The organism is Staphylococcus marylandisciuri, from assembly GCF_025519785.1.
Taxonomy (GTDB): Bacteria; Bacillota; Bacilli; order Staphylococcales; family Staphylococcaceae; genus Staphylococcus; species Staphylococcus marylandisciuri.
Map to the genome: position 1 here is coordinate 1 of NZ_JAOPKZ010000005.1, position 57,671 is coordinate 57,671.

Consider the following 57,671-nt stretch of genomic DNA (forward strand, 5'->3'; position numbering starts at 1 on the left):
AAAAGATTTCGTGGTCCCGCCCCGGCAAGGATGACTAGAATTGAAAAAAGCTTAATACAAGCGCGTTTTCAAATCAGTCATCTACTGCCGAGATGTTGAAGGGAGCGGGACAGAAATCTAATTTGAACAAAAAAGATTTCGTGGTCCCGCCCCGGCAAGGATGACTAGAATTGAAAAAAGCTTAATACAAGCGCGTTTTCAAATCAGTCATCTACTGCCGAGATGTTGAAGGGAGCGGGACAGAAATCTAATTTGAATAAAAGGATTTCGTAGTCCCGCCCCGGCAAGGATGACTAGAATTGAAAGAAGCTTGATACAAGCGCGTTTTCAAATCAGTCATCTACTGCCAAGATGCTGAAAGAAGCTGAGACATTACATTATGTCCCAGCCTCTGAGAAGGGAAAGGTAGCCATGCAGAATCAGAGAAAATGGAGATTTATCTCATTCTCAGCGATTATAATAGTAGCTCTCGTTGTGGCTTTGTTGCTTAAAATCAATTTCGATCGTAACCATACTAAGGATCGACAAGAGGAAGTCCAAATTAATAATAAAAATGTAAATCTTTTTACTAATATAAATTATAGTAAGGCCTTTCCTAATAGTCGGTTAGATATCATTACGCCTAGTAATATGGAGCAAGATAATAAGCTACCCGTCATCTTCTGGACTCATGGAGGAGGTTACATAGCAGGAGATAAACAATATAAAAACCCTCTATTAGCTAAAATTGCAGAACAAGGATATATTGTCGTGAACATCAATTATGCGCTAGCTCCTAATAACAAATATCCAACTCAGTTAAAGCAAATAAATGATGCTGTGTCGTTTATTAAACAGAATAAGCACGATCTGCCTATAGATTTCGATCAAGTCGTCTTCGGAGGTGATTCGGCAGGTGCTCAAATGGCTAGTCAATATACTGCGATGCAAACCAATCAATCTCTACGTGAAGAAATGTACTTTGATAAGCAATTTAATGCAGATCAAATTAAAGCGGTCATACTCTATGGCGGTTTCTATAATATGAAGACGGTGCGGGCAACGGAATTTCCGAGAATCCAACTCTTTATGGAAAGTTATACTGGTGAGAAAGATTGGGAGAATCAATTTAAGAATATTACTCAAATGTCAACTATCAACCAAATTACTAAAGACTATCCTCCAACCTATTTATCAGTAGGAGATAGGGATCCTTTTGATAGCCAAAATCGAGCTTTTGCGAAGAAATTGAGAAGTAAAGGCATATCAACTGAAACCTTATTCTATAATGGTTCGCATAAGCTACATCATCAATACCAGTTCCACTTAAACCTTCCAGAATCAAAGACTAACATTAAGGATACACTGAAGTTTTTAAGTCGTAATACAAAATCTTCTGGAGTAGAAACTGAAATTAAACCTGAAGATGAGGGGCTATACGGGGTGGAGTTGAATCCTTATTAGTTGAAGAAAAGAAGTAATCTAGCTTAACTAAATATTGAATTTAGAAAGGGAGCGGGACAGAAATCTAATTTGAATAAAAAGATTTCGTAGTCCCGCTCCGGGAAAGATGACTAGAATTGAAAAAAGCTTGATACAAGCGTGTTTTCAAATCAGTTATCTACTGCCGAGATGTTGAAAGAGGGAGCGGGACAGAAATCTAATTTGAATAAAAAAGATTTCGTAGTCCCGCCCCGGCAAGGATGACTAGAATTGAAAAAAGCTTGATACAAGCGCATTTTCAAATCAGTCATCTACTGCCGAGATGCTGAAAGAGGCTGGGATTTATGTCCCAGCCTCTTTCTCTCTAGTCAAAGACCTTTATGTCCCAGCCTTTTAAATTTTATAATAATAATTTTGCCATTACGTACTTATTATAATACTTATAGTCAATGTATAATTTGTCACGCAGCTCACCTTCAATTTGATACCCAGCATTTTTAAATAAATTTACAGCGGTTGAATTTTCAGGAACGACTGAGACTTCAATTCTTCGGATGTTTCTGTTTAGACACCACGCTTCTACCGCATTAATTAGTGATTGCCCGAGACCTCTTTCCCTGGAATATTTAATCACGCCCATATTGAACTTCGCCTCGTGTTTAGCTCGTTCTAAATTCTCAGTTTCTACTATGGCATAACCTACAAGTTTGCCATCATTCTCAGCAACGAAGATATTATTGGTAGGGGAAGTAATCATACGCTCTAAATTTGAAATTATAGCTGATTGTGAAGGTGCATATTCTCCAGGATTGTAGACCATATATTTCGCATCATCATAGATTGAGCTCAGAAGGGATTGAAAAGCATCAACATCTTGTATACTGATCTCGCGTATTAAATGAGCCACTCATTCCACCTCATTTTTAGAATTATTTAATAATTATTATTATATAAAATAACACTAAAATCACTATATTACTATAATTAACTGTACTTTTAATCTAATTATTATTATTGAAATTGAATTTATCTTTTTTATTTCAATTTAAAATGACTTCTAAGATGGTGATAGGTGGTGAGTAACATTTTCAACTCTAACACTGAGTTAGCTTACTTTAATCATAGTTAAGTGAATAGAAATCCCTCTCTATATAGAAGTTAATGTGTGTCGAGATGCGGATTGTAGAGTACTGTGTGTATTAATCTTCCAAGTCAATTAGCTGCTGTGTATAAAAGGGGGAGCGGGACAGAAATCTAATTTGAATAAAAAGATTTCGTAGTCCGCCTCGGCAAGGATGACTAGAATTGAAAAAGCTTGATGCAAGCGCATTTTCAAATCAGTCATCTACTGCCAAGATGCTGAAAAAGGCTGAGACATTACATTATGTCCCAGCCTCTTTCTCTTTAGTCAAAGACCATTATGTCCCAGCTTTTCTTATATATATTTCAGTCTCCACTAAGTGTCACGAAGCAGTGTAAAATGAGTAAAACTTTAATATTAAGATTTTGTAAATATAATTGTGGAATTGTTAATTTTATGCTATTTTCAAGTAAGACAAATCATCATTTTTAACGGGTGATAAACAGTTTAAAAACTCACATAACTTTGAATACATAAAAAATAATTAGGTAATTGGATGAGTTCTCACCCTCGTTTTTCTTAGATATTTGTCCCCTTATTATGTTTATCAAGGAAAGGCATATAAGTACAGGTGATTACCACCTATCAAATGGAGGATTTTGAATGTTTAATAAGAAAAAAGATAAGTTTATGGTGCAGTTGGAGGAAATGGTTTTCAACTTAGATCGGGCAGCTGTTGAATTCGGCAAAATGGATTTCAACACGCACTTAGACTTAAAAGCGTATTCAGACAATATTAAAACTTATGAGTCTCACGGCGATGAATTGATGCACCAAGTCATATCAGATTTAAACCAAACGTTTATTACACCAATCGAGCGTGAGGATATCCTCTCTTTATGTAACGCGATTGATGACGTCTTAGATGGTATTGAGGAAACGGCAGCTATGTTTGAAATGTACTCAATTGAGTATACAGATGAATACATGGCTGAATTTGTTGAGAATATTCAAAAATCAATTGCTGAAATGAAATTAGCGGTAGGATTATTGGTGGACAAGAAATTAACACATATGCGAATTCACTCTATCAATATTAAAGAATTTGAAACAAATTGTGACGGCATATTACGTCAATCTATTAAACATATATTCAACAGTGAAACTGATCCAATTACTTTGATAAAAATAAAAGAAATATACGAGAGCATGGAAGAAATTGCTGATAAATGTCAAACAGTCGCAAATAACTTTGAAACAATTATTATGAAAAATAGCTAAGGGGTCCTCACGTTATGGATTATATTTTAATTGTCACGATAGCTATCGTTTTATTTTCACTTGTATTCGACTTTATCAACGGTTTCCATGATACAGCGAATGCAGTAGCTACAGCCGTTTCAACACGTGCTTTAACACCGCGTACAGCTATTCTACTCGCAGCGGTAATGAATTTCATAGGTGCCTTAACATTTACAGGCGTAGCGGGAACAATTACGAAAGACATCGTTGATCCTTTTAAACTGGAGAACGGTTTAATTGTTGTGCTATCAGCTATTCTTGCAGCAATCATATGGAACTTAGTTACATGGCTTTACGGCATTCCGAGTTCGTCGTCTCATGCTCTTATTGGAGCCATTGCAGGCGCAGCCATCGCTTCACAACGTTCATTTAACGTCTTACATTATCAAGGGTTTACCAAGATCATTATAGTGTTGCTTTTATCACCATTAATAGCATTTTGCGTTGGCTTTATAATCTATACAATTGTTAAGTTTGTCTTTAGAAACGCAAATCTAACAAAAACAAATCGTAACTTTAGATTCTTCCAAATCTTTACGGCTGCTCTCCAGTCGTTCTCTCATGGTACGAATGACGCTCAGAAATCAATGGGTATCATTACATTGGCACTGATCGTAGCGAACTTACAACACGGTCCTAGTGTGGAGCCACAACTGTGGGTTAAAATAGCTTGTGCCACTGCCATGGGGTTAGGTACTGCTGTCGGCGGTTGGAAGATTATTAAGACGGTTGGTGGAAATATAATGAAAATTCGCCCGGCAAATGGAGCAGCTGCTGATCTGTCTTCTGCATTGACGATCTTTGTAGCGTCTTCATTACATTTCCCCTTATCAACGACGCACGTTGTATCTTCTTCAATACTTGGTGTAGGGGCTTCTAACCGAATTAAAGGTGTTAAATGGACAACTGCCCAAAGAATGGTTGTAACATGGGTAATTACATTACCAATTTCAGCTATTCTGGCCGCAATAGTTTACTTTATTGTTAATTTTTTCTTTAAATTAGTATAAATTATACAGACACTACTTCGTCATTAACTGTATACGGAGTAGTGTTTTTATATAAGTAATAGAGAATGAACATTAGAAAAGAGATCCCGAGACAAAAACGTTTAGGATTTGAGCCGGGGGCCCCAACAAAGAGAAACTGGTAAACCAGTTTCAACAAGCACAGCGAGTTGGGGTGGGGCCCCAACACAGGGAAACTGGTGAGACAGTTTCGTCAAACACTGCAAGTTGGGGTGGGGCCCAACCAAGAGGGAGCGGAACAGAAATCGAATTTGAATAAAAAGATTTCGTAGTCCCGCCCCGGCAAGGATGACTAGAATTGAAAAAGCTTGATACAAGCGCATTTTCAAATCAGTCATCTACTGCCAAGATGCTGAAAAAGGCTGAGACATTACATTATGTCTCAGCCTTTTTTAGAGAGATGTGTTTCGTCATCTTTAAATAGTGACCAAAAAAGAGACCGTTTATCTAGGCAAGGAACTGACAGCACTTAACGAGTATGCTCTATATGTTACCGAGAACAATAGTCGCTCTTGTACCTAAGATAAACGTGTCTCTAATAGCAAAGTTTATGATATTAATGGATATAGTTGAAGTTTGAAACTTGAGATGCTGGAATAGTACGGTAGCCAACAGTGCCTGGTGGTGTATTATAATTCATTTCTGAAACAAGAATGCTACCGTCTGGATTGATTTGTTCTACATAAGCAACGTGACCTACTGGACCTTCAACTGTTTGAAGAATTGATCCGACACTTGGGGAGTTATCTACACGATAACCATCCGCTTGTGCGTTGCTTGCCCAATTCTCAGCATTATACCAATAAGTACTAATTGGTTTGCCAGTTTCTTTACGACGGTTAAATGCATGCCATGTACATTGACCCCAGTCGTATAAATTTTGATGGTTGAATGTAGGTGAATCGTTTTGATCAGCTACACCAGTAGTTCCACCTGAACCACCAGATTGTTGAGAAGCTGCACCATCGTTTGAATTACTAGGGATTTTTAACGTTTGGTTAGGTGTGATTAAATAACCATTTAAATTATTAGCTTTCATTAATTTGTCTACTGAAACGCCGTATTTGTTAGCAATAACATTTAAGGACTCACCTGCTTGGACAGTGTGAGTTGAAGCGTTTGAAGATGGAGAAGCACTGTTTGAGCTAGCACTTTCTCCTTGAGCTCCACTGCCACCACCAATTTTAATCACTTGGCCAGGGAAAACCATATTATTACTTAAATTATTGTTTTGTTTAAGTTCATCTGGTGTAGTGTTGTACTTATTAGCGATAGACCATAAAGACTCTCCTGATTTTACAGTATGTTGCGTAGAAGCTTGAGCATCGTGATGTGCTAATGCTGCAGCAGCTCCAGACGCAGCCGTAACTGCAAATGCTACCTTCTTCTTCAAAAGTACTCCTCCTTCGACTCTTTAACAAAGAATATTATCTAACTAATTTATAACCCATACTAACAAACTTAATCTAATTTGTGTATGTTGTTATAGAGATGTAATATTGTAAAAATTTAAATCTACTTTCATTAAGTTAAATGAACTCTATTTTCATGCGAGTTGAAAAGATAATCACTTATTTAAGATAAGTTGTTTATTAATGTGACTGTAATATTTAGTTTATATACTTTCTAAAAAGTGTAATAATTGAATATATTCGAAATGTTTCATAATAGGAAAATAAGTGAATCATATATGTAAGACAGTTACAAGGAGTGAAAAACGTGGCAGATACAGCACAACGCTCAATGCATAATCAACAGAAACATAACAAAGAAAGGTCACACGCGCAGTCTTATGGTAAAGTTTGGCTGTTCTTTGTCTACTATTGGATCATATTTGGAATAGGATGTTATCTCGGCCAATATTTACCAGATTCTTGGCGCCAACCCTTATCGTTTGCTTTACTTGCACTCGTGTTAATCACTTTATTTGTGAAACGTGCTCGTAAATATGGAATAGTTATCTCTCACATTTATACAATTGTATTAGGTTTGCTGTCTTATGCGACGTTTACTTACTATTTACAAAGCTTAGGTGCTGACGTATTCTATAAAAATGTCGCCTTAGCTATTGTCGCGTTTATCGTCTTTGGATTAATTGGTTTCTTCTTAATTCGTGATGCGTCCAGTATGGGGAAATATTTATTTGTTACGCTTATAGCTCTCATTATAGCAAGTTTAGTTGGTATCTTTATCCATAATCCGATTTTACACACAGCGATTATGGTGGTGGGATTATTATTATTTTTACTTTACACGATCTATGATTTTAATAGAATGAAACGTGGAGCGTATAATGCACGTGAATTAGGTTTTAACTTATTCTTAAACCTTATTCATATTATCAAATATGTTCTAAGAATAGCCGATCGTTTAAGAAAGTAATTATTTATATGTAGATAGTTAACGTAGCTTCAATGTTCATATATAAAAGTTAGGGCAACGTGAGCAGCTGTAATAAATTTGTTGTCCTGGCTTTTTAATGCAAAAAGGGAAATTTATAGTCGATAAATTGTGCAAAATTTTATATGAATTGTAACAATTAATTATATAATATATATAGTGTGTTCATAAATAAAGTAGGTTTCTAAAATATATAGAATAAAAAATTTATCGTCCCCCGTTAAGTTTGCTAAACGGTTTGTATATAATAAAACTTTAAAAGAGGTTCTACTATGGAAAGACAATGCTTACAATTCCTAACTGAAAACCAATATCCAATATCACGATGTATTGACGGCATACTTCTCTTCTTACCACTTGAAGGTAAACTCGATATCGATAGTATTTCTAAAGCTCGCGCAGTTTCTAATAATTTTATTCTAATCAATGATGTAGAAATGTATAAGATTAGAGAAAATGGCACTTCATTAATGGTATACATAGCGAGCGATTGGTTTGAAGAACTCGGTTTTAATTTCTTTGATTATAAATACAGTATCAATTTAATTCAATCGACGAACGATATTAAACGTGCCATGTTAAATCTGGCTGCAGGTTATTTAAATAATTCCTTAACTAACAGTCAGTTTGAAAAGTGGATGCAAGATATAACACTTATCATTGCTAAAGAAGCTAAAATATCAACCTCACTTGTATATCAACATTTGACTTATAGCGAGTACGGCAAGTTCGGAGAAATATTAGAATATATTTTTAAACATTTAAATAACAAATTGACATTAAGTGCGCTTTCGGAAAACCTCTATATTTCAAAATCAAATATTTCAGGTCAATTCTATAATAAGTTAGGGATAGGCGTTAAAACCTATGTTGACTCTATACGTATAGCTAATTCAATGCGCTATCTCATAGGTTGCAATAATACATTAGAAGAAATTTCTGAGCAAAGTGGGTTTAGTAACGGGGCAAGTTATAGCAAAAAGTTTAAGGCATATATGGGAATGTCACCGAATGACTATCGAAATCTAGATAAGCGTGACAAATATGGGCGTTTGAAGACAAAACACAATAAGGGATTTAACTATCATCATTTAAATGATCTTATCAAGGACAAACGTTTAGCATGTTATAAGACAAGTGATATAAAAATAGATAATGAGCCGCCTGAGACATATCGTCCTTGTTGTAATGTCATACAAATTCATAGCGTTGCAGAATTAAGAAAGCTATTTCTAGAAGATTTCACATTTTATAAAAAAGAAGCCATGGGACGGATAATATTTTATTGCTTAGTAGACTTTGATCTTTTAGTAAATAAATTTACTGAAGAAGAGAAGAGAACGGTAATATATAGTATACTCAAAAATCGATTAACTGTTGCTTTTAAGATTCACTCAAAAGAAGAACTAACTTTGCATATGGAGTATAAGTGGCCTTTAGTTAAAGAAGTGCTGGACAGTAACGAGCACATAGACAGAGCGACAGTCAAAGGCTTCACGTACATTTTTGATACTACCACGATGGATTTAAAATCGATCTATCGCAATATTATTTGGATTCAAAATTATAAATCTAATCTTGACTTCGGTATAGATGTCACATCTTTATTCAACCAACCTGAATTGTTTAAAATCTTGGAACCACAAATTAAACGAATAAATTTCAAATATTATTTTATTGATAATGCTTCTCTTGAACCACCTTATCTGATTCATGATTCCGAACAAATACTAACTAAACAGCTCATGAACTTTACTAAGTTGAAAGAGATTATGAACAGATTTGATATAGATGACCAATCATGTTATTTGCTCAACCTTGAAAATCGACTGTTATCTAATGATAAAGTAGCGGAGATAATGGATAGTCCGCCTATATTGATGGAAATGTTGAAAGAGACTTGGAACCATTTTGGTGGTATTGGTCTAGACCTTTTTCAACAAACTGAAGGAAATGAACATTTATATTTATACGATAAGAATGCGTTTCGATCTTCTTTAAATACGCTTCTGCAACGATTCTTAGAGCTGAAAGACATTAAGCTTAAAGATTACGGTTATTATTTGGTGGCGCATCAAAAAGATAAAATTACGATTTATATTTATGATTGGCGTGTTCTTGAAGGTGAGTCGATAGATAAAAGTGCTGAACCTGCCCGACTCACAATGGATACGCAAAATAACGTGATCAATGATAGTCACCTTATCTATAGTGAAAGTTTTGACGGCAATCAAGGCAATATTAATCATATCGTTCCCTCCTCATTACGAGATAAATACAAGTGGTCGAATCAACTTATTCGTAAGATTGAACAATTTAATCAACCTCAATTTGAAATCTTTGAACATAACTTTAGTGAATCGGCATTAGAATTTAAATTAAGCTATAATGGGGTCCGTATCATGCATATTTTCAACAAAGGCAATGTTGATAATTTTAATAATTAAGTGTTTATGATTAAAAGTGTATTACAACTTAATTCAATATTATTCGTAATTATGACAAAAGAATAGAAAAAAACGATAACGACAAACACCAGCGTTGTAAGAGAAAATGGTATATAGACTGCCTACTTATAACGGGAGGTGTACAACATGAATTCTGAGAAGAAGGCGAAATTGATTGATATTTATAAGAAGTACAAGGCGCTTTCAGACCACTTGAGTACTAATTATAAATTATCAATTAATGATCTAGCTATTCTTGCAGTTATTGAAGAAAACTGTAGTAAACAAAATATGTTGATGCAACCTTTTCTTAAAATAGCTACCAAGGAGCTAGAGTTAAGCCGTACTAAAGTGTTAGCCTCTATACGCAAATTAATAAATCAAGATCGAGTGAGTAAAGTACGCTCTGAAGACGATGAGCGTAAAGTCTATTTATTCATGAACGAAGATAATACTACAAGTTATCGTGATTTATTAGATGAGGTGGAGGCGTTTATCGATAAATAATCTTCTTGGGGAATGAATCTTTAATTTTTTATAACATTGGGAGCGGGACAGAAATCTAATTGGAATAAAAAGATTTCGTAGTCCCGCCCCGGCAAGGATGACTAGAATTGAAAAAAGCTTGATGCAAGCGCATTTTCAAATCAGTCATCTACTGCCAAGATGCTGAAAGAGGGAGCGGGACAGAAATCTAATTGGAATAAAAAGATTTCGTAGTCCCGCCCCGGCAAGGATGACTAGAATTGAAAGAAGCTTGATACAAGCGCATTTTCAAATCAGTCATCTACTGCCAAGATGCTGAAAGAGGCTGGGAATTATATCCCAGCCTCTTTCTCTCTAGTCAAAGACCTTCATGTCCCTGTCTCTTTCTCTCTAGTCAAAGACCTTCATGTCCCTGTCACTTTCTCTCTAGTCAAAGACCATTATATCCCAGTCTCAATTTTTTTAATTGAACTAGAATATTAATGAAAATTTTCTACTATTAAAACTAAAGAGAATTTATAGCTGAAAAATGCAGCTCTAGCTCGTGTTAACGTCTAGGTTATAGCTTTTATATAGTGTATAATATAGTATGTTGAAATAAGAGTGAAAGAAAGCGAGATGACATAAATGGGTCGTAAATGGAATAATATTAAAGAAAAAAAGGCTCAAAAAGATAAAAATACTAGCAGAATTTATGCTCGATTTGGAAAAGAGATATATGTGGCTGCGAAATCGGGGGAACCTGATCCAGAATCTAACCAAGCTTTAAGGCTTACATTAGAAAAAGCGAAAACATATTCTGTTCCTAGACATATTATTGACAAGGCGATTGAAAAAGCTAAAGGTGGCGGTGAAGAGAATTACGACCACCTGCGTTACGAAGGTTTCGGCCCGAGTGGTTCTATGATTATTGTTGATGCCTTAACTAACAACGTGAATCGCACAGCTTCAGATATACGTGCTGCTTTTGGTAAAAATGGTGGTAATATGGGAGTTTCTGGTTCGGTTGCGTATATGTTTGATCACACTGCTACATTTGCATTTGAAGGTAATGACCCAGATGAAGTACTTGAATCTCTCATGGAACAAGATGTCGATGTAAGAGATATTATAGACCAAAATGGTTTGATCGTCGTATACGCTGAACCTGATCAATTTGCTCAAGTTCAAAGCGCTTTAAAAACGTACGGTGTTACAGAATTTGAAGTAGCTGAATTTGAAATGTTACCACAGAATGAAGTGAGGTTGTCATCTGATGATCAAACTCAATTTGAAAAGTTAATTGACGCCATTGAAGAACTAGAAGATGTCCAGAATATCTTCCATAATGTAGAGCTAAATGAATAGTGAGAGAATAACAATTCTTGTAAGTGGGGGAGACGTAGAAATTTATTGATTGACTTTCCCACTTTGTTTTTAGCATGCAATGAGACCAAGTCACATTTAGCTAAAGGATATATCTTCTATCATTTGAGTTCAAAGGTTGATTAACGTCACTAGCGTGGTGGAACAGAACAGCAGAAAAAGCGGCATGAATTCTCTTGAAGTTAAACGCATTTTTCTACTCTTAATGAGAAGTGAGCCGGAACGCATTTGAATGATGTTATCTCATGCACTAAAGATTTCTTCCGCATTAGTGATAATGTACTTTAATCTATTCGTATTCAGTTCAATCATACCCTTCGTGGATGAAAGCTGACCTACTTTGCGCACGTATACACAATTGTTCTTCATTACTACACTGCTTCCCTTCTTTTTGACATTATCAGTCACATACCTACCTCCTAACGCTCCAGTTTAATAGTCAAAATCTTAGTACTGCTATTGAGTTAGCTATATTTGATAAATTAACGTTATGCTCTAATTGGTTAGAGATCATCGTCACTCCTGGTTAGCAGAGTGCGCTTTTCGTAATTAATCATCTTCTCAGCTAATCTGCTCGAATAAGTCCTTTATAAATCAGTCATGATTGTCCTCTTATATTAATTCTGAAAATATACTACTATCTTAGTCGTATAACAATTTAACAATCAATAAAGTTCTCTTAACCAAGAGGTCGGGGCAAAAGCGTTTAGGATTTGAGCGGGGCCCCAACAAAGAGAAACTGGTAAACCAGTTTCAACAAGCACTGCAAGTTGGGGTGGGGCCCCAACACAAAGAAACTGGTTCATCAGTTTCCACCAGCAATGCGAGTTGGGGTGGGCCCCAACAAAGAGAAACTGGTAAATCAGTTTCCTCAAGTACAGCGAGTTGGGGCGGGCCTATAAAAGCGAAGCCGAAGGCTGGGACATAAATCCCAGCCTCTTTAACATCTCGGCAGTAGATGGCTGATTTGAAAACGCGCTTGTATCAAGCTTTTTTCAATTCTAGTCATCCTTGCCGGGGCGGGACTACGAAATCTTTTTGTTCAAATTAGATTTCTGTCCCGCTCCCTCTTTCAGCATCTCGGCAGTAGATGGCTGATTTGAAAATGCGCTTGCATCAAGCTTTTTTCAATTCTAGTCATCCTTGCCGGGGCGGGACTACGAAATTATTTTATTCAAATTAGATTTCTGTCCCGCTCCCTTCAACATCTCGGCAGTAGATGACTGATTTGAAAACGCGCTTGTATCAAGCTTTTTTCAATTCTAGTCATCTTTGCCGGGGCGGGACTACGAAATCATTTTATTTAAATTAGATTTCTGTCCCGTTCCCGAGTCGTGAGTATTCTGCCAAAAATCCTAATTTTGGAACGCCGTTAATCGGTTGCATAGAGTATAGAAACTATATATCTTAATCGCAGAAAATTTTACTATCTGAATTAATTATCTTTGATATCTTACATAGGATGACAGAGGGGGTGTACTTCTATATAATGAGTTACAAGGAGTGATGGCAGTGAAAGTCAAATATATCGATAAACGTCACTGGCGTCGTATCATAGATAGAGAATATACTGAAATAAAGGTTAATAATAATAAATTCAAAGGTATCATTGGACTGGTTGAAATGCGTAAAGTCCGCGATCCTCTTGAGGTTTCTGTTGTTGATCAAAATATTATTGTGGCTGACGATGGCTATCAATGGTTACAAATTTTGCCGGAGAAGAAGCGTTACAGTATAACAGTAATGATGGATGAGAATTGCAATCCATTAGAGTATTATTTCGACATAAATGTTAAAAATATAACTCAACGGGGTCATGCACGGACGTTAGATTTATTTTTAGATGTTCTAGTCTTACCTGATGGACGATATGAATTAGTAGACGAAGATGATTTATTACGGGCATTAGAAAATCAAGAAATAAGTAATAAGCAATATCATGAAGCTTATGTGATTGCGCATCAATTAATGATTAAAATTAATGCAGATTTTCCAGCTATGCAAGATAAAATCATGTATTGTTTTCATAAGATTAAACGAAAATCAGAAGGGCGCCAACCAAAAAAGCGTAATAAGTTTAAACCTAAATTTACTGCGAAACAAGGGGCTTCAAACTCTAAACATCAGCAACGACATGATAAATCTCATTTTAAAAAAAGAAAAAAGAGAAATCATCAACCTAAGTCGAATCATGCGCAATCATCGAATAATAAAGTGAGTTCTCGAGGCAGTGGTAAACACCACAAAACCTTAAAAGATTACTCAAAATATATTAAGAAATAGCTCATTCTAATTATGAGTAAAAGGGCATTTATAGTAATTAATAGAGGTTAAAGACTTGTAAAAATAAATATCTAAAGAGATAAGTCAGAATATCTGAAAAGTTGTTATGGGGGGAAACTATGAAGATAGAAGATTATCGTTTACTGACTACGCTGAATGAAACCAAGACTTTGAGAAAAGCGGCGGAGATACTATATATATCACAGCCGGCAGTAACGCAACGCTTGAAAGCAATAGAAAGTGCATTTGGCGTAGATATCTTTATACGCACAAAAAAGCAATTAATTACTACTACTGAAGGGGCTATGATTATTGAGCATGCGAAAGATATGTTGAATAGAGAGAGGCTATTCCTAGATAAGATGCAAGCTCACATTGGAGAAGTGAACGGAACTATTTCCATTGGCTGTTCTTCATTGATTGGTCAAACGTTATTGCCTGAAATACTCAATCTGTATACGCGTCAATTTCCTAATGTAGAAATACAAGTGCAAGTCGGTTCAAGTGAACAGATTAAAGCAAATCAAAAAGACTATCACGTGATGATAGTTCGTGGTAATAAAATCATGAATCATAGTAACACACATCTTTATGATGATGAACATTACTTTATTTATCCTAAAGATCGAAAAGAAGATGTGAGTAACCTACCGTTTATTGAGTTTCAAGCAGATCCTATTTATATCAATCAAATTAAAGATTGGTACAGTCATCAATTAGGATTGGATTACCATGCGATGATCACGGTAGATCAAGTTGCGACTTGTAAAGAAATGTTACTCAATGGCGTAGGTGTAACGATCCTACCGAAGATTATGATGAAAGATCTCGATCAAGAACATTTTGCGACGCAACGTGTCCATGTAGGTCAAGATCCATTAATCCGTTCTACATATATGAGTTATGATGCCAGTATGGTTCAATTACCTCAAGTCGATTCATTTATTAATTTAGTCTTAGAATACGTAAAGAAAACATAAAGTATTCATAGTTCTTAATTAAGGAGATCTATATGTTTAAGGAATTACTACATATTAAAAACTATAAGTTGTTTGTAGTTAATATGATGTTGCTCGGGATTGGTATAGCAATTACCATCCCTTTTCTTGTATTATTCGCGACCGAAGAGCTAGGCATGACGCAGGCTGAATTCGGTTTGTTACTCGCGGTGGCTGCAATTAGTCAATTCGTAGTTAACGCGATTGTAGCACGCTTTTCAGACACTCATAACATCAATCGCAAAGTCATTATTATCACTGCTTTATTTATGGGCGCTCTGAGCTTTTCCCTATATTTTTATGTACACAATAAATGGATTTATTTTATCTGTTATGCGCTCTTTCAAGGTTTATTTGCGCCAGCTATGCCCCAAATGTACGCGTCAGCGCGTGAAGCTATCAATTTATCTACTTCCCGCGATCGTGCAAAATTCGCAAATGCTGTCTTGCGATCCATGTTCTCGTTTGGCTTTTTATTCGGCCCATTAATTGGTAACTTACTCCAAGCATTTAATGGATATGCTGGTTTATTTTCTGGGACGGTAGCAATCATACTTTTTACTCTGATATTACAAGTAGTTTGTTTTCGTGAGGTGAAAACTTCGAAGCAAATGACCATTGAAACGCAAGTAGAGGATAAAGCGCCAAATATGTTGAAGAATAAGACGTTACTTATTCCATTCACTGCTTTCATACTGCTTCACATAGGTCAGTGGATGTATACCTTAAATATGCCTTTATTTGTTACGCATTATTTACAGGATAGTAAGAGGTACGTTGGTGTATTAGCAAGCTTGTGTGCTGGTCTAGAAGTTCCTTTTATGATACTACTGGGTATACTATCTACTAAAATAGGTACACGAACTTTGCTCATGTTAGGTGGACTTAGCGGAAGTTTATTCTTTGTTAGCATTGGTGTATTTGAGCATGTCTATGCGATGATTGCAGGTCAACTCTTCTTAGCGTTCTTCCTAGCCATTCTGTTAGGACTAGGAATTACTTACTTCCAAGATGTCTTACCCGATTTTCCAGGCTATTCTTCAACTTTATTCGCCAATGCGATGGTTATTGGTCAGTTGTGTGGGAACTTATTAGGTGGTGCTATGGGAAATTGGGTTGGACAAGGCAATGTATTCTATATTTCTGCACTGTCATTATTTATAGGCGTGGTGTTAATCTTCTTTACTAAAGATCAGAAATTCACAAGTTAAGGAAAGGAGTTAATCAATTTATGACAGCACTACTGTGGATACTCATACTCGCTTCATTTCTAGTATCATTTATAGGTTTGATTAAACCTATTATTCCATCATTGCCATTCATGTGGTTAGGTTTCTTAATCTATCAATTTGGTTTCCAAAATGGACATTTATCATGGATTTTTTACTTAGCAATGATCGTGTTTACGATTTTTATGCTTGTAGCTGACTTTATTATGAATAAGTACTTTGTTAATAAATTCGGTGGGTCTAAAAAGAGTGAATGGGCAGCATTGCTAGGAGTTATCGTTGGTTGTTTCGTATTTCCTCCACTTGGAATCATAATCATACCTTTTGTAGCAGTGTTTGTCGTTGAAATGATTCAAGAACCTAACTTCTCTAATGCACTTAGTGCGAGCTTTGGATCGCTGATTGCTTTCCTAGCGAGTACTATTGCTCAAGCATTAATAATGATCATCATGGTCATTTGGTTCTTAGTTGATGCACTCATAATTTGATACCAGTTCGTTAATTTAGTTCCGTTCTGTTTATTATATGATACGAAAGATCCTTCATTTTGTAACATCATATGTTAATACGAAGTATTGAATAAGGAGAAGCACTCAGATGAAGTGAATTAAATCATCTGAGTGCTATTTATGTTCTCGCTTTTTATTTTGGAAGTAAAATTAAATTTAAATTTGAGTTAACAGGTTGAGTTAAACCACACATTTTTAGTATAATCGCTCTCGTGTAATTTTTACTTAAAAAGGGAGGGCAATAACATGAAGTATCCTGTAGCAATTTGGATGTTAGCCATCGGAGCTTTTGCCATAGGGATGACAGAATTTGTCATTATGGGATTATTATCTAATGTAGCTCGCGATTTTGGAGTAACTGTTAGTGATGCGGGGCAACTTATCACGGGTTATGCTCTCGGAGTGGCTATCGGCGGTCCTATTCTTGTAATGTTAACTATTAAATGGAACCGTAAGTATTTGCTACTCGCTTTAATGCTTATTTTTATCATAGGCAATGTAGCTGCGGCCTTTAGTCCAAACTATGGAGTTATGCTAGTTAGTAGAATTATCACTTCACTGGCACATGGATCTTTCTTTGGCATAGGTTCAATACTTGCAGCAAGCATGGTGAGACCCGAAAAGCGAGCAAGTGCGATGGCACTAATGTTTATGGGTTTGAGTTTAAGCAATATTCTCGGAGTACCGTTTGGCACGTTAATTGGTCAGAATCTAGGTTGGCAAATGACTTTTATTATAATCGCAATTATTGGTTTGATTGCCTTGATAGGAATTGTATTTTTCGTGCCAATGACACGTGAAGAAGTGAAGTCCTCCATGTTGAACGAGCTACGAATTCTGAAAGAAAAAGAATTATGGTTAACTTTAGGTATCACCTTATTTGGTTTCAGTGGTGTTTTCGCTTACTTTACCTATATTTCAACTATACTAATGAACATCTCTCATGTGCCGGAACACTTCATCTCGGCCATGTTAATTATTTTTGGTGTAGGTGTAACATTAGGTAATATCTATGGTGGCAAATTAGCCGATTGGAATCTCAACCGAGCACTTCAAATTATCTTCATCACTTTTATAGTATATTTTGTGCTGTTATATTTCATTCAAACGAATCCAATTGTAATGGTAGTAGGAATTTTTCTATTTGGCTTTATTGGCTTTAGTATGAGCCCTTCCTTGCAACTCAAGAGTACGCTTGTATCCCAAGATGCGCCAACATTAGCAAGCACATTAAATCAGTCAGCATTCAATTTAGGTAATGCGCTCGGTGCGTTCATTGGAGGAATAGTAGTGGAAAGCTTACCTTTACAATATTTAAGTTTAATAGCACCGATATTAACAGCTATCGGTTTAATCTTGTTATCCATTAATATAGCAATAAATAAGAAAGCATCCAGGGAAGCTTGAAATGCTTTCAGAAAGATAGCTAATGAAGCTCAAAAGAGGTTGAGACATAATGGTCTTTGATTAGAGAGAAAGAGGCTGGGACATAATGTAATGTCTCAGCCTCTTCAACATCTCGGCAGTAGATGACTGATTTGAAAACGCGCTTGTATCAAGCTTTTTTCAATTCTAGTCATCCTTGCCGGGGCGGGACTACGAAATCTTTTTATTCCAATTAGATTTCTGTCCCGCTCCCTTTATTTTTTTACTTAAAAGTCCTAACAAATATTTTATAGTGATGTGTTTGCGTCTCTATTTATAAAATGATGATCGATGTATAAAGATATAGGGACTAATGCAATCGAAATTAAGATGAAAGTCCAATTACCGACATAAATATAAGGACCAAACGCTAAAAATGATTGTGGGATAAAAATAACATAAAATAATGCGATGAGTAGCAGTAATATAATAAGATAAGCAAGCATCCATGCCAGGTGTGATTTTGAAAAACATTGCATTTGTATGGTCTTAAATAACATCCATATAAATAAAAAGACTATAATTATTCCGATGATGAGTGTAATCGGAAAAGTATAAAGATAAATACGTGTAGAGCGTATAAAAAATCCTATAAATCCTTTCAAGAAACAAAATAATCCTAATAATAGTAAGAAATGTTGTAAGATGTACTTACATATATTTACGAAAGTTTCATTGGGAAGTGCCTTAATTTCTTTTCGAGCATGAGCTTTTGGATCATGTTCAAAAAAATCCATCGCGTGAGTCCCTTTATCTTCTGCCGTCAACAATCTTTTGAGAATACGATTTAACATTTTTTCTGAATCATAAGAGTTTACACGTAATTCTGCACGGACGTATGCCATATAATTCTCAAATATTTCTCTATCTGTATTATTAAGTCGCAACGATTTCACATTATTTTCACGCATGAGTTGTTCTGTCGATTTCATTGCAATTTGCAGTCCTTTATTAAAATAGTTAGTATTATGACATATTATGACGAAAGATATTCAATAAATCAATTCTTAATTGAGGGAGCCAGATGAGACGTTTAGGTTTGAAAGATACTCGAATAATTAAAGAAGTGTCACAGTTAATTGAAAGAGAGTTAAGCTTACAATGTGAGCGGTATCACTACACGGAATTTACAATCGCGGCACGTGAAGAGAAAATTCGACGTTTCTTCACGTACTATCATGATCTCGTACTTGTAGAGGAGCGTGACGATGAACTGATCGGTGTGATTTGGGCCCACTTTGATAAAGGTAATAGAACTGTCAATATCGAATTTCTATGGGTAGCCCCCCTTCACCGTAAATGTGGGTATGGTGCAAGGTTGAAAAGAGAGGTGGAGAAGTGGGGAAAAGACCAGCAAGCTGTAGCGTTAACCTCAACAGTCAATGTACAGAACGATAGTATGCTAGCGCTCAATCGTAAATTAGGTTATGAAACTGAGCAGGTGATTATGCGTAAAAAATTATGAACTTCAGTGAAGAATTGAAATTTGCATGGTAAAATAAACGGTGAATGAAATAAAAGGAGTTATCATAATGAGAAAGTGGTTAACTTTAATACTTGCTGCTACATTGACATTAACAGCTTGCGGTAAAAGTAGTGAAAAAGCTTCACTTCAAAAAGATTCAGAGAAGCTTGAAAAAGAAAATAAATCATTAAAAGAAGAAAAGAAAAAGTTAAAAGAAGAAAATGACAAATTAAAAGATAAGGCACATGATTTGAAAGAAGACGTAGATGACTCAGCTACTACGAGATCAGACAATGACAGCGATAAAAAAGATGATCACGACAAAGATTAGCTGAAGACATGGTATTGTAACGTTGAGTTTATGTTGTACTAGACGTGATAGACAATTGCTCGTTTAAGTTTGAAATAGCGGTTAGAAGGGTATTACGATAGGTAATTGATTTGGAAGACGCAAATAGCATTCGTTTGAAGGAACGAGTATATCAAATGTGGGCGGGACTACGAAATCCTTTTTATTCAAATTAGATTTCTGTCCCGCTCCCGAATCGTGAGAGTTGCTGTCGACATTCCTACTTGTGGGACACCGTTCATCGGTTTTCAAGAGCACTGAATTGTTATGTCTCAACCCCAATCTTAAGAGATAAGAAGCGTAACAGTGATATGTTATTCTTCAGGGGTAACAATACAAGGTTAGGCAAGTTAAATGATAAGCGATATTGAGTAATAATTTTATCTCATCAAGAAATTGAAATTTAAAGGAGTGGACTTATTATGCATGAACAAGAATTTAGTTTATTAGAGGGACGTTCAATTACTTTACCTGAACTTGGAAGAGAGTTAGAAAATATAACTGGTAGAACGATCAAAGATTCAACTGGGGAAATTAAACGCGTGATTGCACATTTACCTAATTTTGAGTCCGATACGGATACATTTGTTGCAACATATCACTTAAATAATCAAAGTGACTTTATAGATGCTACATTTACTGCTCCGAAATCAGAGCGTGAGCGATTGAAGGAAATTCCTGTTCAAGTGGAGCTGATTAGTTACATCACTAAGGCTGAATAACGACTACTTGATAACTGGTGGAGCGTCAATTTATATGACATTGATTTTAACAGTATAGAGAAGAAAGCGATAAAGGTTCGATTGACCATGAAGTAGTGGTGTTTCGAAAGGAAAGTCAATGTTGATTAATGAGCTATGAAAGGGAGCTAACTTGTACTTTAAAGATGTAATATATAAAAATCTTTCCTGTTTCCTTTCTTATGCTTTCACATTTGGGTTGATATGATAAGAGGTGTCTAGATGACGGTATATATTGAAACTGATCGTTTAAATCTACGTGATTGGAAGGAAGAAGACTTACTTCCCTTTCAACAAATGAATGCAAATCCTCAAGTAAGACGCTATTTTCCCGATTTGTTAAGTTATCGAAAATCTGAAGTAGATATGAAAGTTATGGATGAAATCATCAGAGAGCATCAAATGGGGTTATTTGCTATTGAGTTAAAGGAAACTAAAGAGTGGCTAGGATTTATCGGTCTAAACTTTGTGCCTGCAGAAAGTAAATATCCATTTAAGGAACTGCCTTGTTATGAAATAGGTTGGCGTCTGATTCCAGAAGTTTGGGGCAATGGTTTAGCTACAGAAGGAGCCGAAGCGGTTCTTACATATGCTCAAGAAAAGGGCGTTCAAGAAGTCTATGCGTTTACAGCAGAGGAAAACTCCAGTTCACGTAAAGTGATGGAAAAAATAGGGATGAAGCATTATGATGACTTTGAATATCCCAATTTAAGCAAGTATCACCCGTTAAAACGTCATGTGAGATATTATAAAAATTTAGCTTTTTAATAAAATACATGTTGGCAAGTGAGTAAGATGAGAGGGGAGCGGGACAGAAATCTTTTTATTCAAATTAGATTTCTGTCCCGCTCCCTTACTTTTTTATAAATATCTTCAAATTTACTCCTTTATATAACAAATACATTACAAAAGTGTTAACTAAATGTTAAAATGATTTACGTGACATAAAACCTTATAAAATTAAAAAGTATTACAATTATATAAGCGTCGCTATAACATGAATATAAAGGGGTAAATTTATGTATTTTACTGATTTAACATCGAATGAATTCCAAAGCTTCGTAGATAATCATTTCTCTCATTACACGCAGAGCGCTGATCATTATCAATATCGTGCAGAACACTTCGATGATGCTTATCTCGTCGGGGTTAAAAATGACGCTCAAGAAATTGTAGCTGCTTGTTTATTAACGAAGGCACGTTCATTTAAATTCTTTAATTATTTCTATACTCATCGAGGTCCAGTGATGGACTATAATAATATAGAATTAGTAAATTTCTTCTTTAAAAATTTAACTCAATTTCTTAAAAAGTATAATTGTCTCTACGTATTAGTTGACCCATACATTCTAGAGAGTGTTCGAAATGCAGAAGGAGAAATTCTAGACAAATTTCATAATGACTTGATGATGAAAGAACTAGAGCAACTCGGTTATAAGCATCAAGGTTATACGACGGGTTATTCTGAAATGAGTCAGATTCGTTGGTTGTCTGTGTTAGATTTAAAAGGCAAAAATGGAAAAGAAGTACTCAATCAGATGGATTATCAAACACGACGAAATATTAAGAAAACGTATGAAATGGGCGTAGAAGTTAGAGACTTATCGATAGAAGAAACACCTAAGTTTTATAAACTATTTCACATGGCAGAAGAAAAACATGGTTTTAAATTTAGAGACGAAGCATACTTTAAATATATGCAACAGGTATATGGAGACCATGCTTCTTTAAAATTAGCATATGTCGATTTAAATAAGTATTTAAATACACTTAATGAGAAAAATGACGATTTAACATCTCAAATTTCGCAAGTGAAAGCAGCGTTAGAAGAAAGTCCAAATTCTAAAAAGCAAAAGAATAAGTACAATCAACTTTCTCAACAACTGGATGGAAATCAACGCAAGATAAACGAAACTAAAGAGATGATCGCTACCGATGGCAGTAAGCTTGATTTGGCTGCAGCACTTTATATTTATAATGAACATGAAGTTTATTATTTATCTAGCGGTTCAAACCCTAAATATAATCGCTATATGGGTGCATATCGACTACAGTGGGAAATGATCAAGTTTGCTTTAGAACATAATATAGATCGTTATAATTTTTACGGAGTTACTGGGGATTTCTCTGATCAAGCAGAAGATTATGGTGTGCAACAGTTCAAAAAAGGATTTGATGCTCATATAGAAGAATATATAGGAGATTTTATTAAGCCAATTAAACCTTTTTGGTACAATATTTCTAAACTATTTAGCCGATTTAAGAATTAAACAATTATAGTTAAAATGGGGAAGAGTACGAAATTTAATCACTTTCGTTACTTCATCCCCATTTACTTATGTTGTATTCTGTTACGATTGTGCCAGTGAGAGTTAGTTTGGACGTAGAAGTTTAGAAGTTAGTCACTTGTTATTTGAAGCGCGATGTAGCTCTAATACTTAACTTCTAATCATAACTACGTACTCCAAGAGGTTGATAATTTTCTAAACTATACAGGAGTTGTTCTTTAGTATCACAAAGTGGAGCTAAATTTTTATACTTTTCATTGATAAAGCCTTCCTCGATCATTGCATTGAGCATATGTTGTAGAGGTTCAAAAAATTTATTGATATTAAATATACCTATTGGCTTTTGATGGATACCAATTTGTGACCAACTATACATTTCAAAGAATTCTTCAAGTGAACCCGCTCCTCCAGGGGCCATGATAAACGCATCAGCTAATTCAGCCATTTTATGTTTACGTTCATGCATAGATTCTACTAATATAAGTTCACTTACCTTTTGGCTAGTGATTTCTTTTTCATCAAGCATTTTAGGCATCACACCTATAGTATAGCCTCCTGCATCAAGTACGCCATCTTGAATGGCTCCCATGATACCTACAGATCCTGCACCAAATACTAATTCATACCCTTGTTCCGCCATGTATTTGCCTAGATCATAAGCCTGCTTAACGTAAATGTCGTTCTTACCTTTACTAGCACCACAATAAACTGCAATTCTTTTCAATTCTTATTCCTCCAAATTTAGCATAGTGAGTAGTTTCTGAAAACGCTCTTCAAACTTCAGTATATCATTTTCAGTGATAGGAGGAGAGCCTTTCGTTCGTTTATTACTTTTACGCAGGTGCGCTGCATGATGTCTTTGCGCCAGTAAATGATCTATAGTTGTCGAAGAATAAAGCGTTCCGTTATGATGTATGACTGCTCGCGCCTTATTTAACGCTAAACTCGCAAGACCATAATCTTGTGTAATAACGATATCGTCGGGTTGACTAAGCATTAACACTTTATAATCGACTGCATCTGGTCCATCATCTACGTAATACGTTTGAACGTGGTTTGGAAACGCTGCGGTAGAAAAATGGCTAAAACTACGAATAATAATAACGAAGATGCCTGTATCTTGAGTCATCTTTATGATCGAATTGATGACCGGACAAGCATCTCCGTCTATAAGTATTCTGCTGACCATTTAGTTCGACTCACTTGATGTACTTGAAGCCACACGTCTATCTTTTTTCGCTAATTCTGCTTCCACATGTTGTCGCTTTAATTGGTCGCTTTTATTTTCAGCCGCTTCACTTAATTCACTTGGTGTGAACCCTGCTTTTTTAAGTTTTTTGTCAGCTTTTTTCAGTTGTTTTTCATGTTTTTTCGCATTTTGTTTTTGAACTTTTTCTTCTTGTTTCTGACGCTTTTGTATTTTCTTTTGAAGCTTTTTGTCTTGTTTTTTAGCTACTTTCTGCTCATGTTTTGCCTGTTTATCAGCTTCTTTTTGATTCTTCTTCTCTTGTTTTTGTTCTTGCTTTTCAATATATTTCGGATCGTTTTCTTTGGCAATTTTTTTCATACGACGCTTTTGATCGTAGTGATGTTTCTTTTCAACAACGTAATCTTTGGCGTCACCTGATTTGTCTACTACAGCATCTTTAAAGTCAATCGATTTGTTAGCGACCTTTCGTGATGCTCGACCTGTAGCATTTGCAGCACGTTTAATATCGGGGTGTTCTTTGATACGCTTACGTTCAGTGATCAAGGGCACGAGGAATACTGGTGCTACTGTAACGATTGTGCGAATTAAATTGCGTTTATCCATATACGTTGCCTCCATATTGTAATATACTATGATGACTTTTACCCTCAAACACTACAAGGTAAACTTGAACATGATATTAACGGGTTTGAAATTAGAATGTCTGAGCTTTCTCAATTAAATATAAAAAAGGCCTAGCACCTGGTCATGCGCTCGTAGGAAAGTACTCTCAGGCAAGCATGACTAACAGTGCTAGGTGAATGGGAGCGGGACAGAAATCTAATTTGAATAAAAAGATTTCTGTCCCGCTCCCTCTTTAAAAAAGGTTGAGATAACTAGATTTGTTCGAGCATTGATAGATAGCTTTGTTACTCACCACTAATGCCTTCACCTATACCGAAACCAAAGTATAAGATAGCGATGATAATCACGAGAATAATTCGGTAAATCGCAAATGGTATGAGCTTAACTTTATTGATGAGGTGTAGGAACGTCTTGATAGCGATCAGACCTACTATAAAGGCTGCTACGAAACCTAAAAAATAGAAGGCAATATCTGTCGCGTGAATGCTACCTAAGTGCTTAACTAGAGATAAACAACTGGCTGCTAACATAATTGGGACTGACATAATAAATGTAAAGTCAGAAGCGGATTTATGCGTCATTTTCATATAAACGCCGGTAGAGATCGTGGAACCCGAGCGACTGAAACCAGGCCACATTGCTACAGCTTGTGATAAACCAATAATAAAAGCTTGCATATAGCTGATTTGGTCTACTGTTTGAGGGTTCTTGATACGTTTGCTTACGATGTCCGCGCCAATCATGTAGAACGCACCGATGAGCAGGCCGATCATTACGGTTGGTACACTAAAAAGATAATCTTCAATTAAGTCGTCAAATAGAACTCCAAGTATACCGGCAGGAATCATACCGATTAATATATGTAATAAATTGAGACGTTTCGGTTTAGAACGGAAACCATCGACAGGTTCGTTTTTATACTTACCGATATGGAGCATTTCAAAGTAACGTTCACGAAATACCCATGCAGCAGCGAAAACGGACCCGAGTTGTATAACAACCTTAAATGTAAAGGCTGATTCAGGACCAAGAAACTCTTTAGACTTCAGTAAGATATCATCTACTAGGATCATATGGCCTGTTGAAGATACGGGAGCAAATTCAGTTAAACCTTCAACGATACCGAGGATGATACCTTTAATCAATTCAATGATTAGCATATTTTACCCACTTTCATGTTCATAGTTTATCTGTATTTCAGTTCATTATCATAGCATACTCAATTTAAGTTTTGCTAATCATATCTAGTAAATTTGATTGAAGTATGTTGTTGCAACGTAAACGCTGAAGATGATCTACATATCTATCGCGAAATATTTGTTGGGAGCGGGACAGAAATCTAATTTGAATAAAAAGATTTCGTAGTCCCGCCCCGGCAAGGATGACTAGAATTGAAAAAAGCTTGATACAAGCGCATTTTCAAATCAGTCATCTACTGCCAAGATGCTGAAAGAGACTGAGACATTATATTATGTCCCGCTCCCTCTTTATGGCAATTCTAACAAGATGTGCAGCAATTTGAGGGCTACCTTATTGTTAGCGCAGTTAAACTGTTAGCTTTTTAATATGAGAGATAATTAAATTACTGTTGATATTTATAAGTTTTATTTTTAAGCTAAATAATTTAAATATTTATTGAAGGTTTTATAATTAACAGTGGTGATAACAGTGAAAAAACTCATGAATCTTGCTTTCCAATATAAAGTCTTACTTCTCTTATTTCTTGTATTCAGCATGGGGATCGCTTTGACAGTTGTAGCTCAGAGTATAGTAATAGCTAAAATATTGAGTCAAGTACTCGCATACCACGCTTCAGTAAATATGTTAACGCTAGTTATATTGCTCGTTGTGCTACTATTACGTGCGAGCCTTAACGCTCTTAATTTAATGGTAGGGAATAAGATGAGTATGAAAGTTAAAAAGTTTATTCGATCACGTTTAATCGCTACACGTAGTGAATATTCACTAGGATCTGAGATGAGTATAGTAACGGAGAGCGTGGACGGTATAGCACCTTTCTACCAAGATTATTTACCTCAAGTGTTTAAATCAATGATGGTACCTTTCTTTATAATCATTGCTATGCTATTTCTCCACTTAAATACAGCTCTTATTATGATAGTTACTGCCCCATTCATTCCGTTATTCTATATTGTATTTGGATTAAGAACCCGAGATGAAGCTAGAGATAAGATGACTTATCTCAATCAATTTAGCCAACGCTTGTTTAACAAGGTTAAGGGATTAGTCACTTTGAAGTTACTTAATCAAACTGATCGTTCACTCAAAGAAGTCTATGAGGAAAGTACACGGTTTAGATCGATAACGATGCGTATTCTCAAAAGCGCTTTTCTTTCTGGATTAATGTTAGAGTTCATCAGTATGTTAGGCATTGGTCTCGTAGCGCTTGAAGTAGGTCTAGGACTCATAATATTCCATAATGTGAGTTTCGAAACTGCAATGATATCTATTCTATTAGCGCCTGAATTTTATAACGCCATCAAAGACTTGGGTCAATCTTTCCACACTGGGAAACAGAGTGAAGGCGCTAGTGAGGTCGTGTTTGAGCGACTAGAGCAGTCTGAGGAACCGAACAGCAGGACGATGAATATCGATACTTCACAATCTGCATTAATAAATTTTTCTGAAGTGAGTTTTGCTTATCCCAACTCAAGTAAAGCAGTTCTACAAGGAATAACTTTAACTATTAAACGAGGTGAGAGAGTAGCTCTAGTTGGACCGAGCGGAGCAGGTAAGACGACATTTGCACAACTTATTGCCCAACATTTTCAACCTACTAAAGGTGAAATTATTTACAAGTATCCAGATATTAAGATAGGAGAATTGAGTCAACAACCGTATATCTTTAACGCTACGATTAGAGATAACGTTACTATGTTTAAACATCTTTCGGATAGTCAAATTTACCAGGCCCTCGATGAAGTGGGTTTAAAAGAGAAAGTACTATCTTATAATAACGGGCTCGATACACTCATCGGAGAAGAAGGAGAAATGTTGTCTGGTGGTGAAATGCGTCGTCTAGAGCTTACACGTGTGCTATTAGAACAACCAGATTTAGTAATATTAGATGAGCCCTCAACAGGGTTAGATATTGAAACAGAAGAATTCATTCATCGTGCCATAGAGACACGTTTTAGCAATAGTACGGTAGTTATCATTGCTCACCGGCATTCTACCTTAAGATTAGCGAACAAGCATGTTCACCTTGAGGACAATCATATCACTTCTATTGAACATAGAGCATCTTTAAGTATAAGTAAAGGTGGTGCTTCAAATGAAGTCACATATTAAAATTCGAGGAGATAGAGACCTTGTTATTTCTATCATCGTAGGTGTAATAGGCGGTGTAGTCGCTTTGGGTATGTTTTTCTTAAGCGGTTATATGGTAACTGAAAGTGCTTTAGGGGCACCTCTTTTTGCATTGCTTGTGCTCACCGTTACTGTTAAAATGTTTGGGTTTCTTCGAGCAATTGCACGTTACATTGAACGGCTGTTATCTCATCGTACGACATTTACGATGTTAAGAGATCTAAGGGTTCAAATGTATCGAGACTTAATTCCAGTGGTTCCAGATGTTTATCGACGCTTTAAGCCTAATAACCTTTTAAGGCGGTTAATAAATAGCGTAGAGACTTTCCAGAATATCTATTTAAGAGTATATTATCCACCTATTGTCATAGGTATAACTGCTGTGATTGCCATGGTGTCACTTATCACTATTTCCTATGTGCACGCGCTCATTATAGTGATAAGTATGCTTATTTCTCTACTGGTTGTTCCGTGGTTAAGTGCTAAAAAGGCTCAAATACTAATGAAAGAAGTTTCAAGAGGAGAGCAAAAATTTTTAAATCAATTCTACGATTATAAAGAGGGTTACTATGAGTTGCGCCGCTTTGATCAAGAAAAAGTATATGAGAGCAGCCTTCATAAGCAAGCAGATAAGTACGTAAACTTGCAATATCGTGAACAACGCTTCTTACTCATTTACGACTTTAGCTTGAACTTAGTGTCCATGCTAGCTCTATTCTTGACGATAGGGTTAGGTGTGCTCCAAGTTCAAGCGCATGAACTTCATATCATCTATCTGACAAGTATAGTATTAATGTTACTCACATTATTTGAGCAAGCCGTGCCAATGAGTAACGTTGCATTCTACAAAGCTCAAACTACACGTGCAAGGGAAGAGATAAATGAAATACTAAATAACTCAAAGGGTTCGCAAACTACTAACGCTCATACTATTGCTGAAAATGGCGAATACGAATTGAGCATGACGGATGTAAATTTCAAATTTGAACATCAACAACATCGCTTATTGAAGCATATTCAGCTCGATATTAAAAAGGGTGAACATGTCGCTATAATAGGCCCTTCAGGTTCAGGAAAAAGCACCTTACTACAACTCATGCTAGGTTTATACTCTAATGACGAAGGTGAGGTGTATTATCGAGGACGGCCCGTCTCTTCTATGTCTGATGAGGAGAAATATCACTATATGAATGGATTGCTTCAAAGACAGCAGTTATTTGATGGTGAATTGCAAGACAATTTGTTCACACGAGCAGATCAATCTATTGTTCGTAGTACCCTTAATGCCTTAGGACTTCAACATCTATCTTTAGAGAAAGAAGTCACTCTTGAAGGTCGAACATTATCAGGTGGGGAAGTTGAGCGTCTCGCTTTAGCACGCCTGTTCTTTAGAGATTGTCCACTATGGATATTAGATGAGCCGACTACTGCGTTAGACCAGAGTGCTACTGAAAAGGTTATGACTGCAATACAACAGCGTGCAGAAACTTTAGTCATTGCTACACATAATATAGATTTACTTTCCCGTTTTGATAGAATCGTGGTGATGAAAGATGGAGTCATTGTTGAAGATGGAAGCTATCGTAAATTGATGAATGAGGCGTCTTATCTTAAGCGTGTGGTAGATATGAGCGCAACATAAGCATAGCGTTTATACCACCGATTTAAGTTACATGTTAAAAATAAAAAATAGAGCTCAAATTTAAGTTAATCTTTTGAGCTCTATACTTACTATGACAGCGAAATATACTTGTAGGAAAAACTTCATTTGTAATTAGTATTTCTTATCAGCAAAAGCTGAAATGATTTTGCCAAGTAAGCGGTTAAGTTCTTTAAATTCGTCTTCGCTTAATTGCGTCGCTTCTGCTACTTCATTACATGCAGAATCGAGTTCTGGTCGAATTTGTTCACTTTTTTCAGTGAGGTGAATAAATACCTCGCGTTGATCAATTTCTGAACGTTCACGTTTAATTAAATCAACTTGTTCCATGCGCTTTAGTAGTGGTGAAACGGTTCCAGTGTCTAATGCTAATTCGGTTACAACTTTCTTAACATTTACTGGGGACTCGGACCACAAGATAGTAAGGACTAAAAATTGTGGGTAAGTGAGTTTGTATTTCTTAAAGACATTGTTTGAATAGTAGCGATTGACTTGTCTTTGAGCGTTATACAAACTAAAGCAAAGTTGCTCTTTTAAGTTAAGTTCTTCAGCCATAAAGTTCTCCTCCAGACATTCTATCCGTTTTTTTCTCTCTGTTTCGGATTTCAATCCGTCTTTGTTGTGTAACACGAGTTACGCTTTAATACTTTTTCGCACTGCATTGCTAAAATGAAGTATGATTAAAGTGTAGAAGATATCCCCTTTTTTATCAAGTCAGAAGATAATTTTAGAGATAACTACTAAAGGTCAAATTAAATATATTATTTATTTTTTACACAAACTTTTTGAGAAAACAGTAATTTTGATAGGGTACAATCGTAAAGACATGTTGAATACAATAATCACTTCTTTTCTAAGGTATGGTAAAACGACCTTTGTACATGAGTATATTAAACAATTATTAAATAATGATGAGAAATTAGCTATTCATCTTAAAGAATATGTAATTTTTAACGTTGGAAATGATCAAAAAGGGGTCAAGATAAAGGCCGTTAAATATTTCGACTAGAAGAGCGAGGGAGCGGGACAGAAATCTAATTTGAATAAAAAGATTTTGTAGTCCCGCCCCGGGAAGGATGACTAGAATTGAAAAAAGCTTGATACAAGCGCATTTTCAAATCAGTCATCTACTGCCACGATGCTAAAAAGGTCTGGGACATTACATTATGTCCCAGCCTCTTTCTCTCAAGTCGAAGACCATTATGTCCCAGCCTCGAATTTTATATGACTTTATAGTTACTGAATAGACAATTTTAAGAATATAATTTAAAGTGAGAGATGAAAGGGAGAGAAGTTTATGACGTCTAAAGATCAACGTTATTATGAAAGCCAGTATAAATTTGAAAGAAACTTTATTCGCATTCCTTTTATAATATTTGCGATGATCGTCTTACTATTAAATATATTCTATGCTGATATAAATATCATGTTAGTCCTCTTCGGCTTATTCTTTCTTTATAACGGAGGGTTATTATTCGTATCCTTCATTAAGCACTTTAAGCGGACGACGATCTTATCGTTAATATTGTTTATATTATCAGTTGCTGTCTTTGCTGCTCTAATGTACTTATATGCAGACGCAAATCATTTGTTAGATAAGAAATAATCATTAAATATAAAGCCCTTGCGCATTGATGAGAAAGGTTTAATTAATTCTAACTCATTTTCATTTATGCGCGAGGGTTTAATTAGTATCAAAATTTGAATATGAATATATAGAAGGCTACGTATTCTAAGAACGTAATTATATAGATATATTTTAAACACATTTTACTTAGCAAGGGGAGCTCCCATTTAGGATAGTGCCTTTCGAAATAAAAGAGTTGCAGTATAAAGATCCCGAGTCCTAACGGTAGTAATATAAGTAATATACTTTTAAATAAATGAAAACCTACTCGATAAAATAAGTAACCTGTTAAAAGTTGAAGTAGAAAAATAACTATAATGACGAGAATGATATTCATATTGAGTTGAAACTGCGCACTCCTTTCATAAATAAATAAAGTAACACTTGTAAAGCTACCATAAGACTCACGAATATTATCGCGTTGCCGTCTATAGCAGAGATAAACTTATAAATAATACGCATAGGTTCATTAATGAGATAAACTGAATGCAGTCGTAAGAATCTTCCTACATATATACCTAGCCCATTCAAACACATCATTACGAAAATGAACGAGCGATTAAGCCATTTATAACCTGTAAATAAGCGAACTTCTAGAAACATTACCATCAGACAATAAAGCGCTAATAGCACTCCAGATATTAAATAAGTAAAGTAGATCCATTCCTTTAAATTAAGGCCGGCGTAAAAGTTAAAGATGAATTGTTTTAAATGAATTAAATCTGTAATCATGTAGAAGGTATTGGGTACCATAGTGATAAATATTAATACGAATACTATGAAAAGTGGCCATTCTATCTTCCTTCTAGGTTGAAACAACCTCAATAAAAAGCATAGTTCAAAAGGAACGTAAGCTAAAAATAAATTGAGCGTCATAAACTGAAATATATTATCAAATAAGGAAAGTAAAAATAAAATGGTAAAAACACCGCGTGCTATATAGCGTGCTAACATAACGACCCCTTCTTTCTACTAAAGTGCGAATTAAAATCTGATGAAGTTCAAATGATACTACGTCAATAATTAATAAGCAAAACATCTATAGGAAATAACGTAGATTTATTGTGTAATGAGTGAACTATCGTTTAGAATTATAAGATAATAAAATTGTGTAGATGGGAGCATGCTGATGAAGAAGCAATTTTTCATACTCTATTTCAATATATTTCTCGTCTTCCTTGGTATAGGTTTAGTCATACCTGTCTTACCTATTTATTTGAAAGATCTGGGACTCAAAGGAAGCGATTTAGGTATATTAGTGGCAGTATTCGCTTTAGCTCAAATGATTATTTCACCTTTCGGGGGCACATTAGCTGATAAGTTAGGCAAGAAACTCATCATTTGTATCGGTTTAGCTTTATTCTCAATTTCAGAATTCTTATTTGCGATCAGTCAATCATTTCATCTGTTGATTGTTTCACGGATACTAGGAGGATGGAGCGCTGGTATGATTATGCCAGGTGTCACTGGGATGATCGCTGATATCTCTTCACCTAAGGATAAAGCTAAGAACTTTGGCTATATGTCAGCAATTATTAATTCTGGGTTCATACTTGGTCCTGGAATCGGAGGGATTCTTGCTGAATGGTCCCATCGCCTTCCATTCTATATGGCTGGAACAACTGGTGTATTAGCACTTCTCCTATCTGTAACACTCATTCGTAACCCGCAGCATCATACGCAAGCTGGTTTTACACAATATCACACTAATGGACTAAGTAAAATCAATTGGAGAATTTTTATAACGCCAGTCATAATCACGCTTATATTAGCATTCGGTTTATCTTCATTTGAAACGCTTTTCCCACTGTATACAGCAGATAAAGCGAATTACACACCATTTGATATATCTATGGCGATATCTATAGGTGGAATATTGGGCGCAGTCTTTCAAGTTCTACTGTTTGATAAATTTATGAAATATTTGAAAGAGCTTAATTTTATTATCTATGCGCTCATCTATTCTGCCATCGTATTACTTGGCCTTACTTTTGCTCATCACTACTGGACTATTATGATTATTAGCTTTATCGTTTTCATTGGTTTTGATATGATTCGTCCAGCTCTGACAAACTATTTTTCAAATATTGCAGGTAACCGTCAGGGGTTTGCAGGTGGCTTGAACTCAACATTTACGAGCATGGGTAATTTCGTCGGCCCGTTAGTGGCAGGTGTTCTTTATGATATTAATTACGACGTGCCTCTCTACATGTCAGTCTTCATCATCATGATCGGTATAGGTGTGATTTTTATTGAGAAGAGTTTACGTAAAAGGCATTCACAGAACTAGCAGAACGCATATAGAGACTTATTCACAGATAATCTGTCTGTAATCTTATTGATATGTATATTACGTTTCTTTTAAATTGCGCTCCGCTTAAGTTAGAAGTACAAATTACGTGGTAAGATATAGGAAATAAATAAGGAGACCATCGAGATGAGATGAAAAGGAATAATTTTTTATTATTATGTTTAACGTTCTTTCTATCATTCTGCTTATTATTCCTCATTTATTTGGCCACAAATCAACAAGCATTACTTAAATTTCATCAGTTTATTTACCACTGGGATAAGTTTAGCTCGTCACTTCCTTGGAGCGAAGCGGCCTTCTTATCATATTAACGCCTTCGTATTATTAAGAGAGTAAAAGCTCCTATGAAAATATTTAAGATAGTGATCAACAGTTGATAGACAGTCCAAATTTATGTAAGAACTGAAAGTGAAGACAGGCTCAAATAGCTGTCTACATCCTAAACGGATTAAATCTAAACTTGTAGAAGTTTAAGCCGCCTTGTTTGGTCGGACTATAGGAATCAATGAGCTTTAATTTTACACTTTGAAACACAATTGAGATAAGAAAAATTTCACCGGTGACCTAAGCTTAAAAACCCGTGATTTGATAAGACAGCATAAAGTAAGGGAATAACAGTAAAGTTCCAGTATAAACGTATGACAAGTTTAATAAGTATAGTGCCTTTAAGAAGTGAGAGGGAGCGGGAGAGAAATCTTTTTATTCAAATTAGATTTCTCTCCCGCTCCCTTGCTTCTTTTTTTGAATAAAATGAGCGATAGAGAAGAAGTTTTTTGATTGTTTTTGAATGAATTTGGATTAAATTGATTGATATATGTAAGCGATAACATTATAATTAAAGTGTGATGAGGAGGATGTTCTTATGATTAGTGAGAAGCGCTATGATTTAATACTGTCAAAGTTACAAAACAAAGATTTTTTAACTCTGCAAGAATTAGTTGAATATACTGGTAGTAGCGAATCTACGATACGTCGAGATCTATCAAAGCTGCAACAAATGGGGAAACTTTCACGCGTGCACGGAGGCGCCACCCTTAACCAATCGGTAGTGAAAGAACCTCATCTAGCTGAGAAAAGGTCGAAAAATTTGAAAGAGAAACAGGAGATTTGTCGTATAGCAGCCGACCTCATTGATGACAATGACTGCATCTTTATGGATGCTGGTTCAACAACACTTGAAATGATTCCTTATATCAAAGCCTCATCAGTGACAGTTGTTACTAATGGTTTAACACATGTAGAAGCGTTGCTTAAACACGGAATAAAGACAATAACGCTTGGGGGAGAAGTGAAAGCAACTACATTTGCTACTGTTGGGACTAATACGCTTGAGACGTTAAAGCATTATCGTTTTGACAAAGCTTTCGTAGGTATAAACGGTATCGATATCAAGTATGGGTTGACTACTCCAGATGAGCAGGAAGCATTAATTAAATCTTACGCCATTGAATTGAGTCGTTCGTCATATGTATTAGCTGATCATTCTAAATATCGAAATGTCTATTTCGCTCATGTGCCTATCAATGAAGGTGTTTCACTTGTAGCTTCTAAACAAGTAAGATCACTAGACGGTATAGAGTCTTTTGAAGCGTACTATCAATTCATAGGAGGTGCACTATGATCTACACAGTAACATTAAATCCCTCCATAGATTATGTGGTGTTTACTCAAAATTTTAAGGTAAAACATCTTAACCGTGCAGAAGCAACGTATAAATTTGCTGGAGGTAAGGGTATCAATGTCTCTCGTGTGCTTCGTACCTTAGATATACCCTCAACTGCTTTGGGATTCGCAGGTGGTTTTCCTGGTGATTTTATCCGTAAGACGCTCAAAGATCAAAATATTAAAGAACAATTTATAGAGGTGGGCGAGGATACGCGAATCAATATTAAGTTAAAAGCCGAGGCTGAAACTGAAATTAACGCTCCCGGGCCAACAGTCACTGAAGCGCAACTTGAACATTTATTACAGCAAATGAAAGAGACTACTAAAGAGGACATCGTCATCATAGCTGGTAGTGTTCCACGAAATTTATCACACGATGTTTATCAGCGTATTGCACGTGTGTTATCTAGCACGGGTGCAAACTTTGTCGTCGATGCTGAGAAAGGACTGATGGAACCTGTACTACGCTATCAACCTCTATTTATTAAACCTAATAAAGAAGAGTTAGAAATGATATTCGGTACTCAGATTAAGACGCAATCACAAGTGATTGAATACGGTAGAAAGTTATTAGAGCGAGGTGCTCAATCGGCTATTATTTCGCTTGGAGGAGAGGGCGCAATTTACATTGATGAACGCCAAATATTGAAAGCAGAGGTTCCTACAGGGACGGTCGTTAATACAGTAGGTGCTGGGGATAGTACTGTGGCTGGTATGGTTGCAGGTATCGTTAATGGTTTTTCTATAGAAGAAAGTTTTAAACAAGCTGTTGCCGCAGGTACTGCTACTGCTTTTAGTGAGGATTTAGCTAACAAAGATAACATTACAGAGATTAGTAAGCAAATTAGAGTTAAGGAACTATAGTTCACGAGTACGATAATCATATGACTAATATTTAAATTTAACCCTTTTCACCTGAGAATTGAAACGACATAAACATTGTTGGGAGTGAAAGATATGAGAATAACTGAGTTGTTAACTAGAGAAACTATAGCTATGGAATTAACGAGTTCAGATAAAGAGAGCGTGATTGATGAGCTCACAAATCAATTGGATCGAGCTGGGAAACTAAGTGATAAAGAAGCTTTTAAGACAGCAATCTTTGACAGAGAGGCACAAAGTTCTACTGGTATCGGTGAAGGTATCGCTATACCGCATGCTAAAGTTGAAGCAGTCAAAGCGCCAGCAATCGCTTTTGGTAAATCGCAGCAGGGTGTCGATTATCAGAGTCTTGATATGCAACCAGCGCACCTCTTCTTTATGATTGCTGCGCCAGAAGGTGGAGCACAAACTCATTTAGATGCTTTAGCTAAGTTATCTAGTATCTTAATGGATGATCAAGTTCGTGCTGATTTACTTGCAGCGTCAACGTCTGAAGAAGTCTTAAATATTATAAACAAAGCTGATGATGAAGCGGCAGAGGAAGACAGTCGTGATCGTCACGAAGGTGAGGTGGAGTCAGTTTCCTCAACCGAAGAGAGACCGTACATTTTAGCGGTCACAGCTTGTCCTACAGGGATTGCACATACCTACATGGCACGGGACGCTTTGAAGAAACAAGCACATAATATGGGCGTTGATATTAAAATCGAAACTAATGGCTCAGGGGGAGTTAAGAATCGTCTCACACAAGAGGATATAGATAGAGCAACTGGAATTATCGTTGCTGCCGATGTACACGTAGAAACAGACCGATTTGATGGCAAGAATGTAGTCGAGGTGCCTGTAGCTGATGGCATTAAACGCCCCGAAGAACTCATTAATATAGCACAAGATACGACACGTAAACCATTTATCTCACGCGGTGACAGCAATCGTTCTAAGACGCCTTTAAATGAGAAGCAAGGCGTAGGGAAAGCTATTTATAAACACTTAATGAATGGTGTCTCTAACATGTTACCACTTGTTATTGCTGGTGGTATCCTGATGGCAGTCGTATTCCTCATAGGCCCTAATTCTTTTGAGCCTAAAAGTAAGGAGTACCTCCCTTTTGCTGAACAATTATGGAATATAGGTAATCATAGTGCCTTTAATTTAATCATACCTATATTAGCAGGATTTATCGCTCGTAGTATCGCTGACAAGCCAGGGTTTGCTGCTGGATTAGTTGGTGGTATGCTTGCCTTTTCAGGAGATTCGGGCTTTATTGGTGGTATCATTGCTGGGTTCCTAGCAGGGTATCTAACTCAAGGAATTAAGGCATTATTTAGTCGCTTACCGCAAGCGCTTGAAGGTTTGAAACCAACGTTAATTTATCCGATATTATCGGTGACGATCACGGGATTGTTGATGATTTACGTTATCAATCCACCCGCTTCATGGTTAAACCACTTATTGAATCACGGGTTAAATAGTCTATCCGGCGCTAATATCATGTTGCTCGGGTTAATCATTGGTGCGATGATGGCTATCGATATGGGCGGTCCCTTCAATAAAGCCGCATACGTATTCTCTACAGCAGCGTTGACGCAAGGTAATACGGCACCCATCACTGCAGCAATGATCGGCGGTATGATTCCTCCAATTGCGATTGCAACAGCGATGTTAATCTTCCGTAAGAAATTCACTAAAGAACAACGTGGATCTATCGTACCAAATTATGTCATGGGGTTATCATTTATTACTGAAGGAGCGATTCCGTTTGCGGCAGCTGATCCGATTCGTGTCATTCCTGCAATGATGATCGGTTCTGGTATCGGTGGCGCTATCGCGTTAAGTCTTGGATCAGCGATTCATGCCCCACATGGAGGTATATTTGTTATCGTTGGTACTGATTATAGTCACGTATTACAGACATTAATCGCTATTGGAGTGGGTGCTTTAGTTGGAGCGATCATCTACGGTTTAATCAAACCGAAATTATCGTCGGAAGAAATCCAAGCCTCTCAAACTATGGATGAGTGAAGAAGATAAATGTATTGAACGTGGCGTGTTAAGCTCGTTTGCAGTATTCATTTGCAGTATTCAATAGATAACTAAAGGCGAGGTCGGGACAAAAGTGTTTAGGATTTGAGCAGGGGGCCCCAACAAAGAGAAACTGGTAAACCAGTTTCCACAAGCTATGCAAGTTGGGGTGGGGCCCCAACACAAAGAAACTGGTAAACCAGTTTCTACAAGCACTGCGAGTTGGGGCGGCCCTATAAAAGCGAAGCTTGAGGCTGGGACATAATGTAATGTCTCAGCTTCTTTCAGCGTCTTGGCAGTAGATGACTGATTTGAAAATGCGCTTGTATCAAGCTTTTTTCAATTCTAGTCATCCTTGCCGGGGCGGGACTACGAAATCTTTTTATTCAAATCAGATTTCTGTCCCGCTCCCTCTTTCAGCATCTTGGCAGTAGATGACTGATTTGAAAATGCGCTTGTATCAAGCTTTTTTTCAATTCTAGTCATCCTTGCCGGGGCGGGACTACGAAATCTTTTTATTCAAATTAGATTTCTGTCCCGCTCCCGAACCGTGAGAGTGAGTGTCTGTCGACAATCCTGCTTGTGGGACGCCGTCCATCGGTTTCCCAGAGTACAGTAACTTTAGGTCTCAACCTCGTCTTTTTCTATAAGCTAGTTTACATAAGTGACAACTTTGGAGTTGTACTACATTTAACAAGTATAGTTAGCATGGAATTGAGCTTGTGTGAGGACGCTTCCTTTCTCTAATTGAGACCAGAATGGCAGCTTTATTTGTAAATAGACTCCAATGTATGGACGCCCGACAACCATAGCTCAACTCGTGGGCTTTACTACATATGTGAACTTCAATTAGCTGCTGTACATAAACCAATATGTTATGTGAATCCACTCGTCTAGTTATATCTCAGCCTCTCAGAACATATTTTACTTGATGTAATTATTTTTTATTTTCTCGCCCAATTTTTTTATGTTCTCTTCTTCTTTCTAGTTGTCAAAAAGGTGCGTAGTACGTGATGTTATTGTAAAATGAAAATACCACTATAAATATAAAGAAGGGTGAATAATGGAATATGTCATTACCAACGGTAGACTTTATACTGAAGAGCACGTGCTCCCAAAAGGTTATATAAAGGTTAAAAATGGCCAAATCACTGCAATTGAAGAAGGAGATTACGAGGGTCAATTAGAAACAATTGATGCTCAGGGTCATCACATTATACCGGGTTTTATAGATATTCATATTCACGGGGGGTACGGTGAAGATGTGATGGATGCTTCTGAGGAAGGTCTTAAACACCTAGCCAAGAACCTTCTATCTGAGGGAACCACTAGTTTTCTCGCTACTACGATGACTCAATCTGATGAGAATGTTGAACAAGCACTGCGTACAATCGCCCGATATAAAGATAAACAGAACCGCACAGAAGGAGCGGAAATACTAGGGATACATTTAGAGGGTCCATTTATTTCTGAACACAAGGTGGGAGCACAGAATCCAGCTTTCGTTCAGCGACCTTCAGTGAAGAAAGTTCAACATTTTCAAGACGTAGCAAATCAACTCATTAAAATAATTACCTTTGCTCCAGAAGTAGAGGGGGCGCTAGAAACTGTAGAAGCTTTACACGAAGAGATCATCTTCTCGATGGGGCACACTGCAGCGACATTTGAAGAAGCGAATCAAGCAGTTGAGTATGGGGCACAACATATTACACATCTCTATAATGCGGCTACGTCTTTCGAACATCGTAATCCAGGAGTATTCGGTGCGGCTTGGACGAATGAACGCCTAGCCACAGAAATTATTGTAGACGGTGTTCACTCTCATCCAGCAGCGGTAGCTATTGCGTACAAACAAAAAGGAAATCAACGTTTCTATCTCATTACTGACGCGATGAGAGCGAAAGGTATGCCAGAAGGAGCATACGATTTAGGAGGGCAAACAGTTCACGTTAAAGGATCTGAAGCTCGACTCGCTACTGGTTCTTTAGCAGGAAGTATTTTACGGATGAATGAGGGGCTAGAGAACCTCAAACAGTATACTGGTGCTTCCCTAGAGGAATTATGGCGTGTGACTAGTCTAAACCAAGCTCAAGCATTAGGTGTTTCTGATCAAAAGGGGAGTTTAAAGGTAGGTAAGGATGCTGATTTGGTCATACTAGATCATAGTAGTCAGGTGATGACTACTATTAAAGGCGGCAAACCATACCGATTTGATTAAAGGTAATAGGTTTTTACAACGACGATCTAAATGACTCGGATAAGTTATAAATATGTTGTTTGAAAGAATATGACCTTAGTTGTTTTGTCCGAACCTTTACAGTGTGCTATTATAGATACAATACGTCTTTTTTAGGGAGGTGCCATAATGGGAAGGATTTAATGAAATCTAATTTAAGAAGCAGAAAGAATGCGCGAATCACACAAGTGTCCCGTTGTGGCATTGATAATAATTGGAGGTGAATCCCTAAATAAGGGGAACTAATTGGAAACATCGACCATAATAAGTTTAGTAGTATTTATTATTTTGATTGCATTAACCACAGTCTTTGTGGGGTCAGAATTTGCGTTAGTAAAGGTGAGATCAAGTCGAATTGAACAGCTTGCAGCTGAAGGGAATGGAAGTGCGAAAGTTGTAAGGAAGATGATTCACAACCTCGATTACTATCTTTCAGCATGTCAACTCGGTATAACTGTGACCTCACTCGGTTTAGGTTGGTTAGGGGAACCTACGTTTAAGAAAATTCTTAGCCCCCTATTCAATCTTTTTCCAATGCCAGAGCCAGTACAAACTACTTTAGCTTTCGTCATCGCTTTTATACTGGTAACTTATTTACATGTTGTGCTGGGGGAATTAGCGCCTAAGTCTATTGCTATTCAACATACCGAAAAGCTAGCGTTAGTTTATTCTAGACCACTTTACTATTTTGGCATGATAATGAAACCACTCATCTGGTTAATGAATGGTTCAGCACGTCTCATCATTCGAATGCTAGGTGTTGATCCTGATGCAGATAATGATGCGATGTCTGAAGAAGAAATCAAAATTATAATTAATAATAGTTACAACGGCGGTGAAATTAATCAAACTGAGTTAGCATACATGCAGAATATCTTCTCATTTGATGAACGTCACGCTAAAGATATTATGGTTCCACGTACACAAGTGACGACGTTGAACGAACCTTTTAACGTTGACGAGTTGCTTGAGACGATTAAAGCCCATCAATTCACTCGTTATCCTATCACAGAAGATGGAGATAAAGACCACGTCAAAGGGTTCATTAATGTTAAAGAATTCCTTACTGAATATGCCTCAGGTGAAGCCATTAAGATCAGTAATTACATTCACGAATTACCTATGATATCGGAAACGACGCGTATCAGCGATGCTTTGATTCGCATGCAGCGAGAGCATGTGCACATGAGCTTAATTATTGATGAATACGGTGGTACTGCTGGTATCTTAACTATGGAAGATATTCTTGAAGAAATCGTCGGTGAAATTCGTGATGAGTTCGATAGCGATGAGGTTAATGATATAGTGAAGAGAAATGAAGAAACATACCAGATTAATGGCCGCGTATTACTAGATGATATACATGATCAATTTGGTATAGAATTCGAAGATTCTGAAGATATTGATACAATCGGTGGCTGGTTACAAGCGCATAACACTAACCTTCAGCAGAATGACTATGTGGATACGATATTTGATCGATGGATTATTTCAGAAATTGATAACCACCAAATTATAAGTGTTATTTTAAAATATGAATATAATGCTACGCGTTATACGGCAGAAGATGATGAAGTAGAAGAAGATAATTAACATAGTGTTGAATCATTAAAATATAGTAGAATAAAAGAGGTTTGGACTAAAGCGATTAAGATTTGGGCCGGGGGCCCCAACAAAGAGGGAGCGGGACAGAAATCTAATTTGAATAAAAAGATTTCGTAGTCCCGCCCCGGCAAGGATGACTAGAATTGAAAAAAGCTTGATACAAGCGCATTTTCAAATCAGTCATCTACTGCCGAGATGTTGAAGAGGCTGGGATTTCTGTCCCGCTCCCTTCAAACATTGTCAGTTGGGGCAGTGCCAGTCGAAGACCGAGGCTGAGACGGCACCCTAGGAAAGCGACCCAATAATACGAAGTATAGGATAAAAAGAAGCACTCAGATGAAATGAATTAAATCATCTGAGTGCTATTTTTTTCTGGGATTTCTGTCCCAGACTCATTTCCCGAATAACTATTTAACAATTAATCTCGGGTTAAGTATTGTAGGTAATTATTTGTTTCCACGTAACTTACCAACGATAAATGAAACAATTAATACTAATACAATTGTACCAATTAACGCTGGGATAATGTGAATGTTACCTGGATGTGGTCCGAAATTCTCAGCACCAAATAATTTGAATATCCATTGGCCTAAGAAAGAACCTATGATACCAGCGATAATGTTACCGATGATACCACCAGGAATGTCTTTACCAACGATAAGACCGGCTAACCAGCCGATGAGACCACCGACGATTAACATAACGATAAAACTCATATCTTTTAACCTCCTAACTATCTTGGTTGCTGGTACATTATACCCATCTTGTTTTGATGTTAATCATTTTTAATAAAAAATAATTTCGTCCGTAAAATAAACATTATAAAAATCAGATGGGTAATTAAAAAGATATACCACAAAGGTGTGAGTATAGTCATAGTTGTAAAGGAGAGTATAATGATTATTTCTCCCACAGTGACAGGGTAAGATAGTTTGTGAATAGGTTTAACTTTATTGCGATCCTTTTGTTTAAATGTGCTCACAAAAAGGATGATCGCTCCTATGAGAAATATCGCCGGTGCGAGATATGGTGTCGACATATAATAAGATTCATTACTTATGTTAAAGGTTAGTATAGTTGATAAACTCAATATGTAGGTTAAAACGATAGCGCTGTATTTTTGATTTGAACATCGTACGCTACCGTTATGGTGTTCAACTATCAATTGAAGACCGGTCCAAAGAATTAACATGATGACACTATAAATACTAATATAGTCATATTTCTGTATTATAATTAAATTAATTATGCTTGTTATAGTCATCGCAGTGAGCATAGTAGTGAAATGAAAGTGCTTGAAGTTTCTTTGATAAAGCCCAAGCACCACGATGATAGTGACTGCAACTATGTCGACAATGATTGGTATCAGCATGCTGTTCTCCTAACTTAGATACTTTATTGCAACATTATATCAATTAACATACATTTATTCATTTATAAACGTCCATATAATGAGGGAGATTTTTAAATAAGCATTAGACATTCAATACTGAACATACTCAATTAAACGCCCTTAGTGTTACTCCATAATAAGGTGTGTAGTTGTGGAAGGACGTAAACATCGTTCATCTCTGAACTTTCGATTACCCGTTCGACAAGATCTTCGTAGAGGGAAAGTAGTTTCGTAGTATGATCTGCTACTTGTTCTCCTTCGAGATAAGGGTTACCGACTTGTAAATAGAATGGGATAGTTGGATAACGTTTGTGTATCATTTCTGCAAATTTAAAGTCTTCTTCTTCAAAGATAACAACCTTTAAATTGATGGTGTCATGTATGCATTGTGAGATGACGTCATCGAGTATAGGAAGATTCGGTTTCATCATAGAGCTAGGAGGCTTTGGACTGATAGTTAAATCATCGATCTGCCTCATCCAAGGCTGGAATTGACTTCCCTGAGTTTCAAGTGCTGTATAGATTCCGTTCTCTTGAAAGATGTCAACTAAGCCTTGAATGCCCTTAATTAAAGCAGGGTTACCTCCACTGATCGTTACGTGATTAAATCTGTTACCTCCAACTTCACAGAGTTCTGCGTATACTTCTTCAGCGGTCATCATCTTTATTTCATCTTTAGCACTTCCATCCCAAGTAAAGCTAGAATCGCACCAGTCGCAACGATAATCGCAACCTGCTGTGCGGACGAACATCGTCTTTCGTCCTATTACTTTGCCTTCCCCTTGAATAGTAGGGCCAAATATTTCTAGAACTGGTATTTTAGCCATTTCTAAACTCCTCTGGTCTATATTTTACGTAACTCGTAGGTGTTTCTCTAACGAATACTTGAGCGCATTTCGGGTGATTGTCACGCTGTTTGAGATGATCTTGTACTATTTCATATATCGTTCTAGCTACCATTTCTGTAGAAGGACTCACATCTCTAAATGCAGGAAGCTCATTTAATAGTTGGTGGTCAAATTGACCGTGTACGAGTTGCTTTAACTCACTGAAATTCACAAGGAACCCATTCTGATCTAGGCTATCTCCAACTATGGTTAAATTGACAAAGTAGGTATGTCCATGGGTACGCATACATTTACCAGCGTCTTCGCTAGGAATGTAATGTGCGGCTGAAAAGTTGAAGTCCTTGTTTAATTCATAAGCAAAGTGATGATTTATTGAGGGATACATCTGTTGGAACAATTCAATCCACTCCTTTTTCTTCTAAATAAGATTTAAGTCCACGTTGACGGAGTTTGCAAGCTGGGCACTCTCCGCATCCTTGACCGATAACCCCGTTATAACAAGTTAATGTGTTATAACGTATGTAATCGAGTACACCTAACTGATCGCTAAGTGCCCACGTTTCCTTTTTATCTAGCCACATCAACGGCGTATGAATGACGAAGTCTTTATCCATTGACAGGCTAAGCGTGACGTTCATGGACTTAATAAAGTTATCGCGACAGTCTGGATAACCTGAGAAATCTGTTTCACACACACCAGTAATTATGTGTTTAGCATTTAATTGATACGCTAAGGCTCCTGCGAATGAAAGAAAGAGTAAATTTCGAGCAGGAACAAAGGTATTAGGCACGCTTTCCTCTGTTTGTTCAATCTCCATCTCAGGTTGAGTTAAAGCATTAGGAGTAAGTTGGGAAAGGAGGGACATGTCTAACACGTGATGTTTGAGCTCTTGTTCTTTTGCAATAGACTCAGCTACTTCAACTTCACGATGATGTCGTTGACCATATTTAAAGGTTACTAGCTCGACGTCATTAAAATGTTCACGTGCCCAAAATAAACAAGTTGTACTGTCTTGTCCGCCGCTAAAAACGACGATGGCTTTATTATTGTTTAAATGTTGGTTGTTCATATATCAATTTCGCGCTCCTTCAAAAGATTCCTTATCATTCTTACATAAAAAAGGGCGGGTCAGAAATCTTCTTAAATGATTTCATGTTCCCGCCCACGGTTAAGGTGACTGACTACCAAGAAGTTCAATGCTAGCACTTCATGCTTCAGTCAGCTATTACCCTCAAAATACTCGGTAAACGTTACTCTAGCTGTTTGGTTTAAGGGTCTAGTTTTTTATAGAGGGTTTGAAGCTAGGAACCTCTGTATTAAATTTTTTTCAAAAGTATAGACTTAAAATGCGTACTCTAGCGTCGATCATTTTTGTCATCATGCAAAATATACGTTCACAAGAATAATATATTTATATTGTAAAATCAAGCAAGAATTTGTGATAATGAAGTTGAAAAGCATATTAAATAATGAGAGAAGGCTAGATGATGCTCGTAGTTATTGACAATCAGGATTCTTTCACTTATAACCTAGTTGATTTATTAGCTTGCAATACTCACGATTCAATACGGGTCGTTAATGTTGCTCGTGTATCAGTTCCACATCTTAAGTCATTAAATCCTGAGGCAATCGTTATTTCTCCAGGGCCAGGCCGCCCTGAAGATTATCCAATTCTATTTGAAGTGATTGAACAATTTGAACACATAATACCTATTTTAGGTGTTTGTTTAGGTTTTCAACTAATTGTTCAGTATTATGGAGGTCACATTATACATAGTTATAGACCAGTTCACGGTCATACTACTTCTTTAAAACACGATGGCTCGGGCTTATTTAATAATTTGCCCCAAGATTTTTCTGTTATGCGTTATCATTCCTTGATGATCGACTTAGATTGTTTACCTCACGTACTTAGAGTCACAGCGTATAATGAAGAAAATGTAGCGATGGCGATTAATCATCGAGAGTTACCCATTTTCGGCGTGCAATATCATCCAGAATCTATATTAAGCGAGTTCGGGGCTGAACAAGTAAAGTTATTTTTAGCTCGAGTAGGTGAGAGTCATGCAGATCCAGTTTAATTACCGATATTATTTAAATTCTGAGGAATATGAGGTGTATCATTTAGAGTTACAAGAGTACAAGGCAAAGCAGGTAGCTAGAAATTTAGATGAGGTAGAAGAAGTGGTTCACTTTGCTCAATATATGCAAGAGCGGGGTAATTATGTGGCGCTGTACTTGTCCTATGAAGCGGCAAAAGCGTTTAATCACACGATGGCAGTTGTGATTCCTAAGCGAGATAGCAATTGCTTCGCAGTGGCATACGTTTTTGCAAAAGCCCTAAATGTGAACACAGGAGTTGAAATAAGTGAATTTAAACCTCAACAACAGTTTACTTTTGAACTAAAGGACGAGACGTTAGTTGAACATATTAAAGAAATACAGCGCGCTATTAAAGAAGGAAATACATATCAAGTGAATTACACTACGCGTTTAACAGATCGAATTAGACAACCTATCTCTACATTATTTTCAAAATTGATACACAGAGGGCACGGTAATTATGCAGCTTTGTTTGATACTGAGGAAGTACAAGTAGCATCTTTTTCGCCGGAGCTTTTTTTTCAATATGGCACATATAATGATCAACCTAAATCGATAGTAAGCAAACCGATGAAAGGGACTAGACCACGCTTAGATGATGCAGAGGCGGATCGATTAAATTATATGGAACTAAGTTCATCTTCTAAGGATCGAGCTGAGAACGTCATGATCGTTGATTTATTACGGAATGATATTTCGCGTATTTCTCAAACGGGCAGCGTTCAAGTCTATAATTTATTTAATGTGGAAAGGTATGAGACAGTTTATCAGATGACATCTATGGTTACTGGTCGTGTACAGGATGGAATAGGACTCATTGATGTTCTTAAAGCGCTCTTTCCGTGTGGTTCTATTACGGGTGCACCTAAGCACAACACTATGCAATATATTTCGAAATTAGAGCGAACACCGAGACATATATACTGTGGTACACTAGGGTTGTTACTGCCGAGTGGGAACAGTATCTTCAACGTGCCGATACGTACCGTAGAATACATTGATAATGAAGCTATTTATGGTGTGGGCGCTGGTATTACTATAGATTCTGACCCGAAGGCTGAAGTTCAAGAATTTAAAGATAAAATGAAGATACTGGAGTATTTATGATGGATTTGTTTGAAACAATGAGACTAGAAAATGGTGAAATAAAACGAGAAACGTATCATGAACGACGGTTGACTCAGTCGTGTGATACATTAAACTTTCCTTTCAAGCCGTCGCAATGGAGAAAAGAGTTAAGTGCAGTAAAGAAACGCTATCATCAAGGTGTGTATAGAGTTAAGACGATAGTTACATCGACTGGCGCTATTCAGATTGAAATAGCCCATCTGCCACATAGGTCTTACTTCACATCTAAGTTTCAACCTTTGCCTAAGTCAATTCCTAGTTTTCTACTAACTAATAAAACGACAGAACGCGCTCATTTATCACACGACCACTCTACAGATGTCGTACTCTTATACGCGAAGTGCGGGAAAGTATTAGAATTCGATATTGGTAACCTCATCGTTGAAGAGAATAACCACTGGTACACGCCATCTATTGCTGAAGATATGTTATCTGGTTGTATGAGACAAGCGCTTCTCGATCAAGGTAAAGTAAAGGTTAAAGATTATCAGGTTGAGGAATTAAAGGAGAAAATCAAAGAAAAATCAGTCAATATTTATCTAATGAATAGTCTACGAGAGGTTGTCGAAGTGAAATTTCATCTATAAAATGAAAGAAGTATGATGGCGGCTTGATTCAGTGACAATGAGGCGCAACTATCATAACGATGATGTAGAGGTGCCAAATCAGACCGTTAAATATGTAGGTGAAGGTTTAAATTTGCTTTATCAATAATGTACAAAGAGGTGGGTTAAATGAAAATATATAGTCAGGGAGATCAAGCTATCGTTGTTTCTATTGAGAAAGAAGTTTCGAAAGACTTAACTGGAGATTTACTTGCTTTAAGAAGCTATCTCGTCGCTCAAAGCTATCCGTTTATTACTGAAATTGTACCTACTGAATCTGACATGATGATCTGTTACGACGCTCGAGACATGATTAAACATCATCAGATTGCTTCGCCTTATCTCTATATGAAAGAACTAATTGAATCCATTCAACTTGAAATTAAATATGAGCGCAATGATGAACAGTTGACACAAGTGCCAGTCATTTATGGCGGTCAATATGGCCCTGATTTAGATAGATTAGCAGAATATCATCAGTTGGATAACTCATCCTTTATCACTATACATACGGCACCTAACTATTTCGTATCTATGATGGGATACTCACCTGGGTTCCCTTACTTAACCGGGATGGATGAACGTTTGTTTGTTAACCACACAGGCGAAGAGAAGACGTTTATACCAGCTGGTTCTGTAATTATTGAAGGTAAGAAGACAGGCATAACTACAACGGATAGCTATGGTGACTGGTTGGTCATCGGTTACACACCTATAGAGTTATTTAATCCACACAAAAAAGATTTCGCGTTATTTAAATTAGGGGATAACGTAAAGCTTAAACCTATAAGTGAGAATGATATTGATTTAGGAGGCTTCAAACCATGTCAATCATAATAGAAGATGCTGGCTTATTCTCAAGCTTTCAAGATTTAGGAAGACATGGTCATGAACATGAGGGCGTTATTCCTGGCGGTGCAATGGATACGCTAGCACATGAAATTGCGAATCGCTTAGTCGCGAATGATAAAGAAGAGGCAACGCTCGAAATGACCAATAGAATGGCACGTATAAGATTTACAGAACCGACACTGATAGCGATTTGTGGAGGAAGCTTTAAAGCTGAAACACAAAGGATGACAGTCTATCCTAACAAACTTCATCTCATGGAAAAGGGTGATGTATTAGACTTTACCGATACACGTAATGTCTCACGTCTCTATCTAGCGATCGGTGGCGGTTACGAGCTAGAAGATTGGTTACACTCTACAGCTACAGATTTCAAATCTAAGGTGGGTGGTTTCAAAGGACGTCAGTTAAGAAAAGGTGATGAGGTTAATATGAAGCGTAATTATACTGAGCGTCACCGTAAGTTATTTGAAAATTTAGCTACCACGCATCAAGCCTCATGGGGAGTGGATGGTTATGCACTGTCATTCAACTACATGTCTGATGTCTTTCATGTAGTATTGAACAAAGGCGCGGAAGATTTCGAATCAGAAATGCTTAGTCGCTTCACGGCTGGTGACTACAAAGTTACAAGTAAAGCGAATCGCATTGGTATGTTAGTAGAAGGTGAAGCAATTAAAGCGTTCTATGAGGACATGCCGGCCCATCAATCTGTTAAACGAGGGACTATTCAAATTAAGAGAGATGGCACACCTATTATCTTGCTCAATGATCATTTCACTTTAGGAAGCTATCCGCAAATCGGCACAATTGCGAGCTATCACTTATCTAAATTGGCGCAAAAACATCAAGGTACGAGGCTCAAATTTCAGTATATCGATGTACAAACCGCTGAAGCTAATTTAATGAAATATAGTCATTGGCTTAATCAATTGTTTCATGGTATTGAATATCGCATGCAGTTAGAAATGATGAAGTCGTAAAGATCATTCATTACCTGATCATACAAAATTGTTGTTTTGATAGTTAGGCCTTAAGTCTGATGGTTTAAATTGTAAAGAAGCGTATAATGCTTCAACAGTTACAATTAGGGACTATAACAAAGCAGAGGGGAGCGGGACAGAAATCTAATTTGAATAAAAGATTTCGTAGTCCCGCCCCGGCAAGGATGACTAGAATTGAAAAAAGCTTGATACAAGCGCGTTTTCAAATCAGTCATCTACTGCCAAGATGCTGAAAGAGGGAGCGGGACAGAAATCTAGTTTGACTAAAAAGATTTCGTAGTCCCGCCCCGGCAAGGATGACTAGAATTGAAAAAAGCTTGATACAAGCGCATTTTCAAATCAGTCATCTACTGCCAAGATGCTGAAAGAGGCTGAAACATTACATTCTGTCCCGCTCCCTTGCTTAGTGTTGAAAGTGTCTTTCCGCTTGATATTTACTATAAATTACTATATATTAGTAAACTGAACTAACTCATTATTTTGATAAAATAGGACTTCTCTACTTTAAAAATTTTTAAAAATTGTAAAAGAAAGATAGATAAGTAAAAATTAGTGAATGTAAAAGTAATATTACTGATTATACTCAATGGTAATTATTGCTGATAAATGAGAGGGTTTAAGGTTGTTTCTGAACACGCGATAACCAGTTAGTATGAGGTGTATCGGAGGTTTAGAAATGGCTAAATGAAATTATATGAGGTTAGATTAAATTTGCTCAATCTGATTTAATCTAGCGATCTAAATAATCGGGGGAACAAGTATGGGCCAGCACAAAAAGAAATTATCTCTTTTTGCGTTTTTTCTATTAACTGTATTAACAATTACATTAAAAACGTATTTCTCATATTATGTTGACTTTTCTTTAGGTGTCAAAGGATTAGTACAAAACTTAATATTGTTGATGAACCCATATAGTTTAGTCGCTTTAATATTAAGTATCTTCTTATTATTTAAAGGTAAAAAAGCGTATTGGTTTATTTTTATAGGTGGTTTCTTGTTAACCTTCCTGCTATATTCTAACGTCGTATACTTCAGATTCTTTTCTGATTTCTTGACGTTTAGCACGTTGAACCAAGTGGGGAATGTTGATTCAATGGGAGGCGCTGTAGGAGCCTCATTTAAGTGGTATGACTTTGTTTACTTTATTGATATTATCGTATACCTTTTTATTTTAATATTTAAACATAAATGGTTAGATAAACGGGCATTTAGTAAAAAGTTCGTACCAGTTGTCATGGCAGCTGCTGTTGCTTTATTCTTCTTAAACTTAGCATTTGCAGAGTCAAATCGCCCTGAATTGTTAACTCGTACATTCGATCACAAGTACCTTGTAAAGTATTTAGGGCCGTATAACTTCACAGTATACGATGGAGTTAAGACAATTCAGAACAACCAGCAAAAAGCATTGGCTAACGAAGACGATTTAACCAAGGTTCTCAATTACACTAAACAAAAGCGAACAAAACCTAATCCAGAATATTATGGAATAGCGAAAAAGAAAAATATAATCAAGATCCATTTGGAAAGCTTCCAAACTTTCTTAGTTAATAAGAAAGTGAATGGTCAAGAAGTCACACCATTTATTAATAAATTGTCTAGTGGTAATGATGATTTTAGATATTATCCAAATTTCTTCCATCAAACAGGTCAAGGTAAGACATCTGATTCAGAATTCACGATGGACAACAGTTTATATGGTCTAGCACAGGGTTCTGCATACTCTTTAAAAGGGGATAATACTTATCAATCTCTACCAGCTATCTTGCATCAACAACAAGGTTACACTACGAGTGTGATGCATGGTGACTACAAAACATTCTGGAACCGAGACCAAATTTACAAACACTTTGGTATCGATAAATTCTATGACGCAACTTATTATGATATGTCTGAGGATAATTTAGAGAACCTAGGTCTTAAAGACAAGCCATTCTTTAAAGAATCAGCGAACTACATCTCTAAAGAAAAACAACCGTTCTATACGCACTTAATAACGTTGACGAACCACTATCCGTTCACGTTGAAAGAGAAGGATGCCTCAATTCCTAAACCTGATACAGGTGATTCTACGGTTGATGGTTATATACAAACAGCACATTACTTAGATCAGTCACTCGAACAGTTTATTAACGATCTGAAGAAAAAAGGCGTTTATAAGAACTCTGTTATTATGATTTATGGGGACCATTACGGTATTTCTGAAAACCATAATAATGCTATGGAGAAACTTTTAGGAGAAAAGATAACTCCAGCGAAATTCACTGACTTGAACCGTACTGGTTTCTGGTTGAAGATTCCAGGTAAGAAAGGAACTGTCGATCATACGTATGCAGGACAACAAGATGTAATGCCAACATTACTCCACCTATTAGGTATTAAATCAAACAACTACCTCATGATGGGTACAGATTTATTATCTAAAGACCACAATGATACAGTGCCATTTAGAAACGGCGATTTCGTAACGAAAGATTATAAATACGTGAATGGTCGTATCTACTCCAACAAGGATAATCAACCTGTAACTAAGAAACCAAAAGACTTTGAAAGACGTAAGCAACAAACAGTTAAAGATCTTGAAATGAGTGATAATGTACTCAACGGTGATCTATTCAGATTCTACAAGAATCCAGACTTCAAAAAAGTTAAGCCTTCTGATTATAACTACAAATCAGGACCAAAAGGCGAAGAGAAAAAGAAATAGGTTGCTTAAAAATTGATAGAGGTCGGGACAACGAAATCTTGCTGTTGGTCCGCCGTTAATCGATTTCCGAGAGCACAGAATCTTTATGTCTCAACCTCTATAACTTATTACTATTTCAATCTACAAATATATTCTTAAAATTTTAGCCAGCACTTTTTAGTCATGCTAGCCTGAAGTATTTTCTAGGCTTAAGACTAAGTGCTGGCTTCTTTATTATTTATATTGAATATCAAGACAAGTAGTAAAGAGTACAACAAACAGCTAAATGAGCTCGTAGTTATCTCTCGCAGAAGAATTAGAAATCTCCGAAGTCACCGAAATCTCCTACATCACCCAGGTCACCAAAACCTCCGCCGAAAGTGTCATCATTATCGCTGTTACTTGCCACGTTCTCACTATCGTCGCTACCATGACCCCCACTGTCATGGTCATCGTGGTCATGGTCATCATGGTCGTGGTCATCATGATCGTCATGGTCATCATCATCGTGACTATCATGGTCATCGTCCTCGCTAGCATGTGCTAAGTTTTCAGCTAGAGGAGCGCCCACGCTAAATGCAGTACTCATGAGCATGGTAAACATCAGCATTGTCATCATATTATTACTGTTAATTAAATTGTGTTCTCTTGCATATTCAAATCGTTCACGGCGTTCCTGATCACTGTAACCTTTGGCTTTCATACGCTGGTCTGCTTCATTAGCATCAATATGCTCCCAACGTTCTCTGTTAAATTGCTCTGCCTCTTTTCTTTTGTGCCGTTGATAGATGAGAAAGACAATCGCTATGATTAATAGAACGATAAGCAATAGGATTAATGTATTAGGTGACATTGTTTTTCCTCCTTTAACTTTTATAATAATCATAATAAATTTTTTAAAGCTAATAAAGCATGTAAGCCTTTGATAGAGCTTTATATATTACTATATTATAAAATTTAAAGTTGAAAGTAATGGGTTTGTATCATAATAATGTCAAAAGGTGTATAATGTATAGAACTGGCATTTTAATAGTGTTCAATACTGGAGTGAGATAAAGGAGATTGATTTATGGAAGCATACAAAATTGAAAATCTAAATAAGTCATATGCTGATAAAGTCATATTTGACGACTTACATTTATCTATATCTGAAGGTGAACGTATCGGTCTCGTGGGTATTAACGGCACGGGCAAAAGCTCGTTACTTAAAGTTATCGCTGGAATTGATCAAGACTTTCAAGCAGATATCTCACATCCAAACCACTACTCCATACGCTACTCTTCACAGAAACAAGTTTTTAATGAAGACGTGTCAGTATTTGAAGCTATATTAGAAACCGACACGACTATAACGCGAATCATACGCGAATACGAGCGCGCGGTTCAACGTTATTCTCAGACACAATCTGAGCGAGACTTGAATCACATGATGAAAGCTCAGGACGACATGAACACCCATGAGGCGTGGGATTATAGTGCTGAAATTAAAACGATCTTATTTAAATTAGGAATAAGTGAAACTACAAAACCTGTTAAAGATTTGTCAGGAGGTCAACAAAAACGTGTAGCGTTAGCGAAAACTCTAATAGAACAACCTGATTTATTATTGCTTGATGAACCTACTAACCACCTAGATTTTGAATCTATTAATTGGTTGATTAACTATGTCAGACAGTATCCAAACACAGTGTTATTTGTTACACATGATCGCTATTTCTTAAATGAAGTATCTACCCGAATCATTGAACTAGATCGCGGTCAATTAACAGAGTATCCGGGTAATTACGAAGATTATATAGCACAGCGTGCAGAAAATGAATTACAAGAACAAAAGCAGCAAGAAAAAGAAAAATCACTATATAAGCAAGAGTTAGCGTGGATGCGTGCTGGTGTTAAAGCTCGGACAACTAAGCAACAAGCACGAAAAGATCGTTTCGCTAAATTAGAAGAAGATGTTAAGAATCATCATCAGAAAGAAAAAGCGTCACTTAACTTAGCCTCCTCTCGCTTAGGTAAACAAGTTATCGAGCTAGAAGATGTGACTAAGCGCACGAATGATAGAGTCTTGTTTGAACATTTCACACAGATTGTTCAGAATGGTCAACACATTGGAATTGTAGGCCCTAATGGTGCGGGCAAGACGACGCTCTTAAACATATTGTGCGGAGAAGATCAGGACTACGACGGGAAAGTAACGATAGGACAGACCGTCAAGACCGCTTATTTTAAACAAACCGAGGAACGGTTAGATCGTGATATTCGTTTGATTGATTATCTGAGAGAAGAAAGTGAAGTAGCTAAAGAACAAGATGGGACATCGGTGTCAGTTACTCAATTACTTGAACGATTCTTATTTCCTAGCCATACGCATGGGAAAAAGTTATATAAGCTTTCTGGTGGCGAACAGAAACGACTTTATTTACTTAAGTTGTTAGTTCATCAACCGAATGTTCTCTTACTAGACGAACCGACGAATGATTTAGATACTGAAACATTGACTATTCTGGAGGACTACATTGCTAACTTCGGCGGAACTGTCATCACAGTTAGTCACGATCGCTATTTCCTAAATAAAGTTGCAGATGAGTATTGGTATGTACATGACGGTCGTATTGAGAGAGTGTTAGGAACCTTTGAAGATTATGAGCGTTATAAAAAAACACAGGAAGCAGAGAAGTCTCAGAAAAAGCAACACAAGCCTAAGCAGCAGAATAAGACACGTCAGCGAAAGTCTCTATCTTATAAAGAAAAAAGAGAGTATGAAATGTTACTTGAACGCATAGATGAAACAGAGCAACGGTTAACTGAAATTGATGAAGAAATGATAGAAAGCAATGCTGATTATGCTAAAGTTAAGGAATTAAATGAAGAACGCCATCGTTTATCTTCAATGTATGAGGAAGATTTAGCGCGTTGGGGCGAATTGGAAGAACTGAAAGAGCAATGAGGGGTTAAGTTTATGGAAGCAACATTAGCGCACTATTTTGGCTATCATGACTTTAGACCTGGTCAAAAGGAAATTATTACGAATGTGATTCAACACCGTAATACATTAGGTGTGTTGCCGACAGGTGGCGGTAAGTCGTTATGTTATCAAGTACCTGGTTTAATGTTATCCGGGACTACAATTGTCATCAGTCCGCTCATCTCGCTGATGAAAGATCAAGTGGATCAATTAAACGCGATGGGGATCAAAGCGCTTTATCTCAACAGTAGTATGAGTAATGCTGAACAAAAGCAAGTAGAAGATCAGTTGAAACATGATACAGTAGACTTCTTATATATTGCTCCTGAACGTTTTAATAATCCTCGATTCATGCGTTTGATCTTACAACTGACGATCCCAGTGATAGCTTTTGATGAAGCGCACTGTATCTCTAAATGGGGGCATGACTTTCGGCCGAGCTATCAGGAGGTTATCACTAAAGTATTGCAACTACCTCAAGATTTTACCATCGTAGCGTTAACTGCCACTGCAACTACTGAAGTGCAAAGAGATATCGTTAACAGACTCAATATTCATCAGCAACATATAATCAAGACGAGTCCTAAACGCGATAATCTCATCTTCAAAGTAAACCCTACTTATCAGCGTCAACAGTTTGTAGTAAAGTACTGTCGGGAGCATCGAGAACAAGCAGGTATCATTTATTGTTCTACACGAAAGCAAGTAGAAGAGCTCCACGACCTGCTAGGCGATGTAAATATAAAGAGTGCGATGTATCATGCTGGGTTATCCAATGAGGAACGAGATAAAGCTCAAAATGATTTCATCTATGATCACGTACAAGTCGTCGTTGCGACCAATGCCTTTGGGATGGGGATCGATAAGTCAAATGTACGCTTTGTTATTCATTACAATATGCCAGGCGATTTAGAATCATATTATCAAGAAGCCGGGAGAGCGGGGCGAGATGGTCTCAAGAGCGATTGTATATTGCTGTTTAGTGAACGAGATATGGGCTTACACAAATATTTTATTAACTCATCTCAAGCTGAAAGTGATTATAAAGATAAAATGGGCGAGAAATTAACTAAGATGATACACTATACCAAGACTAAAAAATGCCTTGAAGCTACGATCGTTCATTATTTTGAGCCTAATGAAAAGCTCAGCGAATGTGGTCACTGCAGTAATTGTAGCAACGATAATAAATCATATGACATGACTAAAGAAGCTATGATGATTGTCAGTTGTATTGTTCGTATGAAGCAACAAGAGAATTATAATGTAGTTATTCAAGTGCTGCGTGGTGAGCGTACGGACTATATTACGCGGTGTGAGTACAGCAAGTTATCTACACATGGTTTGATGAAGGAATATACGACAGCTGAACTCAATCACTTAATAGATGAGCTGCGTTTCAAAGGGTACCTCAATGAACAAGATGGTATTCTCATATGTGATGCGTCTGCTATTCAGTTGTTAAATGGAGATCGACAGGTGGTTACTACGCCGTTCAAACACAAGACAACGGAAACTGTCTTAATTAACACCGTAGAAGGGGTTGACCACGTATTATTCAGTAAATTAGTTAAGGTGCGTCAGCGTCTGAGCGAAAAATTAAAAATAGCACCTACCAGTGTTTTTAACGATGCCACGTTAGAAGAATTTGCGAAACGTAAACCTCAATCGAAACAAGAAATGATAGCTATTGATGGTGTCGGAAGTTATAAATTAAAGCATTATTGTCCAAAGTTTATAGAATCGATTCAAGACTATAAATCAAATGTGTGAACTTAGGGCGCCAAGGTCTATAATCTTCACATCACAACTGTTTTAGTGATGTAAGTGAATGATCTAACCATTAGCTGACTCAATTCTAACTGTAGAAGAGATGGTGGTTCTGTCCTATTCTCATGTTCAAGAGATTGGGTCAGCGTCGATACATTCGGCTACAATACAATATTGGCAGTTCAGGCAATGTTTGTCGGAGCGAAACATCGAAATCTAAGTACAAAGGAGATTTCTGTTTCGCTCCTTATTAGTTTAGAAGATGTTCTCAGGCAAGTAGGCTGAGGTAGACTAGCTGAAACTGTACGCTTACATAGTAGTTTATTTGTAGAC

Annotated in this window: 52 protein-coding genes; 36 read left to right on the forward strand and 16 right to left on the reverse strand. The window is 36.7% G+C overall.

The annotated features are described in order from the left end of the window. The first annotated feature begins 411 nt into the window (after positions 1-411). A complete protein-coding gene (locus N9R04_RS03530) occupies positions 412-1,443 on the forward strand; it encodes an alpha/beta hydrolase (protein WP_262855324.1) in 1,032 nt (343 codons plus the stop codon). 379 nt (positions 1,444-1,822) lie between these two features. Here the strand turns inward: N9R04_RS03530 and N9R04_RS03535 are convergent, their stop codons facing one another. Continuing rightward, complete coding sequence (locus tag N9R04_RS03535; protein ID WP_262855150.1) at positions 1,823-2,329, reverse strand: GNAT family N-acetyltransferase; 507 nt, start codon at positions 2,327-2,329, stop codon at positions 1,823-1,825. An 837-nt stretch (positions 2,330-3,166) separates the two neighbouring features. Between N9R04_RS03535 and N9R04_RS03540 the strand changes: the two genes are divergently transcribed. Further along, entirely contained in the window at positions 3,167-3,784 is a 618-nt protein-coding gene (locus N9R04_RS03540; protein WP_262855152.1) for a DUF47 domain-containing protein, read from the forward strand. A gap of 14 nt (positions 3,785-3,798) precedes the next feature. Continuing rightward, positions 3,799-4,815: an inorganic phosphate transporter gene (locus N9R04_RS03545; protein ID WP_262855154.1), complete on the forward strand. Its 1,017-nt coding sequence runs from the start codon at positions 3,799-3,801 to the stop codon at positions 4,813-4,815. Positions 4,816-5,389: 574 nt separating this feature from the next. On the opposite strand, the gene N9R04_RS03550 is transcribed toward N9R04_RS03545, so the two are convergent. Beyond that, positions 5,390-6,226, reverse strand: a complete 837-nt coding sequence (locus N9R04_RS03550) for a LysM peptidoglycan-binding domain-containing protein (protein ID WP_262855156.1) — start codon at positions 6,224-6,226, stop codon at positions 5,390-5,392. 350 nt (positions 6,227-6,576) lie between these two features. Between N9R04_RS03550 and N9R04_RS03555 the strand changes: the two genes are divergently transcribed. From N9R04_RS03555 to N9R04_RS03570, 4 genes are all read left to right on the forward strand, one after another. After that, positions 6,577-7,215 carry a Bax inhibitor-1/YccA family protein gene (locus N9R04_RS03555; RefSeq protein ID WP_306439811.1) on the forward strand — a complete coding sequence of 213 codons (639 nt, stop codon included), beginning with the start codon at positions 6,577-6,579 and terminating at the stop codon, positions 7,213-7,215. A 290-nt stretch (positions 7,216-7,505) separates the two neighbouring features. After that, entirely contained in the window at positions 7,506-9,680 is a 2,175-nt protein-coding gene (locus N9R04_RS03560; protein WP_262855160.1) for a helix-turn-helix transcriptional regulator, read from the forward strand. Positions 9,681-9,827: 147 nt separating this feature from the next. Then, positions 9,828-10,187 (forward strand): transcriptional regulator, SarA/Rot family, encoded by a 360-nt coding sequence (locus N9R04_RS03565; RefSeq protein ID WP_262855161.1) that lies wholly within the window; start codon positions 9,828-9,830, stop codon positions 10,185-10,187. A 606-nt stretch (positions 10,188-10,793) separates the two neighbouring features. Further along, positions 10,794-11,513, forward strand: a complete 720-nt coding sequence (locus N9R04_RS03570; protein WP_262855162.1) for a YebC/PmpR family DNA-binding transcriptional regulator — start codon at positions 10,794-10,796, stop codon at positions 11,511-11,513. A gap of 261 nt (positions 11,514-11,774) precedes the next feature. Here the strand turns inward: N9R04_RS03570 and N9R04_RS03575 are convergent, their stop codons facing one another. Further along, the gene (locus N9R04_RS03575) at positions 11,775-11,939 is read right to left on the reverse strand and encodes a hypothetical protein (protein ID WP_262855163.1); all 165 of its coding nucleotides are present in this window, start codon (positions 11,937-11,939) and stop codon (positions 11,775-11,777) included. 367 nt (positions 11,940-12,306) lie between these two features. Here N9R04_RS03575 and N9R04_RS03580 point away from each other — a divergent pair, with 367 nt between their 5' ends. From N9R04_RS03580 to N9R04_RS03605, 6 genes are all read left to right on the forward strand, one after another. Then, positions 12,307-12,459 (forward strand): hypothetical protein, encoded by a 153-nt coding sequence (locus N9R04_RS03580; protein ID WP_262855165.1) that lies wholly within the window; start codon positions 12,307-12,309, stop codon positions 12,457-12,459. Positions 12,460-13,043: 584 nt separating this feature from the next. Beyond that, positions 13,044-13,814 (forward strand): ribonuclease FAU-1 family protein, encoded by a 771-nt coding sequence (locus N9R04_RS03585; RefSeq protein ID WP_262855166.1) that lies wholly within the window; start codon positions 13,044-13,046, stop codon positions 13,812-13,814. Between the two features lie 119 nt (positions 13,815-13,933). Next, the gene (locus N9R04_RS03590) at positions 13,934-14,794 is read left to right on the forward strand and encodes a LysR family transcriptional regulator (protein WP_262855167.1); all 861 of its coding nucleotides are present in this window, start codon (positions 13,934-13,936) and stop codon (positions 14,792-14,794) included. Positions 14,795-14,826: 32 nt separating this feature from the next. Next, complete coding sequence (locus tag N9R04_RS03595; RefSeq protein ID WP_262855168.1) at positions 14,827-16,023, forward strand: sugar efflux transporter; 1,197 nt, start codon at positions 14,827-14,829, stop codon at positions 16,021-16,023. A 20-nt stretch (positions 16,024-16,043) separates the two neighbouring features. Continuing rightward, on the forward strand, positions 16,044-16,529 hold the full coding sequence (locus tag N9R04_RS03600) for a DUF456 domain-containing protein (RefSeq protein ID WP_262855171.1): 486 nt from the start codon (positions 16,044-16,046) through the stop codon (positions 16,527-16,529). A gap of 267 nt (positions 16,530-16,796) precedes the next feature. Then, on the forward strand, positions 16,797-17,957 hold the full coding sequence (locus tag N9R04_RS03605; RefSeq protein ID WP_262855174.1) for an MFS transporter: 1,161 nt from the start codon (positions 16,797-16,799) through the stop codon (positions 17,955-17,957). A gap of 266 nt (positions 17,958-18,223) precedes the next feature. On the opposite strand, the gene N9R04_RS03610 is transcribed toward N9R04_RS03605, so the two are convergent. Next, complete coding sequence (locus tag N9R04_RS03610; protein WP_262855176.1) at positions 18,224-18,907, reverse strand: DUF1129 family protein; 684 nt, start codon at positions 18,905-18,907, stop codon at positions 18,224-18,226. Positions 18,908-18,999: 92 nt separating this feature from the next. Between N9R04_RS03610 and N9R04_RS03615 the strand changes: the two genes are divergently transcribed. The 5 genes from N9R04_RS03615 to N9R04_RS03635 all read left to right on the forward strand — a co-directional run bounded on the left by N9R04_RS03615 (position 19,000) and on the right by N9R04_RS03635 (position 22,799). Beyond that, positions 19,000-19,440 carry a GNAT family N-acetyltransferase gene (locus N9R04_RS03615; protein ID WP_262855178.1) on the forward strand — a complete coding sequence of 147 codons (441 nt, stop codon included), beginning with the start codon at positions 19,000-19,002 and terminating at the stop codon, positions 19,438-19,440. A 67-nt stretch (positions 19,441-19,507) separates the two neighbouring features. Next, the gene (locus N9R04_RS03620) at positions 19,508-19,771 is read left to right on the forward strand and encodes an SA0632 family lipoprotein (protein WP_373316337.1); all 264 of its coding nucleotides are present in this window, start codon (positions 19,508-19,510) and stop codon (positions 19,769-19,771) included. Positions 19,772-20,211: 440 nt separating this feature from the next. Continuing rightward, positions 20,212-20,511 (forward strand): hypothetical protein, encoded by a 300-nt coding sequence (locus N9R04_RS03625; protein ID WP_262855181.1) that lies wholly within the window; start codon positions 20,212-20,214, stop codon positions 20,509-20,511. A gap of 240 nt (positions 20,512-20,751) precedes the next feature. Further along, entirely contained in the window at positions 20,752-21,297 is a 546-nt protein-coding gene (locus tag N9R04_RS03630; RefSeq protein ID WP_262855183.1) for a GNAT family N-acetyltransferase, read from the forward strand. A 251-nt stretch (positions 21,298-21,548) separates the two neighbouring features. Then, the gene (locus N9R04_RS03635; protein ID WP_262855186.1) at positions 21,549-22,799 is read left to right on the forward strand and encodes an aminoacyltransferase; all 1,251 of its coding nucleotides are present in this window, start codon (positions 21,549-21,551) and stop codon (positions 22,797-22,799) included. Between the two features lie 175 nt (positions 22,800-22,974). On the opposite strand, the gene N9R04_RS03640 is transcribed toward N9R04_RS03635, so the two are convergent. The 4 genes from N9R04_RS03640 to N9R04_RS03655 all read right to left on the reverse strand — a co-directional run bounded on the left by N9R04_RS03640 (position 22,975) and on the right by N9R04_RS03655 (position 25,811). Further along, entirely contained in the window at positions 22,975-23,541 is a 567-nt protein-coding gene (locus N9R04_RS03640) for an LOG family protein (protein ID WP_262855188.1), read from the reverse strand. A gap of 3 nt (positions 23,542-23,544) precedes the next feature. Further along, positions 23,545-24,006 carry a YaiI/YqxD family protein gene (locus tag N9R04_RS03645; protein ID WP_262855189.1) on the reverse strand — a complete coding sequence of 154 codons (462 nt, stop codon included), beginning with the start codon at positions 24,004-24,006 and terminating at the stop codon, positions 23,545-23,547. Beyond that, complete coding sequence (locus N9R04_RS03650; RefSeq protein ID WP_262855190.1) at positions 24,007-24,630, reverse strand: hypothetical protein; 624 nt, start codon at positions 24,628-24,630, stop codon at positions 24,007-24,009. It abuts the gene before it with no gap. Between the two features lie 305 nt (positions 24,631-24,935). After that, positions 24,936-25,811 carry an undecaprenyl-diphosphate phosphatase gene (locus N9R04_RS03655; RefSeq protein WP_262855191.1) on the reverse strand — a complete coding sequence of 292 codons (876 nt, stop codon included), beginning with the start codon at positions 25,809-25,811 and terminating at the stop codon, positions 24,936-24,938. A gap of 508 nt (positions 25,812-26,319) precedes the next feature. Here N9R04_RS03655 and N9R04_RS03660 point away from each other — a divergent pair. Beyond that, entirely contained in the window at positions 26,320-27,963 is a 1,644-nt protein-coding gene (locus tag N9R04_RS03660) for an ABC transporter ATP-binding protein/permease (RefSeq protein ID WP_262855325.1), read from the forward strand. Continuing rightward, entirely contained in the window at positions 27,947-29,623 is a 1,677-nt protein-coding gene (locus tag N9R04_RS03665) for an amino acid ABC transporter ATP-binding/permease protein (RefSeq protein WP_262855192.1), read from the forward strand. The genes N9R04_RS03660 and N9R04_RS03665 overlap by 17 nt, the downstream gene beginning before the upstream one ends. A gap of 132 nt (positions 29,624-29,755) precedes the next feature. Here N9R04_RS03665 and mgrA read toward each other — a convergent pair whose 3' ends face one another. Continuing rightward, the gene (gene mgrA, locus N9R04_RS03670; protein WP_262855193.1) at positions 29,756-30,196 is read right to left on the reverse strand and encodes a global transcriptional regulator MgrA; all 441 of its coding nucleotides are present in this window, start codon (positions 30,194-30,196) and stop codon (positions 29,756-29,758) included. A 271-nt stretch (positions 30,197-30,467) separates the two neighbouring features. Between mgrA and N9R04_RS03675 the strand changes: the two genes are divergently transcribed. Both N9R04_RS03675 and N9R04_RS03680 read left to right on the forward strand, forming a co-directional pair. Continuing rightward, complete coding sequence (locus N9R04_RS03675) at positions 30,468-30,650, forward strand: hypothetical protein (RefSeq protein ID WP_262855194.1); 183 nt, start codon at positions 30,468-30,470, stop codon at positions 30,648-30,650. A 288-nt stretch (positions 30,651-30,938) separates the two neighbouring features. Next, a complete protein-coding gene (locus tag N9R04_RS03680) occupies positions 30,939-31,247 on the forward strand; it encodes a hypothetical protein (protein WP_262855195.1) in 309 nt (102 codons plus the stop codon). A gap of 354 nt (positions 31,248-31,601) precedes the next feature. Here N9R04_RS03680 and N9R04_RS03690 read toward each other — a convergent pair whose 3' ends face one another. Beyond that, complete coding sequence (locus N9R04_RS03690; RefSeq protein ID WP_262855197.1) at positions 31,602-32,222, reverse strand: DUF1361 domain-containing protein; 621 nt, start codon at positions 32,220-32,222, stop codon at positions 31,602-31,604. A 175-nt stretch (positions 32,223-32,397) separates the two neighbouring features. On the opposite strand from N9R04_RS03690, the gene norA reads away from it, so the two are divergent. The 6 genes from norA to N9R04_RS03720 all read left to right on the forward strand — a co-directional run bounded on the left by norA (position 32,398) and on the right by N9R04_RS03720 (position 41,977). Further along, a complete protein-coding gene (gene norA / locus N9R04_RS03695) occupies positions 32,398-33,558 on the forward strand; it encodes a multidrug efflux MFS transporter NorA (protein WP_262855198.1) in 1,161 nt (386 codons plus the stop codon). An 883-nt stretch (positions 33,559-34,441) separates the two neighbouring features. After that, positions 34,442-35,200, forward strand: coding sequence for a DeoR/GlpR family DNA-binding transcription regulator (locus tag N9R04_RS03700; protein WP_262855199.1), 759 nt, complete (start codon positions 34,442-34,444; stop codon positions 35,198-35,200). Next, positions 35,197-36,108 carry a 1-phosphofructokinase gene (gene pfkB, locus N9R04_RS03705; protein WP_262855200.1) on the forward strand — a complete coding sequence of 304 codons (912 nt, stop codon included), beginning with the start codon at positions 35,197-35,199 and terminating at the stop codon, positions 36,106-36,108. Before N9R04_RS03700 ends, pfkB begins: the two co-directional genes overlap by 4 nt. A 93-nt stretch (positions 36,109-36,201) precedes the next feature. Continuing rightward, a complete protein-coding gene (locus tag N9R04_RS03710; RefSeq protein WP_262855201.1) occupies positions 36,202-38,148 on the forward strand; it encodes a PTS fructose transporter subunit IIABC in 1,947 nt (648 codons plus the stop codon). Positions 38,149-39,208: 1,060 nt separating this feature from the next. Continuing rightward, on the forward strand, positions 39,209-40,366 hold the full coding sequence (nagA, locus tag N9R04_RS03715; RefSeq protein ID WP_262855326.1) for an N-acetylglucosamine-6-phosphate deacetylase: 1,158 nt from the start codon (positions 39,209-39,211) through the stop codon (positions 40,364-40,366). A 264-nt stretch (positions 40,367-40,630) separates the two neighbouring features. Continuing rightward, positions 40,631-41,977: a hemolysin family protein gene (locus N9R04_RS03720; protein ID WP_262855202.1), complete on the forward strand. Its 1,347-nt coding sequence runs from the start codon at positions 40,631-40,633 to the stop codon at positions 41,975-41,977. Positions 41,978-42,435: 458 nt separating this feature from the next. Here the strand turns inward: N9R04_RS03720 and N9R04_RS03725 are convergent, their stop codons facing one another. The 5 genes from N9R04_RS03725 to queC form a co-directional block, all read right to left on the reverse strand. After that, the gene (locus N9R04_RS03725) at positions 42,436-42,705 is read right to left on the reverse strand and encodes a GlsB/YeaQ/YmgE family stress response membrane protein (RefSeq protein WP_262855203.1); all 270 of its coding nucleotides are present in this window, start codon (positions 42,703-42,705) and stop codon (positions 42,436-42,438) included. A 59-nt stretch (positions 42,706-42,764) separates the two neighbouring features. Further along, on the reverse strand, positions 42,765-43,361 hold the full coding sequence (locus N9R04_RS03730; RefSeq protein WP_262855204.1) for a hypothetical protein: 597 nt from the start codon (positions 43,359-43,361) through the stop codon (positions 42,765-42,767). 131 nt (positions 43,362-43,492) lie between these two features. After that, the gene (gene queE, locus N9R04_RS03735) at positions 43,493-44,209 is read right to left on the reverse strand and encodes a 7-carboxy-7-deazaguanine synthase QueE (RefSeq protein WP_262855205.1); all 717 of its coding nucleotides are present in this window, start codon (positions 44,207-44,209) and stop codon (positions 43,493-43,495) included. Then, positions 44,202-44,627: a 6-carboxytetrahydropterin synthase QueD gene (gene queD, locus N9R04_RS03740; RefSeq protein WP_262855206.1), complete on the reverse strand. Its 426-nt coding sequence runs from the start codon at positions 44,625-44,627 to the stop codon at positions 44,202-44,204. The genes queE and queD overlap by 8 nt, the downstream gene beginning before the upstream one ends. A gap of 1 nt (position 44,628) precedes the next feature. Continuing rightward, the gene (queC, locus tag N9R04_RS03745; RefSeq protein ID WP_262855207.1) at positions 44,629-45,300 is read right to left on the reverse strand and encodes a 7-cyano-7-deazaguanine synthase QueC; all 672 of its coding nucleotides are present in this window, start codon (positions 45,298-45,300) and stop codon (positions 44,629-44,631) included. A gap of 418 nt (positions 45,301-45,718) precedes the next feature. On the opposite strand from queC, the gene N9R04_RS03750 reads away from it, so the two are divergent. The 6 genes from N9R04_RS03750 to ltaS all read left to right on the forward strand — a co-directional run bounded on the left by N9R04_RS03750 (position 45,719) and on the right by ltaS (position 52,624). Further along, positions 45,719-46,312: an anthranilate synthase component II gene (locus tag N9R04_RS03750; RefSeq protein WP_262855208.1), complete on the forward strand. Its 594-nt coding sequence runs from the start codon at positions 45,719-45,721 to the stop codon at positions 46,310-46,312. After that, complete coding sequence (locus tag N9R04_RS03755) at positions 46,296-47,441, forward strand: chorismate-binding protein (protein ID WP_262855209.1); 1,146 nt, start codon at positions 46,296-46,298, stop codon at positions 47,439-47,441. The genes N9R04_RS03750 and N9R04_RS03755 overlap by 17 nt, the downstream gene beginning before the upstream one ends. Next, positions 47,441-48,049 (forward strand): aminotransferase class IV, encoded by a 609-nt coding sequence (locus tag N9R04_RS03760; protein ID WP_262855210.1) that lies wholly within the window; start codon positions 47,441-47,443, stop codon positions 48,047-48,049. The genes N9R04_RS03755 and N9R04_RS03760 overlap by 1 nt, the downstream gene beginning before the upstream one ends. Positions 48,050-48,196: 147 nt before the next feature. Then, the gene (locus N9R04_RS03765) at positions 48,197-48,904 is read left to right on the forward strand and encodes a 5-oxoprolinase subunit B family protein (protein ID WP_262855211.1); all 708 of its coding nucleotides are present in this window, start codon (positions 48,197-48,199) and stop codon (positions 48,902-48,904) included. Further along, on the forward strand, positions 48,892-49,899 hold the full coding sequence (locus N9R04_RS03770) for a 5-oxoprolinase subunit C family protein (RefSeq protein ID WP_262855212.1): 1,008 nt from the start codon (positions 48,892-48,894) through the stop codon (positions 49,897-49,899). Before N9R04_RS03765 ends, N9R04_RS03770 begins: the two co-directional genes overlap by 13 nt. Positions 49,900-50,680: 781 nt before the next feature. Further along, positions 50,681-52,624, forward strand: a complete 1,944-nt coding sequence (gene ltaS / locus N9R04_RS03775; RefSeq protein WP_262855213.1) for a polyglycerol-phosphate lipoteichoic acid synthase LtaS — start codon at positions 50,681-50,683, stop codon at positions 52,622-52,624. A 295-nt stretch (positions 52,625-52,919) separates the two neighbouring features. On the opposite strand, the gene N9R04_RS03780 is transcribed toward ltaS, so the two are convergent. Next, positions 52,920-53,456: a hypothetical protein gene (locus tag N9R04_RS03780; protein ID WP_262855214.1), complete on the reverse strand. Its 537-nt coding sequence runs from the start codon at positions 53,454-53,456 to the stop codon at positions 52,920-52,922. A 216-nt stretch (positions 53,457-53,672) separates the two neighbouring features. Here N9R04_RS03780 and N9R04_RS03785 point away from each other — a divergent pair, with 216 nt between their 5' ends. Next, positions 53,673-55,550, forward strand: coding sequence for an ABC-F family ATP-binding cassette domain-containing protein (locus N9R04_RS03785; RefSeq protein ID WP_262855215.1), 1,878 nt, complete (start codon positions 53,673-53,675; stop codon positions 55,548-55,550). Between the two features lie 12 nt (positions 55,551-55,562). Continuing rightward, a complete protein-coding gene (gene recQ / locus N9R04_RS03790) occupies positions 55,563-57,341 on the forward strand; it encodes a DNA helicase RecQ (protein WP_262855216.1) in 1,779 nt (592 codons plus the stop codon). Positions 57,342-57,671: the final 330 nt, after the last annotated feature.

What these genes read in the sequence shown, in the direction of transcription:
- N9R04_RS03750 (WP_262855208.1), top strand. Translation starts at nt 45,719, where the DNA reads ATGCTCGTAGTTATTGACAATCAGGATTCTTTCACTTATAACCTAGTT.
- N9R04_RS03610 (WP_262855176.1), bottom strand. Translation starts at nt 18,907, where the DNA reads ATGAAATCGACAGAACAACTCATGCGTGAAAATAATGTGAAATCGTTG.
- N9R04_RS03755 (WP_262855209.1), top strand. Translation starts at nt 46,296, where the DNA reads ATGCAGATCCAGTTTAATTACCGATATTATTTAAATTCTGAGGAATAT.
- pfkB (WP_262855200.1), top strand. Translation starts at nt 35,197, where the DNA reads ATGATCTACACAGTAACATTAAATCCCTCCATAGATTATGTGGTGTTT.
- N9R04_RS03770 (WP_262855212.1), top strand. Translation starts at nt 48,892, where the DNA reads ATGTCAATCATAATAGAAGATGCTGGCTTATTCTCAAGCTTTCAAGAT.
- N9R04_RS03540 (WP_262855152.1), top strand. Translation starts at nt 3,167, where the DNA reads ATGTTTAATAAGAAAAAAGATAAGTTTATGGTGCAGTTGGAGGAAATG.
- N9R04_RS03570 (WP_262855162.1), top strand. Translation starts at nt 10,794, where the DNA reads ATGGGTCGTAAATGGAATAATATTAAAGAAAAAAAGGCTCAAAAAGAT.
- N9R04_RS03555 (WP_306439811.1), top strand. Translation starts at nt 6,577, where the DNA reads ATGCATAATCAACAGAAACATAACAAAGAAAGGTCACACGCGCAGTCT.
- N9R04_RS03760 (WP_262855210.1), top strand. Translation starts at nt 47,441, where the DNA reads ATGGATTTGTTTGAAACAATGAGACTAGAAAATGGTGAAATAAAACGA.
- queE (WP_262855205.1), bottom strand. Translation starts at nt 44,209, where the DNA reads ATGGCTAAAATACCAGTTCTAGAAATATTTGGCCCTACTATTCAAGGG.
- N9R04_RS03635 (WP_262855186.1), top strand. Translation starts at nt 21,549, where the DNA reads ATGTATTTTACTGATTTAACATCGAATGAATTCCAAAGCTTCGTAGAT.
- N9R04_RS03620 (WP_373316337.1), top strand. Translation starts at nt 19,508, where the DNA reads ATGAGAAAGTGGTTAACTTTAATACTTGCTGCTACATTGACATTAACA.
- N9R04_RS03710 (WP_262855201.1), top strand. Translation starts at nt 36,202, where the DNA reads ATGAGAATAACTGAGTTGTTAACTAGAGAAACTATAGCTATGGAATTA.
- queC (WP_262855207.1), bottom strand. Translation starts at nt 45,300, where the DNA reads ATGAACAACCAACATTTAAACAATAATAAAGCCATCGTCGTTTTTAGC.
- N9R04_RS03655 (WP_262855191.1), bottom strand. Translation starts at nt 25,811, where the DNA reads ATGCTAATCATTGAATTGATTAAAGGTATCATCCTCGGTATCGTTGAA.
- N9R04_RS03700 (WP_262855199.1), top strand. Translation starts at nt 34,442, where the DNA reads ATGATTAGTGAGAAGCGCTATGATTTAATACTGTCAAAGTTACAAAAC.
- N9R04_RS03785 (WP_262855215.1), top strand. Translation starts at nt 53,673, where the DNA reads ATGGAAGCATACAAAATTGAAAATCTAAATAAGTCATATGCTGATAAA.
- N9R04_RS03780 (WP_262855214.1), bottom strand. Translation starts at nt 53,456, where the DNA reads ATGTCACCTAATACATTAATCCTATTGCTTATCGTTCTATTAATCATA.
- N9R04_RS03565 (WP_262855161.1), top strand. Translation starts at nt 9,828, where the DNA reads ATGAATTCTGAGAAGAAGGCGAAATTGATTGATATTTATAAGAAGTAC.
- mgrA (WP_262855193.1), bottom strand. Translation starts at nt 30,196, where the DNA reads ATGGCTGAAGAACTTAACTTAAAAGAGCAACTTTGCTTTAGTTTGTAT.
- N9R04_RS03680 (WP_262855195.1), top strand. Translation starts at nt 30,939, where the DNA reads ATGACGTCTAAAGATCAACGTTATTATGAAAGCCAGTATAAATTTGAA.
- N9R04_RS03615 (WP_262855178.1), top strand. Translation starts at nt 19,000, where the DNA reads ATGAGACGTTTAGGTTTGAAAGATACTCGAATAATTAAAGAAGTGTCA.
- ltaS (WP_262855213.1), top strand. Translation starts at nt 50,681, where the DNA reads ATGGGCCAGCACAAAAAGAAATTATCTCTTTTTGCGTTTTTTCTATTA.
- N9R04_RS03645 (WP_262855189.1), bottom strand. Translation starts at nt 24,006, where the DNA reads ATGGTCAGCAGAATACTTATAGACGGAGATGCTTGTCCGGTCATCAAT.
- N9R04_RS03530 (WP_262855324.1), top strand. Translation starts at nt 412, where the DNA reads ATGCAGAATCAGAGAAAATGGAGATTTATCTCATTCTCAGCGATTATA.
- N9R04_RS03730 (WP_262855204.1), bottom strand. Translation starts at nt 43,361, where the DNA reads ATGCTGATACCAATCATTGTCGACATAGTTGCAGTCACTATCATCGTG.
- N9R04_RS03665 (WP_262855192.1), top strand. Translation starts at nt 27,947, where the DNA reads ATGAAGTCACATATTAAAATTCGAGGAGATAGAGACCTTGTTATTTCT.
- recQ (WP_262855216.1), top strand. Translation starts at nt 55,563, where the DNA reads ATGGAAGCAACATTAGCGCACTATTTTGGCTATCATGACTTTAGACCT.
- N9R04_RS03605 (WP_262855174.1), top strand. Translation starts at nt 16,797, where the DNA reads ATGAAGTATCCTGTAGCAATTTGGATGTTAGCCATCGGAGCTTTTGCC.
- N9R04_RS03630 (WP_262855183.1), top strand. Translation starts at nt 20,752, where the DNA reads ATGACGGTATATATTGAAACTGATCGTTTAAATCTACGTGATTGGAAG.
- N9R04_RS03595 (WP_262855168.1), top strand. Translation starts at nt 14,827, where the DNA reads ATGTTTAAGGAATTACTACATATTAAAAACTATAAGTTGTTTGTAGTT.
- norA (WP_262855198.1), top strand. Translation starts at nt 32,398, where the DNA reads ATGAAGAAGCAATTTTTCATACTCTATTTCAATATATTTCTCGTCTTC.
- N9R04_RS03560 (WP_262855160.1), top strand. Translation starts at nt 7,506, where the DNA reads ATGGAAAGACAATGCTTACAATTCCTAACTGAAAACCAATATCCAATA.
- N9R04_RS03600 (WP_262855171.1), top strand. Translation starts at nt 16,044, where the DNA reads ATGACAGCACTACTGTGGATACTCATACTCGCTTCATTTCTAGTATCA.
- N9R04_RS03625 (WP_262855181.1), top strand. Translation starts at nt 20,212, where the DNA reads ATGCATGAACAAGAATTTAGTTTATTAGAGGGACGTTCAATTACTTTA.
- N9R04_RS03675 (WP_262855194.1), top strand. Translation starts at nt 30,468, where the DNA reads ATGTTGAATACAATAATCACTTCTTTTCTAAGGTATGGTAAAACGACC.
- N9R04_RS03650 (WP_262855190.1), bottom strand. Translation starts at nt 24,630, where the DNA reads ATGGATAAACGCAATTTAATTCGCACAATCGTTACAGTAGCACCAGTA.
- N9R04_RS03725 (WP_262855203.1), bottom strand. Translation starts at nt 42,705, where the DNA reads ATGAGTTTTATCGTTATGTTAATCGTCGGTGGTCTCATCGGCTGGTTA.
- N9R04_RS03545 (WP_262855154.1), top strand. Translation starts at nt 3,799, where the DNA reads ATGGATTATATTTTAATTGTCACGATAGCTATCGTTTTATTTTCACTT.
- N9R04_RS03690 (WP_262855197.1), bottom strand. Translation starts at nt 32,222, where the DNA reads ATGTTAGCACGCTATATAGCACGCGGTGTTTTTACCATTTTATTTTTA.
- N9R04_RS03590 (WP_262855167.1), top strand. Translation starts at nt 13,934, where the DNA reads ATGAAGATAGAAGATTATCGTTTACTGACTACGCTGAATGAAACCAAG.
- N9R04_RS03765 (WP_262855211.1), top strand. Translation starts at nt 48,197, where the DNA reads ATGAAAATATATAGTCAGGGAGATCAAGCTATCGTTGTTTCTATTGAG.